This is a genomic window from Pseudoxanthomonas indica (assembly GCF_900167565.1).
Lineage (GTDB): Bacteria > Pseudomonadota > Gammaproteobacteria > Xanthomonadales > Xanthomonadaceae > Pseudoxanthomonas_A > Pseudoxanthomonas_A indica.
In genome coordinates, this window is sequence record NZ_FUZV01000002.1 from 1246018 (window position 1) to 1303205 (window position 57188).

Here is a 57188-nt window from a genome sequence, read left to right on the forward strand (position 1 = left end):
GAGCCCGGCGAGGCGCCCGACGGTGAGCCGACCGGCTTGCCGGAGCCGGAGCGCGCCCCGGACTGACGCTGTCCGAACGAGGCCGCCCTTGAATCCCACCGCCCAGGCGCCACCGCGCGCCACGCATCGCTGGCTGCGCCGGTGCGTGGCGCTGTGGCTGGCGTCAGGCGTCTGGCTGGCGCTGGCCACGCAGCCGGTGGTGGATCCTTCCGCCCCGGCCACCGCGCAGCAGCGCCAGATCGACGCCGAGATCGAGCGCACCGATCAACTGCGCAGCACCGACGCCAAGGCTTTCGGCCAGGCCATCGAACAACTGCTGACCCTGCGCGCCCAGGCCAGTCCCCAGCAACAGGCCAGGATCGAATACCTGCAGGCGTACGGACTGTCGTATGAAGGCCGCTACGACGCGGCCATCACCCATGCACGCAACGTCATCGACACCAGCGACGACGTCGACACGCAGTTCCTGGCCGGACTGCTCATCGCCAACACGCATACCCTGCGCCGGCAGTTCGTCGATGCCCTGCGCCAACTCGACGCCACCGTGACCCTGCTGGACCAGGTCTCCACCCGCGAACTGCGTCACCGCGGCCTGTGGGTGGCGGCGTTCACCTACAGCGAAGTGGGCCAGCAGGCGCTGGGATTGACGTACGCCGAGCGCATCCTGGCGGACGAACCCACGCCACGCACGCGCTGCTTCACCCAGCAGGTGAAGTTTGATGCGATGCAGAGCATCAATCGCCTGCCCAGCGATGACCGGCCCTTGCAGGCGGCCATCGAGCAGTGCGAATCCCTGCATGAAATCGCCGCCGCCAACGCGGTGCGCATGACCTTGGCGAAGAAGTGGCTGGACGAAGGCAAGCACGCCGCCGCGGTGCAGATGCTGGAGAACCACCTGCAGGAAATCGAACAGACGCGATATGCGTACCTGATCGCGCAGATCAAAGCCATCCTGGCCGACCAGTTGCTCGAACGCGGGGATCTGGGCCAGGCGGAGGTGTATGCCAACGATGCCATCGCCCAGGGCAGCGCCGACAACAATGCCTACTCGCTGGCCAGTGCCTACCGCACCATGTTCCGCATCGCAGAACTGCGCGATGACAGCGGCCAGGCGCTGGCCTGGTACCGGCGTTACGCCGAAGCGGACAAGACCTATCTCAACGAGGTCAAGGCGCGCGAACTGGCCTACCAGATGGTGCGCCAGGAAACGCTGGAAAAATCGCGGGTGATCCAGAAGCTGGACAGCCAGAACCAGGTGCTGAAGCTGCAGCGCAACCTGGAGCTGCAGTCGGCCAAGACCACCCGGCTCATCGTGGTCCTGCTGGTGCTGCTGCTGGCCAGCGCCATCTACTGGACCTACAAGACCAAGCGCGTACAGATGTCGCTCAAGCATCTGGCCGAAACCGACGCGCTCACCGACGTGTGCAATCGCCACCACTTCCATCAACTGGCCACCCATCACCTGCAGCAGAGCGAAAAGGCAGGGGCCGAGTGCGCCTTGATCATGTTCGACCTGGATCACTTCAAGTCCATCAATGATCACTTCGGTCACCCGGTGGGCGACTGGGTGCTCAAGCAGGTCGCGCAGGCATGCCGGACGTTTTGCCGCCGCATCGACGTACTCGGTCGCCTGGGCGGCGAGGAATTCGCCCTGTTGCTGGTGGGCTGCGATCTGCGCGCCGCCGGTCGCCTGGCCGAGGACATGCGCCTGCGCCTGGGCAATATCGACACCAGCCAGACCGGGCAGACCTTCGTGGTCTCGGCCAGCTTCGGCGTCGCCTCCACGTCGCGCGAAGGCTTTGCCCTCGACCAGCTGCTGTCACGCGCCGATGACATGCTCTACCTGTCCAAGTCGCGCGGACGCAACCGGGTCAGTGGCCACCAGGGCGAGGACCCGCCGCCTCACCCGGGCAACGGGCAGGGCAGGGATCGCTCGGCGCCCGGCGGCCCCGCCGCTCCGGGCCATGCCGCCGCCCAAGGCTTGGGCTAGAATCGTTACGCAAATCACATCCGGCGGGGAAGCCGGATCACCAACCCAAGGGGATTGACCATGTCGAACACCGTTCGTTTTCTGGAAGCCATTGCACAGGATCCTGCACTGGCCCAATTGTCGACTGCCGAGCGCGAAGCGCTGATGGCCTCGTTTGGCCTGTCCGACGATGAGCGAGCCGCGGTCCGCAATCTCGACGCGTCCGGCCTCAGCCAGCTGTTGCAGGGACGCAGCAAGATGAGTGCGTTGCAGTTCCCGGGCGATGGCGACGAACCGCAGCGCGATGACGAACCGCAGCGTGACGATGATTCGCCGGCAGACGATGACGACGACAAGTCGATCCGCCAAGCGTCGCTGCACTGAGCACGACGCGCGCAAGGCAATGGCCGTGAACAGGCGCCTCGGCAGGCAGGCAGGAGGGCTACTGGCCCTCCTGCTGCTTGCGTGCAACTGCCTGGCCGCGCCCGCGGTGAGCGAACTGCTGGAGCAGGCCGAGACCCTGCGCAGTTCCGATCCCGCGCGCTTTGATGCGCTGCTGACCCAGGTCAGCCAGCGCAAGCAAGAGCTCAGCAGCGCACAAGGGCAGCAACTGGCCTATCTGCAGGCTTACCGGCTGGCCTTTGCCGGCGACTACGACAACGCGATTCCGCGGCTGAAGAACCTGATTGCCGATTCACCGGACAGCGATACGCGCTTCCGGGCCGGCGCGCTGCTGGTCAACATCTATACCAAGAGCCGCCAGTTCGCCGACGGCCTGCGCCAGTTGGGCGACACCCTGGTCCATATCGATCAGGTCCACAACAGCGACATCCGCACCCATGGCTTGATCGAGGCGGCCTACATCCACAACGAAGTGGGCCAGTACCGGCTGGGCCTGCACTACGCCGAACGCCTCCTGGCCGCCGAGCTTCCGCCGCGCACGCGCTGTTTCGCCGAGTACCTGCGCTACGACGCGATGCAGAACCTGGCCGTGCTGCCGACCTCGGATGCGCCGATGGAAGAGGCCATCCGCACCTGCGAAAGCATCGGCGAAGTCGTGCTGGTCAATTACGTCCGCACCACCCTGGCCCGCAAATGGGTGGCCGAGCGCAAACGTGACGCCGCCATTGTCCTGCTGCAGCGGCATTTGCCGGAGGTGGAGCGCGCGCGCTATCCGTTCCTGACCGTGCAGTTCAAATCGCTGCTCGGCGAGCTGATGTTCGAAAAGGGCGACATGGCGGCGGCGGACAGCTATGCCTCCGAGACCGTGGCCCTGAGCAGCGCCGTGGGCAACACCTACGCCCTGGTCAGCGCCTATCGCACGCTTTACCAGGTGGCCGAGCGCCGTCGCGACGACGAGACTGCGCTGGTCTACTACCGCCGCTATGCCGAGGCCGACAAGGCCTACCTCAACGAGGTCAAGGCGCGCGAACTGGCGTACCAGATCGTCCGCCAGGAAACGCTGGAGAAGTCGCAGCAGATCCAGCGCCTGGATAGCCAGAACCAGCTGCTGCAGCTGCAGCGCAAACTGGAACTCAAGTCCGGCCAGAACACCCGCCTGATCATCGTGCTGCTGGTGCTGCTGCTGGCCAGCATCGCCTTCTGGGCCTATCGCACCAAGCGCACGCAGATTTCGTTCAAGCGCCTGGCCGAGACCGACGCGCTGACCGGCGCCTGCAACCGCAGCCATTTCACCCAGCGCGCCGAACGGCTGCTCGCACAGGCGGGGCGCACCGGCGAGGAAGTGGCGTTGGTGATGTTCGATCTGGACCACTTCAAGAACATCAATGATCGCCACGGCCACGCGGCGGGCGACTGGGTGCTGCGGCGGGTGGTGGAACTGGGTCGTGGGCTGTCGCGCAAGGTCGATCTGATCGGCCGGCTCGGCGGCGAAGAGTTCGCCATGCTGATCTACGCCTGCGACTTGCCCTCGGCGACCCGCGTCGCCGACGAATGCCGCGCCCGTATCGCCGCCCTCGACTCGCGCGAAACCGGCCACGTCTTCACTGCCACCGCCAGCTTCGGCATCGCCAGTACCGCGCAGGGCGGGCTGGAACTGGCGCGGCTGATGTCATTGGCCGATCGCATGCTGTACCGGGCCAAGCACGAAGGCCGCAATCGCATCTGCGTGTACGAAGGCGGCTATGGCCTGACCGACCACTCGGCGCCGGCCTCCAACGACGGCCTGGTGGAAGAGACCTCGCCGCCGCGCAAGCCGACCGACGCCGGGGTCGAGCGTCTGGGCACCTGAGGCGTCGTTCCAGGTCGCGTGCCGCGCGAGGTAAGCTGTGGTTCCAGGCGCCACGGGCGCCACGACTCAAGGAGTGTTCGATGATCCAGCGTTTCGAAGTGGGCCCCCGCCTGTCCGAGATGGCCATCCACAATGGCGTGGTGTACCTGGCCGGGCAGGTTGCCGACGAAGCCAGCCATGACATCCGTGGCCAGACCCGGCAGGTGCTGGCGTCCATCGATGCGCTGCTGGCCCAGGCCGGCACCGACAAGACCAAGATCCTGCGCGCGGAAATCTTTCTCAAGGACCTCATCGACTTTGCCGGCATGAACGAAGCCTGGGACGAGTGGGTCGTCGCCGGCCATACCCCCCCGCGCGCGACCGTGCAGGCCCGCCTGGCCGATGCGGAGTGGCTGGTGGAAATCGTGATCACCGCGGCGGTCTGAGAAAGGGTTTGACCAATCCCGGCCCGGCCGATTAACATACGCGCCCCGAGATTCGGGCGGTTAGCTCAGCGGTAGAGCACTGCTTTCACACGGCAGGGGTCACAAGTTCGAAACTTGTACCGCCCACCATATAAGCCCTTGAAGTTCCGGGCCGGTATACGAAAAGGCCACTCGAACGAGTGGCCTTTTTTGTTGCCCGTGATGCGGCGGCGGACGCTTGGCTGGCCTGCGCCCCCGAAGATCGATCAGTGCGTCAGCGCCCGCACCGCACCCTTCATGCCGGCCTTGGCCTTCTCGGCCGCCAGCGTGGCGGCGGCGCCGTCGGAGGTCTTCCACGCTTCATAGTCCTCATCCAACTGAGCGCGCTCCTCGGCGCTGAACATCTTGCGCGCCATCTTGAACATGGTGTCTTCCTCTTCCTTGGCGTGGTGTTCGATCAGCTCGCCGAATACCTTGGTGCGGCCGGCGAATTCCGGTGTACCCGGCTCGGCGGCGTGGACCTCGGGAATCACCGAGTTCTCGACCGCGTGATGTTCGGCCACGGCCTCCGCGTGGGTCTGCAGGCCGTCGCGATCCGCGCGTTCCTTGAAGGCGGGGTAGAGCACCTTCTCTTCCCACTTCGCGTGCGGGATCAGCGCGGCTTCGATCTGTTCCAGCAGGCCCTGGCGTTTCTTGACGCCGCGATCGGTGGTGGCCTTGAGCTCCTTGAACAGGTCACGCAGTTCGTCGTGTTCGGCCTTCAGCGTCTTGAGGATGTCGCGCTTCATCGTTCACCTGCCTGTCTGTTGGATGGGTTGGCTGGGATGAAGATTGCATCCTGAGAGTGGAGATAATGTGCATGTTGCATGTTGCATGTCCGCTATCGCCCCACGCGTGCGGCCAGGTCCGCCGGATAGCGATCGCCCTGCACCTGGATCTGCGCCAGCGCCGCATCGATTCCGCGCAGATCCTCAGCACTCAACGCGACACGTTCGGCGGCGATGTTCTCCTCGAGCCGATGCAGCTTGGTCGTGCCCGGAATCGGCGCGATCCAGGGCTTCTGCGCCAGCAGCCAGGCCAGGGCGATCTGCGCCGGCGTCGCCTGCCGATCAGCGGCCAGCGTGCCGAGCAAATCGACCAGCGCCTGGTTGGCCTTGCGTGCCTCGGCGGAGAAACGCGGGATGCCCTTGCGGAAGTCGCCGTCGGCCAGCTCGGTGTTCTCGTCGATTTTTCCGGTCAGGAAGCCACGCCCCAGCGGACTGAAGGGGACGAAGCCGATGCCGAGCTCTTCGCACAGCGGCAGCAAGGCTTTTTCGGGTTCGCGCCACCACAGCGAGTATTCGCTTTGCAGCGCCGCCACCGGCTGCACCGCATGGGCGCGGCGAATCGACTCCACGCCCGCTTCCGACAGGCCGAAGTGCTTGACCTTGCCCTCGGCGATCAAGTCCTTGACCGTGCCAGCCACATCCTCCTTCGGCACGTCCTGATCCACGCGGTGCTGGTAGAACAGGTCGATGCGATCGGTGCGCAGGTGCCTGAGCGAGGTTTCCGCCACCTTGCGGATGTTGGCGGGCGTGCTGTCCATGCCATCCTTGGGCTCGCCATGGCGGAAGCCGAACTTGGTGGCGATCACCACCTGATCGCGGAACGGCGCCACCGCCTCGCCGAGCATCTGCTCATTGAGCGCGCCATAGGCCTCGGCGGTATCGAAGAAGGTCACCCCGCGTTCGAAGGCCGCGCGGATGAGGTCGACGCCTTGCTGGCGATCCAGACCAGGCCCATAGGCAAAGCTCAAGCCCATGCAGCCCAGGCCGAGGGCGGAAACAGTGGGGCCTTGGCGGCCCAGGGTGCGGGTGTGCATGCTGCGTTCCAGCGGCGGGGGAGGCCGACAGTCTGCGCTTCCTAGCCATCGATGTCCGCCCGCATCCGCCGCAGCGCCTGCTCGGCGTCACCGACGATCAGCGGCGCCGGTACGGCCAGCATCAGGTTGAGCGGCAGGCCGAATTCCTCCAGCGCCCAGCCGGCGGCATCCACTTCACCACCGGGGCCGATGGCGTCCGGATGCTGGCGGCGGATGCGCTCGGCAAAGCTGCCGTGCTCGGGCAGGTAGCCATACACCGGCTTGCCCAGCGCGATGGCGTAGCCGCACTCGAAGCAGGTGCCGCTGTCCGGCTCCGGGCCGCGGAAGAAATCCAGATTGGCCAGCACCGCATCGGCGCGCCGAATCAGGGCGATGTTGGCCTGGTAGATCCAGTGGGCCTGCGCGGCAGGCGCGGTGATGGCCGGCGGTACGGACTGGTCGAGCGGGAACAGGCCCTCGAAGCCGTAACGCGAGCACAGGTCCTTCAATGCCTCACCGCGGGCGCTGGCATCGGGGCGGAAGACATCGGGGCCGGCGAGGTAGACGGTTTTCATCGTGCGTGGATTCCGGGTGAAGGCGAACGGCTGGTCGAGATCATTGCGGTTAAGGCTACGGGCCTGGAGCGGCCCGAGCGTTGATCCCGATCAGCCGCCTGCCGGCGCCCGCATGCAATTTGTTGACATCCGGTCCCGCATAGTCGAGCTCACTACCCGGTGGAATTCCACGCTACCTCCAACACGGATTGGGAGCCTCATGCCTAGCAGTTCTGGAACGAACGACATCGTCGAGGCCCGGATTTCCTCCGGCAATGCCGGCCTGGACGACATCCTGGGCGGCGGATTCGACGCCGATCGCATGTACCTGTACGAGGGCAAGCCCGGCACCGGCAAGACCACGCTGGCGCTGGAATTCCTGCTGGAAGGCGCACGCCAGGGCGAGAAAGTCCTGTATGTCTCGCTCTCGGAAACCGAGCGCGAACTGCACCTGGTCGCCAACCGGCATGGATGGAACCTGGACGGCGTGGAGATTTTCGAACTGGTACCGCCGGAAACCACGCTCGATCCGACCCAGGAGATCACCGTGCTGCATCCGGTGGAAGTGGAACTGGGCGAGACCACCAAGCTCATCCTCAACAAGGTGTCCGAACTCAATCCCAGCCGGGTGGTGATCGACAGCCTGTCCGAACTGCGCTTGTTGGCGCAGAGTTCGCTGCGCTATCGCCGGCAGGTGCTGGCGCTCAAGCATTTCTTCGCCACGCGCCGCTGCACGGTGGTGCTGCTCGACGACATGACCTCGCAGCAGAACGATCTTCAGCTGCATTCCATCTCGCATGGCGTGATCCTGCTGGAGCAGCTGGCCATCGAATACGGCGCGGAGCGCCGGCGCGTGCGGGTGGTGAAGATGCGCGGCATCGCTTTCCGCGGCGGCTTCCACGATTTCAAGATCATCAAGGGCGGGCTGGAGATCTATCCGCGCCTGATTGCGGCCGAGCACCACAGCAACTTCGTCGGCGACCCCACGCCCAGCGGCAATGCGGAGCTGGACAAGCTGCTGGGCGGCGGCCTGGAGCGCGGCACCAATGCGCTGTTGATTGGTTCGGCCGGCGTGGGCAAATCCTCGCTGGCGCTGACCTACGCCATCGCAGCGGCCAAGCGCGGCGAGTGCACGGCCTTCTTCGCCTTCGACGAGGGTCGCGGCACCCTGGAAGCGCGTGCGCGCACGCTGGGGCTGGATCTGCAGCCGGCGATCGACTCGGGATTGATCCTGTTCCAGCAGATCGATCCGGCAGAAATGTCGCCGGGCGAGTTCGCCAGCATCGTGCGCAGGCGGGTCGAGAAAGACAATGCCCGCGTGGTGGTGATCGACAGCTTGAACGGCTATCTCAATGCGATGCCGGACGGGCGCTTCCTGATCCTGCAGATGCACGAGCTGCTCAGTTATCTGGGGCAGCAGGGCGTGCTGACCATCCTCATCCTGGCCCAGCACGGCCTGGTGGGGCCGATCGACACGCCGCTGGACATCAGCTACCTGAGCGATGCGGTGCTGATGCTGCGCTACTTCGAACATGCCGGCACCGTGCGGCGCGCGCTGTCGGTGGTCAAGAAGCGCAGTGGCGATCACGAGCACACCATCCGCGAGTTCCAGCTGAGCAGCAAAGGCCTGGACGTGGGGCCGCCGCTGACGGAGTTCACCGGCGTGTTCTCCGGCACACCGGCCTACACCGGCGGGGGCGAGCCCCTGCTGCATGGCAGTCAACGTGGCAAGGAGTGAGGAAGCCAGCCAACGCGTACTGGTGTTCGCGCCTATCGGTCGCGACGGAAAATCCGTCTCCGAGTTGCTGATACGGTCGGGCATTGCCACCGACGTCTGCAAGGACTACGACGACCTGCTGCGTGGACTGGAAGCAGGTGCCGATGCAGCCATCGTCGCCGAGGAAGGTCTGTTCGGCCAGCCGCTGGACTTGCTGGATGAGTGGCTGGCAAACCAGCCGCCATGGTCCGATCTGCCCTTTGTCATGCTCACCAGCCACCACGAGGAACCCAACGTAGCCAAGTGGCGGCATCAGCAGATCCAGCGCTTGGGCAATGTGTCGCTGATCGAGCGGCCGGTGCAGGCCATCACCCTGCTCAGCGTGATGCGCACGGCGCTGCGGGCGCGCCGCCGACAACTGGAAATCCGCGCGCACATTCTGGCGCGCGAAGGTGCGGCGGCGGAACTGGAGTCGCTGGTGCTCAAGCGCACCGCCGAACTGCAGGCCGCCAACGTGGCCCTGCGCGACGAAATGAGCGAACGCGCGCGGGTCGAACAGTCGCTGCGGCATGCACAGAAGCTGGAGGCCGTCGGCCAGCTCACCGGCGGCATCGCGCACGACTTCAACAATCTGCTGATGGTGATTACCGCCGGCCTGGAAATGCTGGAACGGCGCAGCGACCCCGCGCGCCGCGAAACCCTGATGCGCGGCATGCGCCAGGCGGCGCAACGCGGTGCCGGCCTGACCCGGCAGTTGCTGGCCTTCTCGCGCAGTCGCGAACTGCGGCCGGAGTCGGTGGATCTGGCGCGACTGATCAGTGATACCCGCGCGTTGTTGGATCGCAGCCTGCGCGGCGATATCGAAGTCAACGTGGATCTGGCGCCGGGCCTTTGGCCGGTGATTGCCGATCCCGGCGAACTGGAACTGGTGATCCTCAACCTGGCGGTCAACGCGCGTGATGCGATGCCGAACGGGGGTGTCATCACCTTGCAGGGTGAGAACGTGGACGATGCCGATGGCCGTGGGGAGTTCGTGCGCCTGGCCGTGCGCGATACCGGTGTGGGCATGGCGGATGCGATCAAGGCGCGGGTATTCGAACCGTTTTTCACCACCAAGGATGTCGGCAAGGGATCGGGCCTGGGGCTGGCGCAGGTGTATGGCTTTGCCAAGCAGTCCGGCGGCTCGGTGACGATTGATTCGACGGTCGGGCAGGGCACCACCATCACTCTGTTGCTGCCCCGCTCGCATGCACCGGCGCAAGCGCACGGGCCGATGACGCTGGCCGCGGAAGCGAGCCCGCCCCGATCCAATCTGTGCGTGCTGCTGGTGGAGGATGACGGCGAGGTGGCGGCGCTGGTTGGCGAGATGTTGCACAGCATCGGCTACGAGGTGCTGCACACGGCGAGCGCCGCCGCCGCCCTGGGCGCGCTGGCCAACGGACGGCGGGTGGACCTGGTGTTCTCCGACATCATGATGCCGGGCGGCACCAATGGCGTGGAACTGGCCAGGGAAGTGCGCAAGCGCCGGGCCGATCTGCCCATCCTGTTGACCAGCGGTTTTTCCGAAGCGATCCGCAAGGACGCCGACGCGCTCGGCATTCCGGTCCTGAGCAAGCCCTACGGGCTGGAAGATCTGCGCGCCGCCGTGGAAGCTCAACTGGCCGGGTACGCCGTCGCGACGCCGTCCTGACAACGGCGATACGTTGCGACGGCGCCGCGATCTCAGCCTCTGCGACGGCGCTGACTTCTTATTGGCGCCCGTCCCAGGAGTGCGCCCATGTCCGTCCCCGCCCGCGATCTTGTCCGCGCCCATCGCGATCTGATTCCCGCCACCACGGCCGGCGGCGATGGCGGACGGCTGGCGGCGCGGCTGGAGAGCAAGTATCCGGACCGGGTCACCGGCAGCTTCACCCTGCCGGGCCGCGAGGGCTGCTACGCACCTTTGCCGGAAGATCTGCCGGCCGCGCTCGCCAAGGCGCTGCGCGCGCGCGGCATCGAGCAGCTTTACGCGCACCAGGCCGAAGCCTGGCAGCACGCGCAGGCCGGCGAGCATCTGGTCATCGCCACGCCCACGGCCTCGGGCAAGTCGCTGTGCTACACCTTGCCGGTGGTGGCGGCGGCGCTGGGCGGCACTGCCAAGGCGCTGTATCTGTTCCCGACCAAGGCGCTGGCGCAGGATCAGGTCAGCGATCTGCTGGAGCTCAATGCGGCGGGCAACCTGGGGGTCAAGGCATTCACCTTCGATGGCGATACCCCCGGCGATGCGCGCCAGGCCATCCGCCTGCACGGCGACATCGTGGTCAGCAACCCGGACATGCTGCACCAGGCGATCCTGCCGCATCACACCAAGTGGGCGCAGTTCTTCGAGAACCTGCGCTACGTGGTGATCGACGAAATCCACACCTACCGCGGCGTGTTCGGTTCGCACGTGGCCAACGTGCTGCGCCGCCTGCAGCGGGTGTGCGCATTCTATGGCGCCACGCCGCAGTTCATCCTGTGCTCGGCCACCATCGGCAATCCCAAGGCGCATGCCGAGGCGCTGCTGGAAGCCGACGTCCACGCCATCACCGAGTCCGGCGCGCCCACCGGCGACAAGCATGTGCTGCTGTGGAATCCGCCGGTGGTCAATCCGGATCTGGGCCTGCGCGCCTCGGCGCGTTCGCAGAGCAACCGCATTGCACGGGTGGCGATCAAGGCGGGCTTGAAGACGCTGATCTTCGCGCAGTCGCGGACCATGGTGGAAGTGCTCACCAAGTACCTCAAGGACATCTTCGACCACGATCCGCGCAAGCCGCCACGCATCCGCGCCTATCGCGGCGGCTACCTGCCCACCGAACGCCGCCAGGCCGAGCGCGACATGCGCGAAGGCAAAATCGACGGCATCGTCTCCACCTCGGCGCTGGAGCTGGGCGTGGATATCGGCAGCCTCGATGTGGTGGTGCTCAACGGCTATCCGGGCGCGATTTCCTCCACCTGGCAGCGCTTCGGCCGCGCCGGGCGCCGGCAGCAGGCCTCGCTGGGCGTGCTGGTGGCCAGCTCGCAGCCGCTGGATCAGTACGTGGTGCGGCATCCGGAATTCTTTGCCGACAGCCCGCCGGAGCACGCACGCATCGCCGCCGATCAGCCGATGATCCTGCTCGACCATATCCGCTGTGCGGCATTCGAGCTGCCGTTCCTGGCCGGCGAACGATTCGGGCCGGTCGATCCGGCGCCGTTCCTGGAGCTGTTGAGCGAGGACGCGGTGGTGCATCGTGAGGGCGACCGCTTCGAATGGATTGCCGACAGCTACCCCGCCAACGCGGTCAGCCTGCGCTCGGTGGCCGACGGCAACTTCGTGGTGGTGGATCGCACCAACGGGCGCCAGACCATCATCGCCGAAGTGGATTTCAGCGCGGTGCCGTTGACCCTGTACGAAGGCGCCATCCACATGATCCAGTCCACCCCGTACCAGGTGGAAAAACTGGACTGGGAAGGCCGCAAGGCCTACGTCACCCGCACCCACGTGGACTACTACACCGACGCCATCGACTACACCAAGCTCAAGGTGCTGGATCGCTTCGATGGCAGCCGGGCAGGCGAGGGCACCTGCCACCACGGCGAAGTACATGTGGTGCGGCGCGTGGCCGGCTACAAGAAAATCCGCTACTACACCCACGAAAACATCGGCTACGGCCCGGTCAACCTGCCGGATCAGGAGATGCACACCACCAGCCTGTGGTGGCAACTGCCGCCGGACGTGCTGCACGCGGCATTCGCCTCGCGCCAGCAAGCGCTGGATGGCTTCCTCGGCGCAGCCAATGCGCTGCATATCGCCGCCACGGTGGCGGTGATGGCCGAAGGTCGCGATTTGCAGAAAGCCGTGGGCGACGGCGATGGGGCCTGGTTCGCCTTGCCGGATACGCAGGGACGCGGGCAGATTCGCGGCGGCGAAGGCCAGCTGATGTCGCCGCAGGATGGCGACCGCTTCGTGCCTACCTTGTACCTCTACGACAACTACCCCGGTGGCATCGGCCTGAGCGAACCGCTGTGGCACCGCCAGCGCGAACTCGTGCTCAAGGCCGGCGAGCTCATTGCCGGTTGTGACTGCCGTGCCGGTTGTCCGGCCTGCGTAGGCCCGATTCTGGCGGCAGACGAAGACGCCGAGGTCACGCCCAAGACATTGGCCCAGCGCGTGCTGACGCAGTTGGCCAGCGTATGAGTACCGTCGCGCTCGACCGCCTGCGTGCGCTCCGCCAGCAGACCGGCATCGCACCAACCATCACTCCAACGCCGACGCCACCTGCCCGTGTAGGAGGGCCTGTAGGAGGGACTTTAGTCCCGACCGCAAACGATCCAACCTCGGCCCTGCGCCGCATGCTGGGCATCCGCGAGCGCCGCAATCCATCACCCTGCGTCGCGCGCTCACTGCAACGCGATCTCCCGGGCGAAGTGATCGCCGATGGCCTGCACCTGATCGAACGCGTCCTACCCTGGGAAGCCATGCCCGCCACCCTCGACGGAACCTTCGCCCGCGAAGGCGACCTAGCGCTGGCCGACATGCTGTTCTTCGACACCGAGACTACCGGCCTGGCCGGCGGCACCGGCACCCGCGCCTTCATGATCGGCGCCTCCGATTTCGTGCCGGACGGACTGCGCATCCGCCAGCTGATGATGGCGCACATGGCGGCCGAGTCGACCATGCTGCGTACCTTCCAGAGCTGGCTGACGCCGCAGACACGGCTGGTCAGCTACAACGGCCGCTGCTACGACGCACCGCTGCTCAACACCCGCTACCGACTTGCGCGCCACGCCAGTCCGCTGCCGGAACTGGCGCATACCGATCTGCTGTATCCCACCCGGCGCAGATACCGCGGCGTGTGGGAGAACTGCAAGCTCGCCACCATCGAACGGCGCGCATTGGGCATCGTGCGCGACGACGACCTGCCAGGCTCCGAAGCGCCGGCTGCCTGGCTCACGTACCTGCGAGGAGGTTCATCGCATAACCTCAAGCGTGTGCTGGCGCATAACTTCCAGGACGTGGTGACGCTGACGCGGCTGTTGATGCATCTGGCTGGCACGGATCCCTTGGCGACGGCGTGACAGCGCCAACACATACCTCGCGCTGATGGGGTTACCCTTCGCATCGGACCACCCACCAGGATTCCGCGCAATGCTCACGCTCTACGGCTTCTCGAAGGTCAACCGGTTTGCACGCGGCAAGACCCGCGATCTGCGCGTCTTGTGGGCGCTGGAAGAAATGCAGCTGCCCTACCAAATCGCCGGCATGGATCACCCCGCGCACGATTTGAACGCCGAGTCGTATCGCCACCTCAGCCCGTTCGAGCAGATTCCCTCCATCGATGACGATGGCATGGCGGTGTCCGAGTCCGGCGCCATCCTCATCTACCTGGCGAAAAAATCCGGCCGCCTGATTCCCGAGGATCGCGAAGGCGAGACCCAGGTGCTGCGCTGGTCATTCGCGGCAATGAATTCCATCGAACCCCCGCTGCTCAACCTGATGGTGTTGGGCTGGACTTCGCCCGACAGCGCCGAGAAGCACCGCGAATTCCTGCTCGGCTGGTCCCACCGCATGTTGGGCAACCTGGAACGCTGGATGGAAGGCCGCGAGTACATCGCCACCGACGCGTTCACCGTCGCCGACATCCTGGCCGTCCATGTGTTGTCCGTGGTTCCCGACGAGGCGCTGCTGACCCCGTATCCCCGCGTGCTGGCCTACCGCGATCGCTGCCTGGCCCGCCCGGCCTGGAAGCGGACGTTCGAGGCGTATTGCGGGCGGGTAGAAGCGGCGTAGCGAATCCTGGCGACGAGCTCATCGACTGCCATCCCCAATCCCGTCAAACATTTGACGAACGCGCACCCCGAGCCACGCAATCGTTCGCGTAGTGTGAAATACACCGCAGTATCGACATCCCGCCCTAAAGAAACCCCACCCATCCGCCGACATCCAGATAGATTTTCGTGCGGGCGTGCGCATGAGGCGCGCGCTGGGTTCACCGGTTGATCTGTCTCTAGGGGAAGTGTCTTGCGGATTCTGTACGTAGGCGACACCGCTTGTTTGCCTGAAGACCTGTCCGACTACATCGGCGACATGGGCGATGAGTGGAAGGTCGAGTTTGCCGCCGATGGCAACGCCGCCATCTTTGCCGTGGCCAACTCACCGGTGGATGTCATCCTGACCGGACCGACCCTGCCGGATCTGCCGCCGTCCACCCTGCTGGGCCAGGTGCGCACCCTGCGCCCGGAAACCATCCGCATCGCGCTGCTGGAAAACTCCGACGGCAACGCCGCTCCGCCGATCAAGCTGATTGGCGTGGCGCACCGCTTCCTGCCGCTGCCGCTATCGTCCGAGACCGTGCTGGAGTCCATCCACAGCCTGGAAGAACTGCGCGACCTGCTCGACAGCCCGCGCCTGCGCCGCGTCATCGGCCGGGTCGAACACCTGCCGTCACCGCCGCACCTGTACTTCGCCCTGACCCGCGCGCTGGAGGAAGACGACGGCAACAGCACCGACATCGCCAAGATCGTCGCCGGCGACCCGGCCATCGCCGCCAAGGTGCTGCAGCTGTGCAACTCGGCCTACTTCTCCAACGGCCGCGCCAACACCGACCTGCGCGCCGCCGTGACCCGGCTCGGCCTGGCCACCCTGCGTGACCTGGTGCTGGCCAGCGAAGTGTTCTCCATCAAGACCGGCAGCAACGTCGACCGGGCCGCCCTGCAACACCGCTCGCTGATTGCCTCGCGCCTGGCCGCGCGCATCCTGCCGCACTCCAGCGCCGAACTGGGCGCCACCGCCGCGTTGCTGGCCGACATCGGCCTGCTGCTGCCGGGCGTGCGTGACGAACGCGAGCCGATGACCGACGAAAACGATGATCGTCCCGGCCACACCGAGGCGGGCGCCTACCTGCTCGGCCTGTGGGGCCTGCCGATGCCGATCGTCGAGGCCGTGGCCTTCCACCGCCAGCCGCAGCGCTCCAGCCTGCGCAGCTTCTGGGTGCCCGGTGCGGTGCACGTGGCCGGCGCCCTCGCCGGCAATGAGAAGGTCGACGAAAGCTACCTGCAGTCGCTCGGTGTGCTGCACCAGTTGGACAGCTGGAAGAGCATGGCGGACAACCTGGTCGACCGCGTCGCCGACGCCGCCTGAAGGTCTGCGTCCGCGTCACCCTTGCACCGGGCCGGCAGGCCCGGTTTGCATTGAGGCGTTGGCGGGCTAGGGCAGCCGTTCAAGCTCCACCGCAATGACCTTCATGGCTCCTGGCGCTTCGGCCACGGTGCGCACCTCGATCAGTCCCGCGCTCTGTGCCGTATCCACGGCAAACGCGCCGCTTGCTTGTGTTTCTTGCAACCCGCTGCCCAGCAGCGGAGCACTTTGCAAGACCTGCAAGTCCTGGCCCACCGTGACGGCGACATCCCATCGGCCGACCGGCACGCCAACGGCCTCCTCACTCTCATAGCGCACGCGGGCGCGGTAGTTGCCCGCGGGCAGCCGCACATAGGGTCCAAAGCTCAGAAAACCCTGCAGGTCGGGCGCGCGCTTGCCTATTTCGCAGTCCGGTTCCGCCGTGCCGATCTGGGTGGGCAGATCGCAGCCACGCCAGCGCCGCCGGTCGCCAGGAAGCTGCAGGTCGGCCACGGTACGCAGGCGATTGCGGCCATAGATCAGCAGCAATCGCTTTCCACATTGCACCTGCGTGGGAGCGGCGCCATTGATGTCTTCCACCCGCGTCAACAGCGGCGATAGCTTGCCATCGGGCTGCTGCCCAACGATCGCGAAGTCGTAACGCGTGGGGTAGTAGTCGGCCGTGGTGATCCAGCGCATCTCCAGCAGGTTGTCGAAGTACTGGGCAATCCTGAGCCGATGCCGGCTGAGGTTCTGCACCTGCTTGGCATCCCAGTACTCGGCGATGCCATGGCGGGCATTGCTGGCGCTCAAGGCCTGGTCGATGCAGGCGATATCGTCCGGGTACTGACGCAGCCGCAGGCCATGGGCCCGGGCTTCACCACCGGCCTGCCACAGCAACGACAGCACCAGCAGCACGGACAGGCTGCTCGCCACCGGCACGAACACGCGACGAAAGCGCAGCGCGCACAGCATTCCCGTTGCCACTACCGGCCATAGCGCCATCGGGATGACATAGCGCAATGCGACCGGGCTTCCCTCATGGAGCAGGGTCACCGCGCACGCCGCTGCCGCCGAGAGCAGTACGAAGCCCGTCAACCGCCCGCCCAGATGAATCTCGTCGCTGCCGGCGCATGCACGCCAGCGCCGTATCGTCACCAGCGCCAGCACCAGGAACGCAACCAGCACGAGCGTGTAAAGCAGGTGGCCGGTGGCCAGTGTGGCCAACACCTCGGAAAGGAGGCGCGCATTCCGCTCCCATTGCCCCAATCCCAGTTGTACCGGGTAGCGCATCGGGTGTTCCACCAGGGCCGGATACAGAGAAGAGCCCACTAGCGAACTGCCCGCCACCGCGATGGCCTGCAGCAGACGCTTGCGGGCAAGGGCGCCATCGCCTGCCGACTGCAGCAGATTGATCGCCAGGAACGGCGTAACCGCCTGCACCAGAAACAGCTGATCCGAAAAGGTGAGGGCGGCGGCAAGCAGGCAGGTCATCCACAGTGGCACGGAGCGCCAGGACGATCCGGCTTGCAGATGCGCAAACCATAGGGCCACGCAGGCCAGGGCGCCCAGAAACACACCAAAGTGGTAGCTGCCCACCAGCAGGAACGCGAAGGGTTCCCCGGCATTCCAGGCCAGCCAACACAGGCAGAGCCAAATCGAGATGGCGGCGGTCCAGGGTGCCCGGACGCGCATGCGCCGCGCCAGCCAGGCCAGAAGCAACAGCGTCACCACGACCTGCAACAGGGAGACAACCGAAATCTGCAGGAACGGAACCGACGTGATCAGATAGGCAGGCAGAAACAGCAGGTAGTCCGGAAAGAAGTACGGCGCTGGCGTCAGATACCAATGGTCCAGTTCGCCGGAGCCTGCCAGGACATCGGCGAACAGCGTCGGCAGATACATCGCATCGGAGTTGAAGAACACGTCGTCGAGGTCATGGCTGGCATGAAAGCGCAGCGCCATCGCCAGCAAGCCGAACACGACCAGCAGCAGGGAAAACAGGAAGCGCAACTGTCTGCCCATCGATCAGATATCCAGCCGATTGAAGACTGACGCAGGCAGCGCTGTCAGCACTGCCATGATCCAGCGCCAGCGGGCGGGTGCATAACAAACCGGCTGTCCGCGATCCATGGCCTTGACGATGCGGTGTGCAACCTCCTGCGGTGCGGCCAGCGACATGCCCTGCGCGTTCAGGTGTGCGGTCATCGCGGTGGCGGTGGGGCCGGGCTTGATCAGGGTCACCTTGACCGCAGTGGCTGCCAGCCGATGCTGCAAGCCTTGCACGTAGCGTTCGACGAGGCCCTTGGCGGCGCCATACACGTAGTTGGATCGACGCCCGCGGTCACCGGCTACCGAGCCAATCACGGCAAGCCGACCATGGTTCGTCCGCTCCATATGACCCGCGAATGCTTCGGCCCACAGCACCGGCGACACGGCGTTGACTCTCAGTGCGTGCTCGCCCAACGACAAATCCTGCTGGCAGTCGAGCTGTTGTGGCAGGTCACCATGTGCGATCAATACCTGGTCGATGGGGCCCTCTGTGGCCAACGCCTGCGTGGTGGCGTGGATGGCTGCCGGTGAAAGCAGATCCACGCACAGCCACCTTATGGCAACGCCGGGAGCGCGAACCGACAGATCGGTCGCAACCCGTTGCAAGCGTTCGTTGCTGCGGCCCACCAGTGTCAGTCGCACTGACTCGCGGGTGGCCCACAAGCGGGCACAGTGTTCGGCCATCGTCGACGTGGCGCCGACGATGACGATGTGTCGATGGTTCATTCAATGGTCCAGAAGACGTTGCGAGAGGGCAGAGCGCAGGCCCGGGTCGCGGAAGGGCAGGAACTGGGGCAGGAGCGGGTAACCCGCGCGGAACAGGGCGCGCGGCATGCGTGCGTCTTTGGCGGCGTAAAGGCGGCCACCGGCCTCGGCCACAATCGCATCCAGCCGCTCGAACAAGCGCAGTGTCGCGCCGCCGCGATTGGGGAAATCCAGCGCCAGCGTTGCACCTGCCATGGGAAAGCTGAGCAGGCCGGGCGAGCGGCGGTGGCCAAAAGTCTTCAGCACGGCCAGAAAGGATCCTTGTCCGCAACCCGCAATCGTTCGAAGCAGGGCACGCAGCGCATCCTGCTGCGTCGCGACGGGCAACGCACACTGATATTGGTAGAAGCCGCGTGGCCCATAGAGCCGATTCCAATGGCCGATATGGTCCAGTGGATACAGGTGACTGCCGTAGTGACAGCGACTGCGGCGCGGCCATCGCTTCAACTGACCATAGGCGAGGTTGAACGGGCGCAGGGTGAGCCGGTTGACCAGCGAAACCGGCGGCACAAAGGACAGGGCGTGCTCACGGGGATTGGGCGTGGCGCCCTGTTGATCGGCCGCCACCCGTGAGCGCATGAACAGCCCACGGCCGCTGTCACTGGCCAGGCAATCGATCCACGACACCGTATGTTCCCAGTCCTGCTCGGAACTGTCGGCCAGCGCGAAGAACTCGTCGAGGTCCGCATGCGGACAGGTCTCGGTGTCCAGCCACGGGCCCGGCGTGCGGTGCAACTGCAGTTCCACCTGCACGATCACGCCGGTCAGGCCCAGCCCGCCCACGGTGGCGGCAAACCACTCCGGCAGCCGATCGGGGCCGCACTCCAGCCACTGGCCGTCGGTCCGGGCCAAACCAATGCGGCGAACATGCTCACCAAACGTGCCCTGCTCGTGATGGTTCTTGCCGTGCACGTCATTGGCGATGGCGCCGCCCACGGTGATCCATTGCGTGCCCGGCGTAACGGGCAGCCGCCAGCCGCGCGGATACGCGAACTCCTGGATGTCCATGAGCAGCACGCCGGCCTCGCACACCAGGCGACCGCTGGACTCATCGAAGTGGATGAAGTGATTGAGTCCGTGGGTGAACCACAACTCACCGCCGGGATTGAGGCCGACATCGCCGTAGCTGCGTCCCAGACCATGGGCAAGACCGGGCTGGCTGGCGTGGGCGATCGTACGCAGGAGTTCCTGTGGATCGCGCGGCGTTGATGTCAGGTGCGGATGCGCGTTCAGCCGACCCCATGAGCGGACGATATTCATGCGCTCACCGCGCGAAACACGTAGCGCTTGTCGAGGGCGTACTTGAGGCGGTAACCCAGCGCCAGGCCAAGTGCGCCGCCCACGTACCGCAGAACGACGCTGCCGAAGAGCAGATGGAAGGCGATTTCAAAGCCCCAGAAGACCAGTGTCGTCGCAACACCGGTGGCCGCGTAGAGAAGAAAGGTCGCGGTGTCGTGCGCGATGTCGTGCGCTCGAAAATGAAATATGTAGCGCTTGTCGAGCCAGAACTTGACCAGCAGGCCGACTGCAGTTCCGAGTGTCAAAGAAATTACAAATCCAACTTGGCCGGCAACTAAACGCGAAGTCAGATCTTGTGCGAGGAGGTTCGTGAGGATCGCGACAAGTGCCAAGATGGCGTATCGGATCGCGAGTGGGATGGAGCCGAGCATTCAAGTCAATTCAGTGGAGCGCAACGCGCGATGCATCGTACTGCAACAACAACGCCGCCTGTAACTCAGCTTGCAGGATTGATTAAGCTGATGCGGCCAAGGCAATGGATCAAGAATGCATTCGTGCTTGCGCCGCTGATTTTCTCGGGTGAGTTCGTGCGCCTGGAGTCTGTGGGCGCTTCGCTTCGCGCCATGCTGCTGTTCTGCATCGCCTCGTCGCTCACCTATGTGTTCAACGATATCTGCGATGTGGAACGGGATCGCAGGCATCCGGTCAAGTCACGAACGCGTCCATTGGCCAGCGGGAAGGTTCCCATGTCCTGGGCGATTGCACTGGCGAGCGTCCTGCTGGGCGTGCTGATCATCGGCAGCTTGGCTGCACCTGCATGCTCACTGGTAATCGCCGCCTACCTGCTGCTCAACATCGCCTACTCGGTTGTGCTGAAGCATCAACCTGTCGTCGACATCTTCACGATTGCCATCGGCTTCGTGCTGCGTGTCGTTGCCGGCGCGGTCGCCCTGCATGTGCCGGTGTCGTCGTGGATGTTCATCACCACGTTGTGCCTGGCGCTGTACCTGGCGTCGATCAAGCGACGCCAGGAACTGGGCAGCAACGGCACTGGGGGGCGCAAAGTCCTTGACGCCTATTCCATTTCGCTGATCGATCGTTATGCCGGCCTGTCGGCGATGGGGGCGCTGTTGTTCTACAGCTTGTATGTATTGTCGGCCAGGCCGGCGCTGGCAGCGACGGTACCACTGGTGCTGTTCGGCCTGTTCCGTTACTGGTTCCTGGTGGAGTCGCAGAATGACGGCGAGTCGCCCACCGAAGCCCTGCTGGGTGATTGGCAATTGCTGGCCACGGTGGCGGTGTGGACGGTCGCCTGCCTGTGGGCACTGTGGCCGCGGGTGGGCCTGCCATGAGCCTGGCCTATGCAGCCGTACCGCTGCTGGCGTGGCTCACCGCCGGTTCGCTGAAGTTTGCGCTGAACTCCTGGCTGCAGCGTCGGCTCGCTTTCGGCGGCATTGGCTACGGCGGCTGTCCCAGCAACCACAGTGCCATCGTCTGCAGCACCGCCACGCTGGTGGCGTTGCGGGAGGGTGTCGATCACCCGGCCTTTGGTGTGGCCGTCACGCTGGCCTTCATCGTGATGCTGGATGCGGGCGGCTTGCGTCGCCAGGTGGGGCTGCAGGCACGGGCCATCAACCAGTTGCAAGCCGGGGATGCAATGTCCGTCGCCCTGCGCGAGCGCATGGGGCACAGGCGGAAGGAAATCGTGGCCGGGGCCCTGGTCGGTGCACTGGTCGCCTGCTTCGCCCAGGCGGTGGCGTTGTAGGCAAGGCGCGCAAAAAAAATCCCCGGGCGACTTCCACCCGGGGAAGAAGCAACTCTAACGACAAGTTCGAGCGTGCTGCTTACATCATCTTGAACAGACTCAGCTGCTGCATCTGCATGAACACATTCTGCGCGGCGGACAGCGCGGTGTTCTCCAGGTTGAAGCGGCCAATGGCCTCGGCCCAGTCCAGATCACGCAGATTGCTCAATGTGCTTTTCAACGTGACCGAGTTGGCTTCGCGCAGGTCCGCGGCGTTGTCCAGCGCCATAAGCTGCGCGCCGCCGCTGGCGCGTGCATCAATCATCTTGCCCTGCGCCGTGGCGACGTCGCGCATCGAGGCCTGCAACTGGTTCTGCATGGCCGCGCGTTGCGCATCGGTGGTGGGATTGCTGTTGAGCGCGCCAATCAGGTTCTGCAAGGTGCCGAAGATATCGCGTGAACCCGAGGGGCCGAGGTTGAACTCGTCGCCGGCATTGGGCTGGCCGTCGATTTTCATCTGCACGCCGCCCACCGAGATGCTCTGGCCCTTGGTGTAGGTGCCGCTGGCGATCGGGGTGGGGCCGCCGTCGTAGATGTCGTAGGTATTCGGACCGGTGAAGGCGACGCGGTAGCTGGCGCCGTTGTAGGTGGACGAGTCGGTGACGCTGAAGTCCATCAGCAGGCCGGTGCCGGTGTTGCCGGTCGCGGCGGCGCCGTCGATGCGGCCATCGCCGGTGCGCAGGCGCAGGAAGACTTCCGAGCCGGGCAGGGTGTCGGAGACATAGGTGTCCGGCGCCACTTCCACTTGCCGCTGGGTCTGATCGCCGCTGTAGATGACGCCGCTGCCGGACAGCGCGAACGGCGGGCTGCCGTCGGCGGTGCCGCCAAACAGATAACGGCCGCTGCCGTCGGTGCTGTTGGCGAGATCCAGCAGGCCCTGGTAGATGGCCTGCAGTTCGCTGCTGATGGCCTTGCGGCTGTCATCGCCGAGCGCGGAGTTGTTGGCCTGTACGGTCAGTTCGTGCACGCGCGCCATCGCGCTGCCGACCTGGGTGAGCGCGTTTTCCTGCAGGCCCAGGCGATTCTGCACATTGGTGGCGTTGGCAGTGAAACGTTCGAGTTCGGCCAGGGTGCGGTCCAGTCCGACCGCGTTGCCGGCGGCGACCGGATCGTCCTTGGCGGTGATCAGCTTCTGGCCGGTGGCGAGCTGCTGCTGGGTGTGCGCCAGCTTGGCCTGCTTGGCCAACATCGTGCTGATCGACTGCTGGTACATCATGCCGGTGGAGATGCGATTGTTCATCGGCCGGTCGCATTGAGGAGGGATTGGAACAGGGTGTCGGCGGTGGCGATGATCTGCGACGCCGCCTGGTAGGCCTGTTGCAGGCGCATCAGGTCAGCGGCTTCCTCATCCAGGTTGACGCCGGAAATGCTGTCGCGCGCGGCCTGCACCTGGTCCTGGATCACCTGCTGCGCTTCGGCCGCGTAATCGGCCTGGCGCGCGGCCGAACCGATGGTGGTGGTCAGCCCGGAAATCGCGCCGTTGAGGGTGAGCGTGCCGCCGTTGAGCGCGCGCAGGTCATCCAGGTTGGCGAGCAGCTTGGCATTGCCGTTGTCGCTGCTGTTGGCGCCGGTGGGCCCCACGCTGAAGCTGTCGCCGGCAGCGGGCGCGCCGTCCAGGGTAACGCTCCAGCCATTGGCGGTGATCGTCTGCCCCGGCGTATACGTGTAAGGACCGGCGCCGTCGACGGTGTAGGTGTTGGGGCCGGTGAAGGCGATGGTCGAAGGCGTGAGCAGGTCGGCGTTGCTGGCATCGCTCACGCTGACCGTGCCGAGCTTGCCGGTGCCGCTATTGGTCAGTGCGGTGTTGCCCTTGACCGGGGTGGCAGCCGCGACGCGACCGGGGTCGCTGATGGCCACCTTGATCGTACCGGCCGCGCCTGCGGTGGGCTGCAACAGGAAGCGATCATTGGTGGCCGGCGTGTCACTGGACAGCACCAGTTCCACGCCGTTGACCACCAGCGGGTCGGCGGCGGTGCCGGTGCCGGTCACGGCGACGCTGGCGCCGGTGTTGGGATCGTTGCCGACCCAGTTGGTGCCATCGAAACGCAGCACCACGTTGCTGGCATTGAGCGCGGACAGATCGCCCAGCGTCGGCGTCAGCACGGCGTTGCCGGTGTTGGCGGCGTTGTGCGAAATCGTCGGCTGCGGTGCGGTGTAGAAGTCCGCACCCATCTGCCCGTACTGATCCATGCCGGCGCGATGCTGGCTGTTGAAAGTCTCGGCCAGCGACATCGCCACGCGACCGAGTTCGGCAATCGCCGGATCCAGCACGTTGCTGCGGAATTCCATCAGGCCGCCGATCTGGCCACCCATCGCGCGCTTGTCCAGGGTGACGCGCTGGCCGTTGGTTTCCAGCGCCACCTGCAGGCGTTCCGGACGATAGGGATCGGCCACGGTCACCAGCGAGCTGTACGCGGTGCCCACCACCAGCGGCTGGCCGCCGGCAGTGAACACATTCATCTGGCCGCCGTCCTGCTGGATGGCGGTGCCGCCGGTGTAGCCGACCAGTTCGCTGATCAGCTGGTCACGACGGTCGAGCAGATCGCCCGAGGCATTGGCCGCGTTGTTGCCGATGCGGCCGTTGATGGCGGCGATTTCCTTGGTCAGCCGGTTCACTTCGCTGACGTTGGCGGTGAGGCCGCTGTTGACCTCGCCGTCCAGCTTGTCCAGCTGCTGGTCCATCTGGTTGAAGCGGGTCACCAGCGCGTTGGCCTGGGCCAGCACGCTCTGGCGATCCGCGGCGCCCGCCGCGCTGGAGGACAGGCCGCTGACCGAATCGAAGAACGCCGACCACGGCGCGGAAATGCCGGTGGCCTTGTCCGAGAACATGCTGTCCAGGCGACTGCTGGAGACCGACAACTGCTGCAGTCGGTTCAATTCGCCGGTGCTGTCGAGCAGGCGCGAGGTGGCCAGCGAGTCGGCCATGCGGTGGATGTCGACCACGCTGACGCCCGAGCCCACGTGGCCATAGCCGTAGTTGGAACCTTCGCGCGCGGCAAACTCCGCGCGCTGGCGCGAATAGCCCGGCGTGTTGATGTTGGCGACGTTGTGGCTGACCGTGGACAACGCCCGCTGGAAGGCGAGGAGGGCGCTGCTACCGGTGGCGAGGAGGTTGGACATGCGGGTTCAGTTCCTTCAGCGACGCAGGAAGCGATCGGCCAATGCCTGGCCCAGGGTATTGCCGATGGCGCCACCGGCCGGGCCGGCCACGGCCGTGCCCACGGTGGAACCGATGCCGCTGATCACCTTGCCCAGGGTGGGGCCGTTGGCGATCGAGGCAATCTTTTTGGCGTAACCGGGATCAGTGGCGTAACCGGCCTGCTGCAGGCCCTTGGCAAAGCCATGGATATCGCGGCCGGCCTTGAGTGCCTGCTGGTAGCGCGGATTGTTCTTCAACAGGCGCACGTAGTCGGCAAAGCTCTCGGCCGGCGAGGAATAGGCGCGGAAGTCGGCGGTCTCGTTGACGCGCACGCCGTTGACGTATTCGTGGGTGCCGGTGGTGGCGCGATCGCCCTTCCAGCCGGTGGCCTTGATGCCGAACAGATTGTGGGCGCTGCCACCGTCATTGCGCTGGATGCCGCGCTTGCCCCAGCCGGTTTCCAGCGCGGCCTGGGCGACCAGCGCACGCGGATCCACGCCCAGTTCCCTGGCCGCGCTCTGCGCGTGGCCCCAGATTTCGGCGACGAAGCGTTCGGGCGTGTTCCTGGCGTACTTGGACGGATCCGCGCTGGCCACCTGTTCGACTTCATCGCAGGCATCCTGCGCGGTGGGCGGGGTGAGGCTGGCCCAATCCAGGTTCGCAAGGCCGCTGGCTTCGCTGTTGCTGCCGCCCGGCTCACGCCCGGCAATCACGTCCAGCATCTGCGAGGCACCCTGCGGCATCAGCTGGCGGTATTGCGAGAGCGCGGTGTTGACCGGCGTGGTCGATTTACCCGAATCGGTGGCGCCGAGCTGGCGCGCGATCATCGGCGCCAGGCCGAGGCCTTTGCCCTGGGTCAGCGCCGTGGCCATCTGCTGGTCGTACATGTCGCGGAAGGTCTGGTTCTCGCCGGGAAACAGCGAGTCGCCAAAGCTGGCATCGCGCATGCACTTGATCAGCATCTGCGCGAATTGTCCTTCCAGCTTGCGCGACACCTCGTGGATGCGCGCGTTGTCGGCCTTCGCATCGGTCGTGGGTTTCAGCGCCAGCGCAGGCTGCAGGACGTTCATCAGATGATTTCCAGTTCCGCCCGCAGCGCACCGGCTTGCTTCAGCGCTTCCAGGATGGCGATCAGATCGCCGGGCGCGGCGCCGACTTCGTTGACGGCGCGGACGATTTCATCCAGCGAGGTGCCGCCTTCGAACTTGAACATGCGGTTGCCTTCCTGGTTCACCGTGACGGTGGACTGCGGCACGACGACGGCCTGGCCACCGCGGGTGAAGCTGTTGGGTTGGCTGACCTCGGCCGATTCGGTGATGGTCACGGTCAGCGAGCCATGGGTGACGGCGGCCGGCATCACGGTGACGTTGGAACCAATCACCACCGTGCCGGTGCGGGCATTGACCACGATCTTGGCGGCGGCGCTGCCGGGATTGAGTTCGAGGTTTTCCACCTGGGCCATGAACATCACCCGGCTGCCGGGATCCTGCGGCGCACGCACGACCACGGTAACCGCATCCACCGCCGCGGCGCTGCCGTTGCCGAAGCGCGCCTGCAGGGCGTCGACCATCCGCGAAACCGTGGTGAAGTCGGCCTGGTGCAGGTTGAGAGTGATGTTGCCGCCGGCGTCTTCGCCCATCGCATTGGGCACCGCGCGTTCGACGATGGCGCCATTGGGAATGCGACCGACGCTGGGCACGTTGACCGAGACCTTGGAACCGTCGCGACCCTGTGCGCCGAAGCCGCCGACCACCAGGTTGCCCTGGGCGATGGCGTACACCTCGCCGTCGGCGCCACGCAGCGGCGCCATCAGCAGGCTGCCGCCACGCAACGAGGTGGAATTGCCAATCGAGGACACGGTGATGTCGATCGGTTGGCCGGGCTTGGCGAAGGCGGGCAGGTCGGCATGGATCGCCACCGCCGCCACGTTCTTCAACTGCGGATTGACGTTGGCCGGCACGTTGACGCCCAGCTCGCCCAGCAGGTTCTTCAAGCTTTGCACGGTGAAAGGCGCCTGGCTGGTGCGGTCACCGGTGCCATCCAGTCCCACCACCAGGCCGTAGCCCACCAGCGGATTGCTGCGCACGCCGCCGACCTGCGCCAGATCCTTGATGCGTTCGGCACGTGCGGCGGGGATCACCATCATCAGCACCAGCGTCACCCAGGCCAGCAATCCGAAGATCGTGGCGGCGTCGCGGTTGCGCGGCGACATGCCGCGCTCGGCGCTTTTCGTCTTGACCTTCTTCAGGCGCACGCGTGTCTTGACCCAAGGCATGTCGGCAGTCCTCAGTTCGGGTAGACAGGCGAGTTGAAGAACCGGCCCAGCCAGCCCATCGAGTTCGATTGCGCGATGGCGCCGCGACCGCCGTAGGCGATCTGCGCTTCGGCGATCTTGCCGCTGGAGATGGTGTTGTCCGGAGAGATGTCGGCCGGCCGCACGATGCCCTGGATCTGCACCAGCTCATCGCCCTGGTTCAGGCGCATGTTCTTCTGGCCCTGGACCACCAGGTTGCCGTTGGGCAGGCGCTGGATCACGGTCACGGTCAGGCTGCCCTGCAGGCGGTTGCTCTGCGCGGACTTGCCGTTGCCGTTGAAGCCGCGATCGCCCTTGACCGAAGCGCTCAGCAGATCGCGGCCGTTGTAGGTCAGCGGTGCGCCGGCGATGTTGGGTGCGGCCATCGTCACTTCACTGGTCTTGTCGACCTGGGTGGTGGCGCTGGTCTGCGCGGTGGTGTTCTCCACCAGGTTGATGGTCAGCAGATCGCCGACGTCGCGCGCGCGCCGATCACTGTAGAGATTCAGGCCCGGGCCGGCGCGGTAGATCGCGCCGCTGCTGGGCGTGGCCACCGGCGCCATCACCACCTGCACCGGCTGCATCGGCGCGTACGGACGCACGTCGCCAAAGGAACGGCTGCAACCGGTCATGGCGAGTACGGCGCAGGCCAGGGACGCAATCCGTGCGGAGGAAGGGAAGGAGCGGGTCATGGCAATCGCCTTTAGACGTTGTTGTTCAAGTAGCCGAGCATGGAGTCGGTGGTGGAGATGGCCTTGGCGTTCATTTCGTAGGCGCGCTGGGTTTCGATCATGCTGACCAGCTCTTCCACCACGTTGACGTTGGAGCCTTCCAGCGAACCCTGCACCAGCGAACCCAGGCCATTCAGGCCGGGCGTGCCGTTCTGTGCGGGGCCGGAGGCGGTGGTTTCGACGTACAGGTTTTCGCCCTTGGCCTGCAGGCCCGAGGGATTGACGAAGTCGGTGACGGTGAGCGAACCGATTTCCACCGCGGCGGCTTCGCCGGCCATGGTCACGCTGATGGTGCCGTCGTTGCCGATGGTCATCGACTGCGCGCCTTCCGGCACCTGGATGCCCGGCTGCACCGGGTAGCCGCTGTTGGTGACCAGTTCGCCCTGGGCGTTGATCTGGAACGAGCCGTCGCGGGTGTAGGCGGAGGTGCCGTCGGGCAGCATCACTTCAAAAAAGCCGCGGCCGTTGACCATCACGTCCAGCGAGCGGCCGGTCTGCTGCGGATTGCCCTGCTGGAAATCCTTGGAGGTGGCGACCACGCGTACGCCGGTGCCGAGCTGCAGGCCGGATGGCAACTGCGTCTGCTGCGAGGTGGAACCGCCCGGCTGGCGGATCTGCTGGTACAGCAGGTCCTCGAAGCTGGCGCGGTCGCGCTTGAAGGCGGTGGTGTTGGTGTTCGCCAGGTTATTGGAGACCACGGACATGCGCGTCTGCTGCGCGTCCAGTCCGGTCTTGGCGACCCAGAGTGCTTGGTTCATGTGTGGCCTCTTTGGCGTTTTGGGAGAAAGGGACGTTCTCCTGGACTAAAGCAAGTCCTGTGCCGAATCGGGAGGCGGAATGTCGGCGCGGCCAGTGGGGCAGGGCGACAGAATCCTGGCGAGGTCTTAGCCGCCCAGGCGCAGCAACTGGTTCGAGGACTGCGCCATGTCATCGCCCGTGCGGATGACCTTGACCTGCATTTCGAACTGGCGCTGCAGCTGGATCATCTGCACCAGCGCGCCGGCGGCATCCACGTTGCTGCCTTCGAGCACGCCGGTGGTCAGGCTGTTGCCCTGCGCCATCGCGGGTTGGTTCTGCGGGTCCACCGGGCGCATCAGGCCGTCGCCGCCGCGCTTGAGCTGGGAGGAGGGCACGTCGACCACGCGCATCCGGCCCACCATCGCCATCGTCTGCGGGCCTTCGCCCTGCGGGATGATCGAGATGGTGCCGTCGGCGCCCACGTCCAGCGACTGTGCCGGCGGGATGGCGATGGGGTTGCCGTTTTCGTCGAGCACGGCCTGGCCACCGGCGGTGACCAGCTGGCCATTCGGGGTGACGCTCAGCTCGCCGTTGCGCGTGTAGGCGGTGCCGCCGTCGGCGGCCTGCACCGCCAACCAGCGGCCGGGCTGCAGGGACACATCGAGCGAGCGGCCGGTCACCATCTGCGAACCGGCGCGTGCGTCGAAGCCGGGATCGATCAGCGTGGCGTCCACGCGCGAGGGAAACCCCGGCCCCTGGATCTTGAAGGCTTCCGTACCGGCCAGCGCCGCCTTGAAGCCCTTGGTGTCCACGTTGGCCAGGTTGTGCGCCACCGTGCCCTGCGCCTGCAGGGAAGCGCGGGCGCCGGTCATCGCAACGTAAAGGGCTTTGTCCATGGCGGTGATTCCTACTTATCAGCGGATGTTGATGACCGTCTGGGTGATCTGATCCTGCGTGCTCAGCATCTGCGAGTTGGCCTGGAAGTTGCGCTGGGCCACGATCATGTTGACCAGCTGCTCGGTCAGATCGACCGTGGATGCTTCCAGCGAACCCGAGGCCACCTGGCCGAAGTCCGACGTGCCCGGTGCGCCGACGCGCGGCTCGCCGGAGGCATAGCTGTGGGTCCAGGTGTTGTTGCCCTGCGAGACCAGGCCCTGCGGATTGGCGAAGTTGGCCAGCGCCACCTGGCCAATCGCACGATCCACGCCGTTGGAGTAGCGCGCGTAGACCACGCCTTCCGGCGAGACGGTGAACTCGTTGAGCTTGCCGCTGGCGTAGCCGTCCTGGCGCTGATCGTTCTTGGCGAACGCTTCGCCGTACTGCTTGGTGCCGGTGATGTCCAGGGTCATGTTCAACACGCCGGCGCCGGTGGTCGGGGTGAACGGGGCCAGGGTGATGCGGCCGTTGACCGGCGCGGTGAGTGCGCCGTTGTTGTCGAACTGCACGGTGGTCGGCGCACCCATCGAAGTGCCATCCACATACACGTGGGCCTGCCATTCGTTGGGGTTGGCGGTCTTCACGTAATACACCGACTGCTGGTGGGCCACGCCGAGCGAGTCGTACACGGTCACCGAGGTGGTCTCGTTGTAGCTGTTGCCATCGGCCGAACTGAACGGCGTGATGGTCGGCTGCGCGGCATTGCCGGGCAGGGTCACGCCCAGGTTGACCACCGAAGTGGGCGAGGGCGGGCTGTCGCTGGTGAGCAGCTGCAGATCGACCAGGCGGCCGGTGTCGAAACCGCTGGCGTCCGGACGCGGCGGGAACACCTGCAGGCGCATGCCATCCGGCGTGGTCACGTAGCCGTTGGGATCGCGCTGGAAATTGCCGGCGCGGGTGTAGACATTGGTGCCGTTGTTGTTGACGGTGAAAAAGCCTTCGCGATCCACCGCCAGGTCCAGGTAACGGCCGGTCTGGTTGATGTCGCCCTGCGAGAACTGCTGGGCCACGCCGGTCAGGCGCACGCCGGCGCCGATGCCGTTCTTGAGCAGGCCGTAGCCGGTGCTGGAGAACACCTCGGCGAACTCCGCACGCGATTCCTTGAAACCGGTGGTGCCGACGTTGGAGATGTTGTGCGAGGTGACATTCAGATCGGCGTTGGCCGCCTTCATGCCGGAGAGCGAACTGTTGAAAGCCATGGTGGACTCCTGGGCGGATGCCGGATCGTTGATTAAGTGGTCGACTTGCCGATGCGCAGCACGTAGTCGAGCGGGGCGGTGCCCAGACCGGGCAGGTTGAGGTACAGGCCATCGGAACCGATGGTCACGCTGTCGACCTTGGAGTCGACGTAGGTATTGAGGGCGCTGGTCTTGCCCGAGCTGTCGGTGTGCACGGCCTTGATCGAGTAGGCGCCGGCGGCGACGCGATCACCGTTCTCCTTCAGGCCATCCCACTGGAACGCGGCTTCGCCTTTTTCGGCGTCGATTTCGATGGTGTCGACGACCACGCCGCTGTCATCGGTGATCTCGAACTTGACCTTGCCGGCACTGGGCGCCATCACGATGCCGGAGGCGCCGCCAGTGGCGCCGATGGCAATCTTTTCCGACGGCACCAGCACGTCGTGGCCGACCAGCGAGGCGCCCTTGAGCACTTGATCGCCGGTGAGCGCGGAGGTGAAGCCGGTCATGGTGGTGTTGAGATCGGCGATGCCCTGCACGGTCGACATCTGCGCCATCTGGCCAATGAACTCGGCATTGGACTGCGGCTTGAGCGGATCCTGATGCTTGAGCTGTTCGGTCATCAATTTCATGAACTCGGCCTGCCCCAGCGTGTCCTTCTTCTTGGTCGCTGCGGTGCCGGTGCTGCTGCCGTTGATGGCGGCAAAGGGATCGCCGTTGACGGTGGTCATGGGTGTGCTCGTTCTTGGTCAGGGGGCGGGCGCGTCAGCGGCCCATCGTCAGCGTGGCCAGGGCCAGTTCCTTGGCGGTGTTCAACACCTCCACGCCGGCCTGGTAGCCGCGCGAGGCGGAAATGAGGTTGACCATCTGCGCGACCGGGTCGACATCCGGGGCATACACGTAGCCATCCTTGTCGGCCATCGGATGGCCGGGCTCGTACCGCTTGATCGGTGGCGCTTCGCTCTGGGTGATTTCCTTCACCTGCACCGAGGTCAGCGAGCCGTCGGCGTTCAGCGGCTTGGCCTGGAAGATCGGCTCGATCGGCTTGTACACGGCCTCGGGCGAGGAGGCGATGGAGTCGGCGTTGGACAGGTTGCTGGCGATGGTGTTCAAACGCACCGACTGCGCCTGCAGCGCGGACCCGGCGACATCGAAGATGGGCAGGTTGCTCATGGCTTATTGACCGGTGATGGCGGTGAGCATGGTGCGCACCTTGGATTCGATGAAACTGAGCGAGGCGCGGTATTCCAGCGCGGCACGGCCGTAGGCGGCGCGTTCGGTGTCGGCATCCACGGTGTTGCCGTCCAGGCTCGGCTGCACGCCGGCGCGGTCGTAGATCTGCGGGCCCAGGTTCAGGCCGTTGTTGTGGCGGGCGTCACTGGTCTGCAGCGGGCCCTGCGCGGCGGCGGCGGCATTCTGCAGCGCGGCGGTGAACTCCAGGTCCTTGGCCTTGTAGCCGGGCGTGTCGGCATTGCTCAGGTTGCTGGCGATGAGCTGCATGCGCTGCTCGCGCAGCGGCAGCGCCGCGGCATGCACGCCGAAGTAGTTGGCAATCGGGTTGGAAGACATCGCTGGCTCCGGTGGGACCGTTGCCAGGGGAGGTGCAAGACGTATGCCAATGGCACTGTTTCCTTCCCCCGTCGGGGGAAGGTGCCCGCAGGGCGGATGGGGGTACGGCGGAGTCCGTGGCGTCGGATCGCCCACGACTTCGCCGTACCCTCACCCCAACCCACTCCCGGAGGGAGAGGGAGCAAAGATGGTCTCTCCCGGAGGGAGAGGGGGCAAATATGGTCTCTCCCGGAGGGAGAGGGGACTGAAGCCTTACGCCGCCTTGGCGGCCACCACATGGCGGAGGCGGTTGAGCACGTAATCCGCCAGCTCATGCGGGCTGTACTTGGCCACGAAGGCGTTGGCGCCCACCCGTTCGACCATGGCGTTGTTGAAAACGCCGGACAAGGAGGTGTGCAGCAGCACGTACAGGCCGGCCAGACCGGCATGGCGACGGATTTCCGTCGTCAGGGTGTAGCCGTCCATGGCCGGCATTTCGATGTCGGAGATGACCATGGCATAGCGATCCGCCGGATTTTCGCCGCTGGCGTGGATCTGCAAGAGGTGTTCCAGCGCCTGCTTGCCGTCGGAGAGCAGCGTAGCGCTGACCCCCAGCTGGTCCAGCACGCTGCGGATCTGCGAGCGGGCCACGCGTGAGTCATCCACCACCAGCACCTGCAGGGGCGGGGCGTCGGCAGGCAGCGCCATTTCCGGCGCCAGCGGGGCGTCCATGCGCGCGTTGGAGATGTCGGCCAGCACGCTTTCCACGTCGATCACCTGGATCAATTCGCCCTGGAAACGCGTGACTGCGGTGAGATAACTGGCTTCGGCGCCCAGTTCCGGCGGCGGGTGGATGTCCTCCACCGCGATGTTGACGATGCGCTCGACGTCGCTGACCAGGAACCCCTGCACCGAGCGGTTGAATTCGGTCACCACCAGGTAGTTGGGCGCGTTCTTCGGGTCCGGGTCGCGCTCGGGATGGCGGATGCTCAGGCCCAGGTCCAGCACCGGAATCGAACGCCCGCGCACATCGGCCGCGCCGGCGAACTCACCGGGCAGGCCGGGCAGCTGGAACAACGGCGGCCGCCGCAGCACCTCCTGCACCTTGAAGACATTGACGCCAAAAAGCTGGCGCCCGCCCAGCCGGAACAGCAGCAGGGCCAAACGATTGTGGCCGGCCAGGCGCGTGCGCTGGTCGATTCGGTTGAGCAGATCCTGGGTCATGCAGCCTTATCGGCGTGGACGGGCGGTGCTTTAGTAATCGGGCACTCGCGGACTGCTCCCTCCCCCGTAAACGGGGGAGGGGGCCAAGAGCGCAACCTGCCTCCGCAACGGGAGGGGGCCAAAAGCAGCGTCCGCCCTCATGGTTCCCATGCACGGCGGGAAGCGCACATTCAACTTAGGCACGCGGCTTGCACGCTCTGCCGCGATGATCCGCCAGAGCACCGCCATGCGCCTTTCGATTGCCCCGTTTGCCATGCGCCGATTCCTGTTTATGCCCGCCTTGCTGCTGGCCTCGCTGGCCGCTTACGCCACCGAGTTCCAATCGGTGGACAGCATCCGTGCGGCGGCCGAGGGGGCGCTGGCATCGTCGGGACAGGCGCAGGCCACGCTGGACGCCAACCTGCGCATGCCGAAGTGCGGGTCCGCGTTGCAGGCCAGTGTGCAGAACGCCAGTTCGGTGGAAGTGAGCTGCCCGCAGGGTTGGCGTTTGTTCGTGCCGGTCAAGGTGCGGCGCAGCCAGACCGTGCTGGTGCTCAGCCGTGGCATTGCCCCGGGCCAAGCCATCACCGCCGATGCCTTTGTCGCCGAAACCCGCGACGCCGGCCGTATCAACGGCGCGGCGCTGAGCGACCCGGCCCAGGCCGTGGGGCAGGTGGCGCGGCGGATGCTCACGCCGGGCTCGGTGCTGTCGTCCAATGATCTGGTAGCGCCGCGGCTGATTCGTCGTGGCGACACCGTCGCCCTGGTCTCGCGCCGGGGCGGCGTGGAAGTGCGCGTCACCGGCAAGGCGCTGGCCGATGCCGGCGAGAACGAACGGGTGACCGTGGAAAACGCGTCCTCGCGCAGGGTGGTGCAGGGCGTGGTGGGTCCGGGCGGCGACGTCTGGGTGACCCGCTGAAAAAAAATCCGCCCGGCCGCTAAAGTCCTTGCCAGGGCGGCCGATACCGAACGAGCAAGGGATTGGTTCGTGCTGCCACGTCAGTCAGATTTTGTGCAATCCGTCACTAAAGTTCCTGCGGTGACGGCCGATAACCCCTTTGAACCCGCAACAGGTAGACCGAAATGAGCCAGAAAATCGAAGGCAACGTGCCTTCTGCCATCCGCAGCACCGGTCCCATCGGTGGCAAGGTGGCGGCATCCGGCGCCGAACGTTCGCGTCCCGTCGAGGCCAGCGCCGGTGGCGACAGCCTCAAGCTGACCGGTGAGGCCACCAGCCTGCAGGCCCTGCAGCGCGAACTGTCCTCGGCTTCGGCGGTGGACACGGCGCGTGTGCAGAGCGTGCGCGACGCGCTCCAGGCCGGCACCTACAAAATCAATGCCGAGGCGATCGCCGATGGCATGTTGAGCCTGGAACGTCAGCTCGGCTGATGCCCGCGCCCATGGACGATCTGCTGGACACGCTGGGCGCGGCACTGGCCGAGGAACGCCGCGCCATCCTCGACCATGATGTCGAGGCGCTGATGCGTTCCACCCAGGCCAAGCTGGCCACCCTGCGCCAGCTCGAAGCCCGCGCGCCCGGCGCCGATGCCTCCTTCGATGCCCGCCTGCGCGAACTGTCCGAAGCCAACCAGGCCAACGGCGCGCTGTTGTCACGCCGCCGCCGCGAAGTGAATTGGGCCCTGCGTCACCTGGGCCGCAGCGAAAGCAGCGGCGCCTACGACGCCAACGGCCAGACCGACACCATCAACCGCAGCCGCCCGCTCGGCGTGGTGTGAATCTGTAGGTGGGATCTGCAGCTCCTCCTGCAAAGCCTGGGCTGCGCTTGCCCCGGGTAAGTTGCATGCCGATACTGGCAAGCCTGTACGTCGCATCCGGATCCAGGCTGTTCCAGTGAGTTCACCCAGCGCCACCCGCGGCAGCGGAGATACCCCTTCCTTCGTCGACATCCAGGCGCTCAGCGAGCTCATGGATGACGGCGTATTGCTGTGTCGCGGCGAAGATCGCCCGCTGCATGCCAACGCTTCGGCGCTTGCACTGATCAAGGTCGCCAACGAAACCGCCGCGCTGCATGCCCTGCTCGCGCTGGTGCCAGCCGAGGCCCGCCGTGCCGCGCGCGCCACCGGACGCTGGAGTGGGGAACTGGCATTCGAGGATGGCCGCATCCTGCAGTTGCGCGTGTACCACCACCATGCCGCCGCCGATGAGGGCTACCTGCTCGCGCTTTTCCACGACATCAGCGAAGGCCATGCGCGCCAGCAGGAATTGCAGCGCCGGCATGCGCAGCTGCGGCAGACGCTGATTCGCCTGGCCGGCACCCAGGAGCAACTGGTGCAGTCGGAAAAGATGGCTTCGATTGGCCAGCTGGCGGCTGGCGTCGCCCACGAAATCAACAATCCCATCGGCTATGTGCATTCCAACCTGGGATCCCTGCAGGAATACCTGCACAGCCTGTTCGCGCTGATTGAAATGTACGAGCGTTCCCTGCGCGCACCGGATCCCAAGGCGCTGCTGCCGGAAATCGACGACATGCGTTCGCGCTTCGACATCGACTTCATCTCCAGCGACCTGCCGCAGCTGATGGCCGAGTCGCGCGAGGGCATCGAGCGGGTCACCCAGATCGTGCGCAGCCTGAAGGACTTTTCGTATTCCGGGCGCGATGACTCGTGGAAGCTGGCCGATCTGCATCACGGCCTGGATTCCACCATCAACATCATCTGGAACGAGCTCAAGTACAAGATCACCCTGGAAAAGCAGTACGGCAAGCTGCCGCTGGTGCAGTGCCTGCCGTCCGAGCTCAACCAGGTGTTCATGAACATCCTGCTCAATGCCGGCCACGCCATCGAAGAGCGCGGGCACATCACCGTCAGCACGGGTCTGAGCGGCGAAGAAGTGTGGATTGAAATCGCCGACACCGGCAGCGGCATTCCCGAGAACATCCTGCAGAACATCTTCGACCCGTTCTTCACCACCAAGCCGGTCGGCAGCGGCACCGGCCTGGGCCTGTCGATTTCCTACGGCATCGTGAAAAAGCACAACGGCCGCATCGAGGTCAGCAGCGTGATGGGCGAGGGCTCGGTGTTCCGCATTACCTTGCCGGTGCGGCAGCCTGCGAAGGAACAGTAGCCGCTGTGCTCCCTCTCCCGTTTACGAGGGAGGGTTGGGGTGGAGGCGGAGCGAAGACGGGATCTGAAGGATGCGGACTTCGTTCCGCCCCCATCCCAACTACCGGTGCGGCATCTCGTAGGTAGTGAACGCCTGGCGGATATGTTCGCGCAGGTCGTCGTCATTCCACGGCTTGGTCAGGAAGCGGTAGATCTCGCCGCGGTTGATCGCCTCGGTGACCGTGGCCAGATCGGTGTAGCCCGACAGCACCAGGCGCACGGTATCGGGGTAGAGCACGCGCACGCGGCCGAGGAATTCGGTGCCGCTCATGTCGGACATGCGCTGATCCGACAGGATCACCTGCACGTCGTTGGTGGCCAGCAGTTCGAAGGCATCATTGACGCTGCTCGCGGCCAGGATGCGGTAGCCGTCGCGGCGGAACAGGCGCACCAGCGAGCGCAGGATGTTTTCCTCGTCGTCCAGCAACAGCAGGGTGCGGTCCGGCTTGGTGGCGGCAAACGCATCCGAACGCAGGTAGCGCCGGCGCAGCACCGAGCCGGCGTCTTCGGCCGACATCGGTTCGCCAAACAGATGGCCCTGGAACATGTCGCAATGGTTGCGGCGCAGGAAACCCAGCTGGATGTCCGTTTCCACGCCGTGGGCAATCACTTTCATGCCCAACTGGTGGCCCATCGCGATGATCGCGCAGGTGATGGCCACTTCGCGCGCGCTGTTGGGCACGCCTTTGACGAAGCTGCGGTCGATCTTGATCTTGTCCACCGAAAACCGCACCAGCGAATCCAGGTTGGAATCGCCCATGCCGAAATCATCCAGGGTCAGCCGCACGCCTTCGCGGTGCAGGCTGGCCAGGGTGCGATGGACCAGGTGGGTGTCCTTGGCCAGCGCGTTCTGGCGCACTTCCAGCACCACCATCTGTTGCGGAATGCCGGCATCCTGCATGGCTTCCAGGACTTCCATCACGAAGTCCGGGCGCAGCAGCTGCAGGGTGGACACGTTGACCGCGATCTCGAAATCGTCAAAGCCCCAGTCGCGCCAGATACGCGCCTGGCGGAAGGCATTGCGCAGTACCCAGTCGCCAATCTGCACGATCACGCCGAGTTTCTCGGCCACGTGCATGAAGCGCTCCGGCACCAGCATGCCCAGCGCGGGCGAATGCCAGCGCAGCAGCGCTTCCATGCCGATCACGCGGCCATCGTGCGCGTTGATCTGCGGCTGGTAGTGAAGGCGGAATTCGTTATTGGCAATCGCGTTGACGATCTGCCGGGCAATGATGCTGTCGCTGCGGATGCTGACGGCGGCGTCGCGGGTGTAGCGGCGCACCAGGTTCAGGCCTTCGTGCTTGGCCTGGCCCACGGCGGTTTCCGCACAGGCGAGCAGGCCGCTGCTGGTGGTGGCGTCTTCCGGGCACAGCGCCAGGCCGATGGTGGGCGTCAGGAACAGGGTGTAAGGCAACACCGTCATCGGCAGCTCGACGTGGTCGCGCAGCTGCGCACCGAAATCGTCGGGATTGGGGCCGCCCGGACGACGCGGCAGCGCGACGATGAACTCATCGCTGCCATGTCGCCACACGCGCGCCTCGCTGCCCAGCTGCTCGACCAGGCGGCGACCGAGCAGGGCCAGCGCCTGGTCGCCGACATCGGCGCCCATGTTCTCGTTGATCGAACGGAAGTGGTCGATGTCCACGTGCAGCAGCATCAGCGGCGTGCCGCCATTGACCGCTTCGGCCACCATCGCCTGCAGTTCCGGATCCTGGCCACCCAGGCGCGCGATCGGCGTGGGCGTGCTGCCAAAGGTCGACATCAGGTCGGCACTCCCCGCCAGGGCAGACGCAGATCGACCTGCACGTGACCAGCCGTCGAGCGGGTCAGCGCGAGCTCGCCGCCGTAAGCGTTGGCGCGTGCATGCAATTGCGCCAGCAGGCCGGCGTCGGGCGCCTCGCCGTCATGCTCGATGCGCAGCGCCAGGCAGTCGTCGATGCGGGCGGCGGTGATGGCCAGCCGCGACAGCGCCGTCGGCGCCAGCAGCACGTCCTGGACGCTGCGGAAGGCGGTCAGCTCGATCGCCGCCGCGGCGCGATCTTCGTCTGCCAGCGCCACCTCGATGTGCGCCGGCACGCCCCAGCGCGCCTGCCACGCCTCGGCTTCGCCACGCAGCGACGCCTGCAGGCCCAATGCCTCCAGCTGCGGTGGCCGCAGCACGCTGTACAACTCGCGCAGGCGGGCGACGGTGTCATCGGCGATGCGCACGATCTCGGCCAGGTCTTCGCGCCGCTGGGCGGCATCGTCTTCGTCGCCGGCCAGATGCGCCGACATCTTGATGGCCGAGACCGCCTGGCCAATCTCGTTGTGCAGAGCGCGCGCCACCTGCTGGCGCAGGGCTTCCTGTTGCGCGAACAAGGCGCGCAGCACGGCGTGATCCACGGGTGGGGCAGCGGAACCGGAAGCCATCATCGAGACAGGGCAGGGCCATTCATGCGCTGAAGTATGCCATCGCCCGCCACCCGCGTAGGAGAGCCCACAGGCTCGCCCCCCTGGAAACGAGAACGCCGGGATTGCGCGTGGCAATCCCGGCGTTCGGACGTGCATCAGGTGCAGCGGATCAGAACAACTCGACCGTACCCGCACCCATGGTCTGCTGCGCCACCGGCTTGTGCGGCGGACGCTCCCACTCGCGGCTCTGGTCGCGCAGGCGATTGCCCAGATGACGCAGGGCCGACAGCAGTTCCTGATCCATCGGGCCGCCGCTCTTGTGCAGCAGTTCCTGCAGGGCGATGGCTTCGCGGTTGATCGCGGTCAGGCGATCCAGGTGGGTGTTGGCGCTGCCCAGCGACTGGGTGGCGATGTCTTCGAACTGCAGGGCGCGCACGGCTTCGGCCACGTTGAGGTCGATGGCCTGGCCGCAGGAGGAAATCTCGCGCATGCCGTCGCCCAGCGAGGCGTTGATGGCGGCCACCTGGTGCAGCATGTTGGCCGCTTCGCCGCGTGCTTCCCGCGAACGGTCCAGATCGCGCGAGGCCATGTGCGACACGGTTTCGCGGACTTTGGCGATGGCGTCCTTGGAGCTGTGCGCCAGCTTGCGGATCTGCTCGTTGAAGGCGGTGGAACGTTCGGACAGGTTGCGCACTTCGTCGGCGACCACCGCGAAGCCGCGACCGGCTTCACCGGCACGGGCCGCTTCGATGGCCGCGTTCAACGCCAGCAGGTTGGTCTGGTCGGCAATCGACTTGACGTCTTCCAGCAGCGAGAAGATGCCGTCCAGGTGCTGCGCCATCTCGTCGATATGGTGGACCGTGGTGGAGCTCTGGCCGCTGACCTGTTCCAGCGCTTCCACCAGCTGTTCCATGCGCTGGCTGGCGTGCTGGGCAAAGCGGGCCACATCGACGCCGCCGCGATCGCCGTCGGCGCGGTCGACAATCCGCGACACCGCCTGGCTCTGCTCGCGCGACTTGCGCATCATCGAGTCGAAGCTGTCACCCAGGCCGCTGACCGCTTCGCGGATCAGGCCGCGGGCGCGTTCGATCTCGCTGCGCGAACCGTCGATTTCGTTGGCCACGAAGCGACGCAGTTCGTTGAGCAGGGTGTCCTGCTCGCGCAGGATGCTGGCCTGCTCGGGGCTGCGCTTGTGCGACTGCCAGACTTCCAGGAAGGCGAACAACAGCCAGGCCAGGGTCATCGTGCACAGGAAAGCCCAGCGAATCGGCGACGGCCAGTCGAAGGCAACCGACAGCGGGAAGACCAGGGTCAGGATCAGGGGGGCGGCAAGGCGGACCAGAATGCGGGAATACATGAGTGCTCTCTGCTGAATCACGGTATGGATATCGGCGATACCGGGGGGGTCTTTAGCGTGGATGTGTCAGAAACGGGAAATCGGTTCATGCGCAAAAGCCCGTCAAAAAAGCAGCGCCGCGCGATCGCCGATGGTCGTAGGGGCTACCCCGACACGTTGGCGGGGCATGCCACGGACGCACCCGCAGTCAGCGCTGCGCCACCAGCTGCATCAATCGGCCGGCGACCTGATCCAGCGGCACCATGTCCTTGGCCGCGCCCAGCTTGACCGCGGCGCCGGGCATGCCCCAGACCACGCTGCTGGCTTCGTCCTGCACGAAGGTCGGTGCGCCGGCCTGGGCGATTTCCAGCAGGCCGCGTGCGCCGTCATCGCCCATGCCGGTCAGGATCACGCCGATGGCGTTGTCGCCGGCGCTGTGCGCCACCGAACGGAACAACACGTCCACCGCCGGCTTGTGCCGGTTGACCGCCGGGCCGTCGTCGATCCGGCAACGCCAGCGCGCACCGTCGCGGATCACCCGCATGTGCTGGCCACCGGGCGGCAGGTAGGCATGGCCGGGCAGGATGGCTTCGCCATCGCTGGCCTCGCGCACGGCCATGGCCGAATGCCGATCCAGGCGTTCGGCGAAGGCGCGGCTGAAACCGGCCGGGATGTGCTGGGTGAGCACGATGGCCGGCGCGTCGGCCGGCATCTGCTCCAGCACCACCCGCAGCGCTTCGGTGCCACCGGCCGAGGCGCCGATGGCGATCAGCCGATCGGTGGTGTGGAAACGCAGGGCGCGGCTCACCGATGCCGCCGCCACCACCGCATCGGCGGTGTGCCTGGGCGTCGCGGCCCGGGCCAGCGGCCGCACCTGCGCGCGCGCGGCAGTCTTGACCTTGGCGATGATTTCCTCGGCGTAGGACTCCAGCCCGCGGGCGACATCGAGCTTGGGCTTGGAGATGAAATCCACCGCCCCCAGCGCCAGCGCCTGCAGGGTGGTGTCGGCGCCGCGCTCGGTCAGCGAGGAAATCATCACCACCGGCAGCGGCCGCAGCCGCATCAGGTTTTCCAGGAACGCCAGCCCGTCCATGCGCGGCATTTCCACGTCCAGGGTGATCACGTCCGGATTCAGGCGCTTGATCTTGTCGCGCGCAATCAACGGATCGGTGGCCACACCCACCACCTCGATGCCGGGATCGCCATCCAGGATCTCGGTCAGCATCTGCCGCACGACCGCGGAGTCGTCGACAATCAGGACACGCACTTTCGTACTCATCAGAACAACTCCACACCACCACTGACAGGGGTGCGCGACAGGCGCGCGCGGGCAGCGGTTTCAGCAGCCACCACTTCGGCATCGTGGGCGTGCGGCAGACGCTGCACGACGACCCGGCCGGTGGCGGGAAAGAACCAGACCTTGCGCGGATGGATGCCGCGCAGGTCTTCAGCCATCACCGGGATGCGCTCGGCCTGCAGATAGGCCAGCACGAACTCGGCGTTGCGGGTTCCCACCGGATTGCTGGTGAAACCCTTCAACACATTGGCGCCGCCGAAGACCTTGGCCTCCAGCCGATTGCGCGCGGCGCCGCGCTTGAGCAGATCGTTGATCAGCAGTTCCATCGCGAAGCTGCCGTAGCGCGCAGGCGCGCCGTCACCGACATTGCCATCGGGCAACAGGAAATGGTTCATGCCGCCCAGCTTGAGCAGCGGGTCGCGGATGCAGGCGCACACGCACGAGCCCAGCAAGGTCACCAGGGCGGTGTCGTCGTCGGCCACCATGTACTGGGTCGGCAACAGCTTGGCCGCTTGGGTCTGGAAGCGCGCGTCGTGGTAGCGCAGCACGCTGCCCTCGGCGAACGCCAGTGCGGCGGCGGAACTCATTTCGCGCTCCGGGTCCGGCGATACAGGGTGCGGCCGCAGGGCTGGATGACGTCGGCCGCGTGCAGGTAGTTTTCCGAATGACCGGTGTAGAGCATGCCGTCATCGGCCAGGTGCGGCACCAGCCGCGACAGGATGCCGCGCTGGGTGGGCTTGTCGAAATAGATCATCACGTTGCGGCAGAACAACGCAGTGTACGGACCGCTGACGTCGTAACGCGGCGCCAGCAGGTTGAGCGGGCGGAACTCGATCAGTTGGCGCAAGGCCGGATGCACGCGGCAGAAGCCTTCGTGCTGGCCGGTGCCACGCTGGAAATAGCGGCGGCGCACGGCGATATCGATACCATTGACGCGATCGAGCGGATACACGCCGCGGCCGGCGGTGGCCAGCACCTGGGTGTCGACATCGGTGGCAAGGATGCGCACCGGCGGGGTCAGGGTGCCGAACGCCTCGCAGGCGGTGATGGCCATGGAGTAGGGCTCTTCACCGGTGGAAGCGGCGCACGACCACAGCGCGATGGGGCCGGCATCCACGCGCTGCTCCAGTTCCGTGCGCAGGCGCTCGAAGTGGTGCGGCTCGCGGAAGAACGCGGTCAGGTTGGTGGTGAGCGCATTGGTGAAGGCCTGCCACTCCTCGCCGCCTTCGCGTTCGAGCAGGTCCAGGTAATCCTTGAAGCTGCGCAGGCCCAGCGCACGCAGGCGGCGCGACAGACGGCCATAGACCATGTCGCGCTTGCCGTCGGCCAGGGCGATGCCGGCGCGCTCGTGGATCAAGTCGCAGACGCGGCGGAAATCGCGATCGCCGAATTCGAACTCGCGGCCACCGGGACGGCGGACCTCGTCATGGTCGGCAGCGGCTGAAGCGGCGAGGGCATCGCGTGGGCGGGACAGGACGGACATCGTGGACTCGAAAGAATTGCTTGTTCCCGGCAGCGGGCGTCGTTGCCGACGCCCGCTGCCACGCGTTGTTGCACCGGCAGGATCAGAACTCCTGCCAGTCATCCCCTTCAGCGGCCAGGGCGGCTTCGACGATCGCGGCAGGCGTGCTGCGCAGCGTCGCCTTGCCGGCGGCCGGCTTGGCCGGCGTGCTGCGGGTGGCCGCGGCGGCCGGAGCCGCCTTGGTCACGACCGCCGCACCGGCGCCATCGATCTGGAACACCGACACCGCATCGGCCAGGCCCTGCGCCTGCTCTTCCATCGAGCGGGCGGCAGCGGAGGCTTCTTCCACCAGGGCCGCGTTCTGCTGGGTCGTTTCGTCCATCTGGGTGATGGTCTGGTTGACCTGCTCGATGCCGGCCGACTGTTCCTGCGAGGCCGCCGAAATCTCGGCCATGATGTCGGTCACGCGCTGCACCGAGGAGACGATCTCGCCCATGGTGGTGCCGGCCTGGTTGACCAGGCGCGAACCATCGGCCACGCGATCCACCGAGGCTTCGATGAGGCCCTTGATTTCCTTGGCCGCCTGCGCCGAACGCTGCGCCAGGGTGCGCACTTCCGACGCGACCACGGCGAAGCCGCGGCCCTGTTCGCCGGCACGCGCGGCTTCCACCGCGGCGTTGAGCGCCAGGATGTTGGTCTGGAACGAGATGCCGTCGATGACCGAGATGATCTCGCCAATCTTGCGCGAGGAGCCTTCGATTTCGCGCATGGTGGTGACCACCTGGCCGACCACCTGGCCGCCGGTGGAGGCCACGCTGGCGGCGCCGATGGCGAGCTGGTTGGCCTGGCGCGCGGACTCGGCGTTCTGGCGCACGGTGGAGGTCAGTTCCTCCATCGAAGCGGCGGTTTCTTCCAGGTTGGCCGCCTGCTGCTCGGTACGACGAGACAGATCCGAGTTGCCCGAAGCAATCTCGCCAGCGGCCGTGTTGATGGCGGTCGAGGCCTGCTGGATGCTGCCAACGATGTCGGTCAGCTGCGCCACGGTGGCGTTGGCATCGTCGCGCATGGCGGCGAACACGCCGTGGAAATCGCCCTGCATGCGCACGGTCAGATCACCGCGGGCAATGGCCTGCAACAGGTTGGAGACTTCCGACAGGTTCTCGTCGGTGGTTTCCATCAGTCCGTTCAAGCCGGCCACCATCGCGCGGAAGTCGTACTGGTAGCGGTCCAGATCGCCACGCTGGCTGAAGTCACCGGCCGCGGCGGCACTGGCCAGACGCTTGATTTCGGCGTTGATGGCCGACAGGCTGGCCTTGGTCGCGTCCATGGCGTCGGTCAGCGCGGCCTTCTCGCCGGGCAGGCGATCCATGTCCACCGACAGATCGCCCAGCGCGTAGCGCTGGGTGATTTCCACCAGCTTCATCTTGACGGCGATATGCGAGCCCACCAGCGTGTTGGTGTCGCGCACCATGCGGCCGTAGTCGCCGGGGAACTTGCTGTCGTCCATGCGGTAGCTGATCTGGCCTTCGTCATGGCGCGCGGCCATGTCTGACTGCGCCGCGATCACCGACTGCACCTGGTGCTGCATGCGCTGCATGGCGGTCAGCAGGTCGCCCACTTCATCCTTGCGCGAAGTGTCGATCTTGCCGTCCAGCTTGCCGTTGGACACATCGTTGGCCACGCGCACGGCTTCACCGACCGAGCCGGCGATGGCGCGGGCGAAGAACCAGGCCAGCGCCAGGCCACCGCCGATGCCGGCCAGCAGCATGATCAGGATCAGCATGCTGGAGGACTTGAAGGTGCTCTCGGCATTGGCCGTGGTGATCTTGGTCTGGCGGTCGACTTCGGTGATCAGCGCCACCATGGTGTCGGCGGCCTTGTTGTGCAGGTCGCGGGTTTCACCGATGAAGGTGTCGACGGCGTCGTCTTCCAGCTGCAGTTCGAGCATTTCGTTGACGGATTCGTAGGACTTGTCGGCCTTGGCCCACTCGGCCACGAACTGGTCATACAACTTCTGCTCGGCGGCGCTGGTGATCAGCGGCTTGTAGGCGGCGATGGCCTTGTCGACCTGGACCTTGATGCCCAGCGAACGGTTGCGGGCGTCGGCTTTGACTTCGGCGGACGCACGCACCATCGAACGGTAGGCGGCGCTGCGGTACTCGCCAATCAGCGCACGGATGTCGCCGGCAGCGCGCACGCTGGTCAGGGTGTTGCCGGCCATCGTGTTGGTGACCGTATTGAGCGACTTCAGCCCGTAGAAGGCAAAGATGCCCTGCACCAGCATCAGCGTGATGACCACGCCAAAGGCCAGCATCATTTTCGGGGTCAGTCGGAGATTCTTGATCCACTGCATTTAAGTTTCCTCGGTCCGGGCGGTCGCCGTCTCGGGCGGAGTAGGGAGGCCGGCGGCGCAGGTCACCGCCGGCCAGGGAGCATCAGCGCATTGCGGCCAATTTGAGGTTGGACGGCGAGGTGACCACGATTTCGGCGCGCGAGCTGTCGCGCTGGATGTCGCCGATCACGCAGACGTCCTTGCCTTCCAGGGTTTCCGGCGCCGGCTTGAACTTGCCGCGGTCTTCGCCCGGGATGCGCGCGGTGAAGGTGTGGCGGGGGAAGTCGCCGCCCATGTACAGGAAGGTGGGCGTGCCTTCGGAGTTTTCTGCAAAGCGGGCCTTGCCCACCTTGCCGCACACCACGCCCGGGCGACCAGCAAAGCGCACGGCCTTGTCGGCGGGGATGGCGTCGGTGATCTGGGACTGGCCGACGGCGCGGTCAGCAGGCAACAGGGTGGCGCCGATGGCAACGGCGGTCAGGCTCAGGATGGCGGCAAATTTCATGGGTGGCTCCGTCAGGATCAGTAGATGGCGCACGCGGCGCGTCCTGGCTGACATCGGCCTCAGTGGGGCGAACTTGAGAAGACTTTGGTTTGATCACTGCGTGATCGCGGCATGCGTCACAGTTTTTTGGTTGCTGGCTTGTTGGAGCAAGAAGCGGCGGACCGCGCGGGAAGCGGGGGGAGAGCCTGTTGAAAGGGCCTGGAACTTTTGTTCCTGCGACCTGTGCCTTCTTTAGTAAGGGCTCCAGTCCCTTTCAACAGGCTCTCCACCCGCTTCGGACACAAGGTCGGTGCTCACGGTGCGCCGGTCCTAAATGGGGTGGAAAACAGGGGGCAGAGTGCCTTTTCGCTTTTCAATCAGGCGTCGGCACACTTCGGGGAGAGGGAGCAGGCCCTGCGCAATAGCGACTGGAGCCCTTACTAACGAAGGGTCAGGTCGAAGGAACAAAAGTTCCAGGCGCTATTGCGCGGGGCCTGGTCCCTCTCACAAGCGAAACCTGCTCTCCGCGAGAAGCTGAACGAATCAGACAGCGCCCTCAGGCGCCACCATCGTGGTCAACACCCACCCCCCGTTGAAGCAGGTCTCAATCCCGCGAAACCGCTGGCCATCATGAGTGACCACCGGAAAGATCCGACGCGGCTTGCTGCGGCGCTGCTGCTGGATGTCGCTCAACCACACTTCCACATCATCCACCCCCAGGTCAGGACCGAAGCGCTGCGCATGGGTGTGGCGGATGATGTCCTCGAAGTGCTCGACCCCCGGCGGAATCGCGTGCAGTCGCACGTAGGCCTCGTTGGCCATCACCAGCTTGTCGTCCGGGTCGTACATCGCCACCGGCGTGTCGGCCACGTCGATGCCCTGCAACAGCTGCGACAGCACATCCGGATTGCGCGGCGACAGCACCGGCCGCAACGGGCCGGCACGCCGCGCCGCAGGCGCAGTGGCGGTGCTGGTGCCGCGCTCGGCAATCCGATCGCGGCCGTCGTACTTGGCCCGGTACAGCATCAGGTCCGCCTGGCGAATCCACGCATCGGCGCTCTCGATATCCGCGCCCAGTTGCGCCACACCGAAGCTGGCCGTGATCGTGCGATGGCGCGAAAGCGGCGCCTCGTGCAGGCGACGTTGCAGGCGCCGCATCACGTCCGCCGCTTCGGCCGACAAGGTGTGCGGCAGCAGGATGCCGAACTCCTCGCCGCCGTAGCGGCCAGGCACGTCGATGTCGCGCAGATCGCTGCGCAGCAGATCCGAGAAGCGGCGGATCGCCGAGTCGCCTTCGGCATGCCCGTAGAGATCGTTGATCTGCTTGAAGTGATCCAGGTCCACCAGCACCAGCGTGGCCGGCTGGCCGGTGCGGCGGCAGCGGGCGAACTCGGCGCGCACGGTTTCTTCCCAGCGGCCGCGATTGAACAGGCCCGACAGGCCGTCGTGCCAGCCGCGGCGTTCCAGTTCGACCCGGCGCCGGCGCAGGTTCTGGATGACGTCATGGCTGGTGTGCAGAATCCCCAACGGCAACACCAGCGCCATCGGCAATGCGGCCAGGGTCAGTGCAAGTTCCGGCGGCGGCGGCACATGCATGCCGAACACCAGCACGCCCAGCACCAGGCCGGCCAGTTGCGCCAGCCAGCCGCGGGTGAGCAGCGGCAGTCCGCCGCCGATGACCGCGCACAGATTGGTGATGGCCAGCAGGGTCAGGCTCGCGGCCAGGCTGAATTCCAGCATCGGCAGGGCCAGGCCGACGAACGCGCATTCCATCAGCAGCGTCATGGCCTCGGTGCGATTGGGATCGCGGGTCTGCAGATAGCGCCACCACGCCGCATGCGGCCAGGCCAGGCCCATCACCATCAGCAGGCCCCACTGCCAGGCCGGTGCCTGGATCTGGTGCATCACCGGCAGCGTCGCCAGCAGCGCAAATGCGCAGCCCAAGGTCCGCAGCAGATACAGCCGGCGCGGGAAAATCAGGTGCGGCGCCAGCGGGTAGTGTTTGGAAACACGCGATAGCGGCGGCGTGCGGCGACGCTCGTTCATGGCGGCGATGCGCCGGCGGCATCGGCCGGCATCTCCACATAGTCGTTGCGGCTCAGCCACTGCTCCAGATCACCGGGCGGCAGCGGCGCCGAGAACAGGTAACCCTGCAGCACCGGGAAGCCCTGTTCGGCCAGGAACGCGTGCTGGGCGTCGGTTTCCACGCCTTCGGCCACCACCTTCATGCTCAGGCTCTCGCCGATGCGCAGCACCGAGGAGGTCAGGGTGCGGGCAATGGCGCTGCTGTCGATGTCGCGCACGAAGCTCTGATCCAGCTTGAGTTCGTAGATCGGCAAACGGTGCAGATGGCTCAGCGAGGAATAGCCGGTGCCGAAGTCGTCCAGCGACAGGCGCACGCCCATCACGTAGATCGCCTCGATGTTCTCCAGCACGTCCGGATTGGGATCGAGCATGACGCTCTCGGTGATCTCCAGGATCAGATCATCCGGCTTGAGGCCGTGCACATCCAGGCAGCTGGCGATCTGCAGCGACAGATCCGGGTCGCGGAAGTTGATCGCCGAGACATTCACCGCGATGCGCGGAATCGGAATGCCGCGGCGGCGCCAGTCGGCCATCTGCGTGCAGGCATGTTCCAGCACCCACAGGCTGAGATCGGCCATCAGCCCGCATTCCTCGGCCACCGGCACGAAGCGCGCCGGCGGCACGTTGCCCAGCTCCGGGTGTTCCCAGCGCAGCAGTGCTTCCACGCCGTAGATTTCGCGCTCGGCACGGCCGCTGACCTGCGGCTGGTAGTGCAGGGTGAACTGATCCAGCTGCAGGGCCTCGCGCATCGCCGTTTCCAGCGACACGCGTTCCTGCGCGACCCGGTTCATGTCGCCGCTGAAGAAGCGCACGCTGCCGCCGCCGTCGGACTTGGCGCGGTACATGGCCATGTCGGCATGGCGCAGCAGCAGATCGATGTCGCGGCCATCATCGGGGTACATGGCCACGCCGATGCTGGCGCTGGGATGCAGGGTCATCACGCCGGCGGCGGTGGGGCGCGAGATGGCGCCGAGCAGGCGCTCGGCCACGCTGGCCGCTTGTTCGGTGGAGCACTGCGGCAGCACCGCCACGAATTCGTCGCCGGCCTGGCGGCCGATCAAGTTGGCGCCGGGCATTTCCTCGACCAGGCGCGCGGCGATGTCGCGCAGCAGGCCGTCGCCGGCGGCATGGCCCTGGGCCTCGTTGACGCGTTTGAAGCGATCCAAATCGATGAACAAGACGGCCGCCTTGCTGCTCGACTGGCCGGCATTGGCCAGCACCTGTTCGGCCTTGGCGCTGAACATGATGCGGTTGGGCAGACCGGTGAGGGTGTCGTAGAACGCCAGCTGGTGCACGCGTTCATTGGTCTGCTCGCGCTCCATCGCCAGCGCGCACAGGTGCAGGCAGGTGTCGACCATGCGCAGGTGCAGATCGTCGGCAGTGGTATTTTCGCGGTAGTAGAAGCTGAGCGTGCCGAGCACGCGGCCGCTGCTGGACTTGATCGGGCTGGACAGGCAGGCACGCAGGCCGTGTTCCAGGAGGGGTTCGCGATACGGCGCCATCAAGGGATCGCTGGCGATGTCGTGCACGTGCACGGCACGGCCGCGCCAGGCGGCGGTGCCGCAGGAGCCCACGCGCGGGCCGATGGCCATGCCATCGATGGTCTGCACCAGGCCTTCGGGCAGGCTGGGCGCGGCCAGCGGACGCAGGCGACCTTCGCCGTCCACCGCCAGGATCGAGGCCACGACTTCCGGCGCCACCCGCTCGACCTCGCGGCAGAGCATGGTCATCACGTCGGTCATCGGCAGTTCGCGCACCATCGCATCCAGCACCTTGTGGTGCAGCACCTGGTGGGTCTTGGTCTGGGTGATGTCGGTCAGCACGCTGACCATGCCGATGGTGCGGCCGTCATCGTCGAGCACCGGATTGATCGCCGCCGATACCCACAGCGGTCGTCCGCTCTTGGTGTACAGCAGGACTTCGGTCTGCAGGCCCTCGGTGCGGCGCAGGGCTTCTTCGATGCTTTCGCCCAGTTGCGGATCGGTATGCGGCCCGGACAGCACCTCGCTGGGCTTGCGCCCGCGCAGGTCTTCCAGGTCATAGCCGAGCATGCGGGTGAAGCCGCTGTTGACGTAGACCACGTTGCGGTTGGAGGCGCTGACGAAGATCGCGTTGTCGCTCTTGTCCACCACCATCGACAACTGGCGCATGCGTTCCTGCTGCAGGCGGATGTCGGTGAAGTCGCGCAGGAACGCGGTATAGAAGCGGCGCGCGCCCAGCTGGATCTGCGACATCGACAACGAGGCTGCCAGCCGACGGCCGTCGCGACGGGCGATCACGATGTCACGTGCGCTGCCGAGCCAGTGTTCGGCGCAGCGATGCTCACTGTCGTTGCTGTCTTCGGTGCAGGCCAGGAACTGGCCCAGGCCATGGCCGAGGGCTTCGTCGCGGGGCACGCCCCAGAGCTTCTCCGCCGCCGGGTTGAACAGCAGGATCGTGTCGTCTTCGTCGATCACCAGCACCGCGTCGACCGATTGTTCCAGCGTGCCGAACAGCAGTTCGTACGCCTGGTCCGGCGTGGTCGATGCGCGCAGCAGGGTGTTGGCGTTCAAGGCGTGACGCGGCACGGGCATCCTCCCGGAGTCCCGGCGGTCGGGTGGGGCTGGGGAAAGCGGGTCGGGGTGGGGCTCATGCGTCGCCAAATCTGAGCTGACTCGATCGGGTATCGGCCGCGCTCGCCCGGACTTGAGCGGTCCGTCGCAGTTCCTGGCATCGCGGGCGGGCGGGTCGGGCGGTGCATGAGGTCATCCGTGGGGTGGGTTGGGTACTGCGCGGCGTCGTGCGGTGCGTTCCGGGAAGAGTGCTGGCGTGGTTCGGCTCAGAACTCCGCCCATTCCCCTTCCGCGAAGGCGGGTTCGGAAGCAGCGCGGCGAGTTTTTGCTTGCGCAGGCACGGCTTTCGCCACGGCGGACGCTTTCGCTGCTTCGCGGCTGAAGCCGCTCCTACGGGTGGCGGGGGCGGTGTTCGATTCGCTGTCCAGTCGGAACACCGAGACGGCTTCGGCCAGGCCCTGTGCCTGTTCTTCCATCGAACGGGCGGCGGCGGAGGCTTCTTCCACCAGCGCGGCGTTCTGCTGGGTGGTCTCGTCCATCTGGGTGATGGTCTGGTTGACCTGTTCGATGCCGGCCGACTGTTCCTGGGAGGCTGCGGAAATCTCGGCCATGATGTCGGTTACGCGCTGTACCGAAGAGACAATCTCGCCCATCGTGGTGCCGGCCTGATTGACCAGGCGCGAACCGTCGGCGACGCGATCCACCGAGGCTTCAATCAGCCCCTTGATTTCCTTGGCGGCGGTGGCCGAACGCTGCGCCAGCGTGCGCACTTCCGAGGCCACCACGGCAAAGCCGCGGCCCTGTTCGCCGGCACGCGCGGCTTCCACCGCGGCGTTCAAGGCCAGAATGTTGGTCTGGAACGAGATGCCGTCGATGACCGAGATGATCTCGCCAATCTTGCGCGAGGAACCTTCGATATCGCGCATGGTGTCGACCACTTCGCTGACCACCTGGCCGCCTTGCGAAGCAACCGTGGCGGCGCTGACCGCCAGCTGGTTGGCCTGCCGCGCCGAGTCGGCGTTCTGGCGCACGGTGGAGGTCAGTTCTTCCATCGAGGCGGCGGTTTCTTCCAGGTTGGCGGCCTGCTGCTCGGTGCGTTGCGACAGGTCGGCATTGCCGGAGGCGATTTCACCGGCGGCGGTGTTGATGGCCGAGGAGGCCTGCTGGATGCGGCCGACGATATCGGTCAGCTGGGCGACGGTGGCATTGGCGTCATCGCGCATGGCGGCGAACACGCCATGGAAATCGCCTTCCATGCGTACCCGCAGATCGCCGCGGGCGATCGACTGCAACAGATCGGAGACCTGGCCGAGGTTGTGGTCGGTGGTCTGCATCAGCGTGTTGAGGCCGGCGACCATCTCGCGGAAGTCGTACTGGTAGCGATCCACCTCGCCACGCTGGCTGAAGTCGCCTGCGGCAGCGGCACCGGCCAGGCGCTTGATTTCGGCGTTGATGGCCGACAGGCTGGCCTTGACCGCATCCACGGTCTGGGTCATTGCGGCCTTCTCGCCCGGCAGGCGGGCGATGTCCGGGCTCAGGTCGCCGATGGAGTAGCGCTGCATGATCTGCAAAGCGTCCTGGATCGCGGCGATATGCGAACCGACCAGGGCGTTGGTCTCGCGCACCATGTGGCCGTACTCGCCGGGGAACTGGCTGTCGTCCATGCGGTAGCTGATGCTGCCCTCGTCATGGCGGCGCGCCATGTCGCGCTGCGCGCCAATCACCGACTGCAGCTTCTGCTGCATGCCGCGCATGCTCACCAGCAGCTGGCCGGGTTCGTCGCGGAACTGTTCGCCGATGACGTTCTCCAGCTTGCCGGCGGCGATGGCTTCGGCCACGCCGGTGGCCTGCTTCAACGGCTCCACGATGCGCGTGCCGATGGTCCAGCTAAGCGCCAGCACGATGATCACCATCAGGCCACCGGCCAAGGTCATCACGCCGGTGAAGATCAGCGCCTGGTTCTGCACTTCGTCCATGTACACGCCGGTGGCGATCACCCAGCCCCAGGGCTTGAACGGGGCCACGTAGGCAACCTTGGGCACCGGATCTTCCACCCCCGGCTTGGCCCAGCTGTAGCGGATGTAGCCGCCGCCGGTGCGGGCGGTGTCCACGCTGTCCTGGAACAACGCCACGCCATCCGGGCTCAGGGTCTTGCCGATGTTCTGGCCGACCAGATCCTTGCGCATCGGGTGCATCAACATCACCGGCTGCATGTCGTGCACGTAGTAATAGTCCACGTCGCCGTTGCTGCGCATCTGCGACAGCGCCTTCAGGGCGTTCTCCTGCGCGGCGGCGGTGGGCAGCTCGCCGGATTTCTCCACCTCGGCGTAGTGGTTGAGGATGCCAAAGGCCTGCTCCACCTGCGCTTTCAGCGCGGCTTCGCGGGTTTCGTACAGGTCCAGGTACTGCATGCGCGCAGCGACGATCGACAACAGCACGATGCCGACGGCGATCAGCGCGGTCAGCAGGTTGAGCTTGCGGCGGACCGAGATGTTGGAGATGTGGCGGGACAGGGCGGCGAAAGGATTCATGGTGACTGACTGCTGGGTACTGGAAGGCTGCTGCGATGGAGGAATGTGCTTGCTTCGATAGCGCTATCGGCGGTCGCGACCGTGGATTGAGCGGGCAATGGTCGTAGGGGCTGCCCTGACACGCAGACCCGGCTGACCGCGGCGCGCGCGCGCCAACGCAAGGCAGGCGGGCGCCTCCCTTGCGCAGGTGTGTCCGGGTTTGGCGACGCGACCAGGCCGCGCCGGCGTGGCTCAGGCGGCTACGGCGTCAAGCGCGTGGTTGGTCAGGTCGGCGCTGTTGATCAGCGTTTCGATGTCCAACAGGATCAGCATGCGCTCGTCGACCGTGCCGATGCCCGAGATGAAGCGGGTATCGACGCTGGCGCCGAATTCCGGGGTCGGGCGGATCTGTTCGGCATTGAGCGGGATCACGTCGGACACGCTGTCCACCACGATGCCGACCACGCGGTCTTCCACGTTCAGCACGATCATCACGGTGAACGCGTCGTAGCGCGCGTCCTTCAGGCGCAGCTTCAGGCGCAGATCAATCACCGGCACGATGGTGCCGCGCAGGTTGATCACGCCCTTGATGTATTCGGGGGCGTCGGGCAGGCGGGTCACGGCGTCGTAGCCGCGGATTTCCTGCACCTTCAGGATGTCCACGCCGTACTGCTCTTCGCCCAGCGTGAAGCTGAGGAATTCGCCGGCCGTGGTCTTGTTGTCGCTCATTCGCTTGCTCCAGGGGGTGGCTGGTGGCGCCATGGGGGCGCCGGGTCGCTAGAAATATCGGCCTGGCCAGGGGGTTCTTTAGGCGCCGATTCGTGCCCGCAGGGGCCGTGCTCTCAGCCGACCCCGCGCTCGCGGGCACTGCGCAGGCGTTCCATCCGGAAGATGTAGCGCTGGATCACTGCATCGGCGCCGCGCGGCAGGTCGGTGAACTGGCAGCCGGCACGCAGGCTCTCGCGGCCATTGGGCTGGCTCTGGCGGAACACGTTCTTGACCATCAGACGCACGCTCAGCGCGTCGCCCTCGGGCATCAACAGGCGGCAGTCGGCGTATTCGCGGTAGGGCCGGAACTCGGGCCGATCGGCCGGCACTTCCACCGCAATCCCGCCGCCGCTGATGTCCAGCACGCGGAACTCGACGCGCTTGACCTCTTCCTCGCCCACATGGAACGGAATCAGGCAGCGCACCGGCTGGGCCACCGGCACGCGCAGGCGGAAGAACTCGCGCCGCTGCAGGCGCATCAGGCGATCCGGGATGGGCGCGCGGAAGGCCACCTGGCCATCGAGCTGGGTGCGCTGGCAATCGCTGAGGGAAAACTGCACGTGCACCCGCTCCAGCTGCGCCACACAGACCACCAGCTGGCCTGCTTCCTCGATGCCGCGGTTGATGGAGTCGCTGGCGCTGCCGTCGAACAGCAGGCTGCCATCGTCTTCGTCCACGCTGATCAGCGCGGTCGGAAAGGTCAGCCCGCGCGTGCTCAGGTGCCCGCTGATCAAGGCGCGCTTGTCGATCAGCTGCTGCAGCACCTGGCGGATGTCGCGCGGATGCCGCAGGAGGTATTTTTCCTGCTCGTCGAACCGCACCGGTTCGGTGGCCGCGGTTTCGGTCTGGTCGGACATACGGTCTTCGTGGACAAAGGGGCCTGGCCCCGCGCGTGCGGGGCGTACATCGATATATCGAACCGCGTCACGGAATCTTTAATACGGATGGCGGACGAACGCAGGTCGGCGCCGTAGAACCGAAAACAGGGGTCAGAGCAGGTTTTTCAGCGGGACGATGCCGACCGCCGGAAATGGTGCTCTGACCCCCGTTTCCACGACTAGAACTCAGCCCACTCACCCTCCGCCAATGCCGCCTCCGTCTTGTGTGTGCGGGCGGATGCAGCCGGGCGGCCAGCCAGGGCCGGTCTGGTGGATGCTGATGCACGGGGTCTGGCTGCCGATCGGGTCGCGCCAGTCCGCTCCTGCCGGGCAGCGACCACAGTCGTTTTGCCGCGCGTATCGAGCACGAACACGTCGACCGCTTCGCTCAGCGAGCGTGCCTGTTCTTCCATCGAACGGGCGGCGGCGGAGGCTTCTTCCACCAGCGCGGCGTTCTGCTGGGTGGTCTCGTCCATCTGGGTGATGGTCTGGTTGACCTGTTCGATGCCGGCCGACTGTTCCTGCGAAGCCGCGGAAATCTCGGCCATGATGTCGGTGACCCGCTGCACCGAGGTGACGATATCGCCCATCGTGGTACCGGCCTGGTTGACCAGGCGCGAGCCATCGGCCACGCGGCTGACCGAGGCCTCGATCAATCCCTTGATTTCCTTGGCGGCGGTGGCCGAACGCTGCGCCAGCGTGCGCACTTCCGAGGCGACCACGGCAAAACCGCGGCCCTGTTCGCCGGCGCGCGCCGCTTCCACGGCAGCGTTCAAGGCCAGGATGTTGGTCTGGAACGAGATGCCGTCGATGACCGAGATGATCTCGGCAATCTTGCGCGACGAACCTTCGATGTCGCGCATCGTGTCAACGACATCGCTGACCACCTGGCCGCCCTGCGAAGCGACCGTGGCGGCGCTGACCGCCAACTGGTTGGCCTGCCGCGCCGAGTCGGCGTTCTGGCGCACGGTGGAGGTCAGTTCCTCCATCGAGGCGGCGGTTTCTTCCAGGTTGGCGGCCTGCTGTTCGGTGCGGCGCGCCAGATCGGCGTTGCCCGAGGCAATCTCGCCGGCGGCGGTGTTGATGGCCGAGGAGGCCTGCTGGATGCTGCCGACGATGTCGGTCAACTGCATCACGGTGGCGTTGGCGTCATCGCGCATGGAGGCAAACACGCCGTGGAAATCGCCCTGCATGCGCGCGGTCAGATCACCGCGGGCGATGGCCTTCAACAGCGTGGAGACTTCCGACAGGTTCTCGTCGGTGGTTTCCATCAGCCCGTTCAAGCCGGCCACCATTTCGCGGAAGTCGTACTGGTAGCCTTCGACGTCGCCGCGCTGGCTGAAATCGCCCGCGGCGGCAGCGCCCGCCAGGCGCTTGATCTCGCTATTGACCGCCGACAGGCTGGCCTTGGTCGCGTCCATGGCCTGGGTAATCACCGCCTTCTCGCCGGGCAGGCGATCCATGTCCACCGACAGATCACCAATCGCGTAGCGGCGCATCACCTCCACCACGCGCATTTTCACCCCGATGTGCTGCGCGACCAGCGCATTGGTTTCGCGCACCATGCGGCCGTACTCGCCGGGGAACGCGGCATCGTCGATGCGGAAGCTGATGGCGCCCTGGTCGTGCTGCACCGCCATTTCGCCGAGCGAAGCGAGCAGCGACTGGATCTTGGCCTGCATGCGCTGCATGGCGCCCATCAGGTTGCCCATTTCATCCTGGCTGCGATGGAGGATGCGATGGTCTAGCTTGCCCTCGGCAATGGCGTCGGAGACGCGCACGGCTTCGGCCAGCGGTTGCAATACCTGCCGGCGCACCAGCACATACAACGCGGCACACAGCACGGCGGCGGCGACCATGCCGACCAGCAGGATGGTCCACAGCAGCGTGCGGGCCTGCGCCATCACCACGGCCGTCGGCACGACCACGCCGAGCGCGAAGCGCTGTTCGGCGCGGCCGATCTTCAACGGCACATACGCTTCGACCATGTCCGCATCGGACTGGGCGTCGTGCACTTCGCGGAATACGGTCTGATCCTTGCCCACCTGCGCCAGCACCGCGCGGGTATCGGCGTCTTCCAGCTTGCTGCCAACCTTGCTGGCATCGCGATCGGCGACCACGGTGCCGGCTGGCGAGAGCAGGCGCACATAGCCTGCGCCGAGCGGGCGCAGCTTGGAGATGGATTCCTGCAACGATTTCAGGGCCACATCGATGGTGACCACACCGAGGAATTTGCCATCCTCCACCATCGGCGTGGCCATGGTGGTCATCAGGATTTTCTGTCCGCCAATCTCGTAGGTATACGGATCGATCACGATCGGTTGTTTGAGCTTGCGTGGCAGCACATACCAGTCACCGTTGCCGGGCACTTCGTAATCGCGCAGCGGCTCCTGCATCGGCTGGCCGTTGCTCCAGGCCCAGTAGCTCATGAAGCGGCCGGTGGCGTCGTGGCCTTCGGCATCGATGAACTCGGCGTCCTTGCCGTCGTAGGCC

At 65.9% G+C, this 57188-nt stretch carries 50 protein-coding genes and 1 tRNA gene (2 of these 51 only partly in view); 18 read left to right on the forward strand and 33 right to left on the reverse strand.

Translation table 11 applies throughout. From position 1 onward, the window contains the following. From B5X78_RS16430 to B5X78_RS16455, 6 genes are all read left to right on the forward strand, one after another. Window positions 1-66, forward strand: partial view of a hypothetical protein gene (locus tag B5X78_RS16430; RefSeq protein ID WP_079725785.1) — the 3' portion only. Its footprint begins 243 nt before the window's first position; only the last 66 of its 309 coding nucleotides appear in the window; its start codon lies beyond the left edge, outside the window; its stop codon occupies window positions 64-66. Between the two features lie 22 nt (window positions 67-88). Beyond that, on the forward strand, window positions 89-1990 hold the full coding sequence (locus tag B5X78_RS16435; RefSeq protein ID WP_079725786.1) for a sensor domain-containing diguanylate cyclase: 1902 nt from the start codon (window positions 89-91) through the stop codon (window positions 1988-1990). A gap of 60 nt (window positions 1991-2050) precedes the next feature. Next, entirely contained in the window at window positions 2051-2353 is a 303-nt protein-coding gene (locus B5X78_RS16440) for a hypothetical protein (protein ID WP_139381605.1), read from the forward strand. A 25-nt stretch (window positions 2354-2378) separates the two neighbouring features. Then, window positions 2379-4220 (forward strand): sensor domain-containing diguanylate cyclase, encoded by a 1842-nt coding sequence (locus B5X78_RS16445; protein ID WP_139381606.1) that lies wholly within the window; start codon window positions 2379-2381, stop codon window positions 4218-4220. Window positions 4221-4300: 80 nt separating this feature from the next. Then, a complete protein-coding gene (locus B5X78_RS16450; protein ID WP_079725792.1) occupies window positions 4301-4645 on the forward strand; it encodes a RidA family protein in 345 nt (114 codons plus the stop codon). Window positions 4646-4699: 54 nt separating this feature from the next. Next, window positions 4700-4774 (forward strand) — tRNA-Val (locus B5X78_RS16455). Window positions 4775-4890: 116 nt separating this feature from the next. Here the strand turns inward: B5X78_RS16455 and B5X78_RS16460 are convergent. From B5X78_RS16460 to B5X78_RS16470, 3 genes are all read right to left on the reverse strand, one after another. Continuing rightward, window positions 4891-5412: a hemerythrin domain-containing protein gene (locus B5X78_RS16460; RefSeq protein WP_079725794.1), complete on the reverse strand. Its 522-nt coding sequence runs from the start codon at window positions 5410-5412 to the stop codon at window positions 4891-4893. 92 nt (window positions 5413-5504) lie between these two features. Beyond that, window positions 5505-6485 carry an aldo/keto reductase gene (locus tag B5X78_RS16465; protein WP_079725796.1) on the reverse strand — a complete coding sequence of 327 codons (981 nt, stop codon included), beginning with the start codon at window positions 6483-6485 and terminating at the stop codon, window positions 5505-5507. Between the two features lie 41 nt (window positions 6486-6526). Continuing rightward, window positions 6527-7039 carry a nucleoside 2-deoxyribosyltransferase gene (locus B5X78_RS16470; protein ID WP_079725798.1) on the reverse strand — a complete coding sequence of 171 codons (513 nt, stop codon included), beginning with the start codon at window positions 7037-7039 and terminating at the stop codon, window positions 6527-6529. Between the two features lie 199 nt (window positions 7040-7238). Between B5X78_RS16470 and B5X78_RS16475 the strand changes: the two genes are divergently transcribed. The 6 genes from B5X78_RS16475 (at window position 7239) to B5X78_RS16500 (ending at window position 15876) form a co-directional block, all read left to right on the forward strand. Further along, a complete protein-coding gene (locus tag B5X78_RS16475) occupies window positions 7239-8756 on the forward strand; it encodes an ATPase domain-containing protein (RefSeq protein ID WP_079725800.1) in 1518 nt (505 codons plus the stop codon). Then, window positions 8731-10425 carry an ATP-binding protein gene (locus B5X78_RS16480; RefSeq protein ID WP_079725802.1) on the forward strand — a complete coding sequence of 565 codons (1695 nt, stop codon included), beginning with the start codon at window positions 8731-8733 and terminating at the stop codon, window positions 10423-10425. Before B5X78_RS16475 ends, B5X78_RS16480 begins: the two co-directional genes overlap by 26 nt. An 87-nt stretch (window positions 10426-10512) precedes the next feature. Then, the gene (locus B5X78_RS16485; RefSeq protein ID WP_079725804.1) at window positions 10513-12933 is read left to right on the forward strand and encodes a DEAD/DEAH box helicase; all 2421 of its coding nucleotides are present in this window, start codon (window positions 10513-10515) and stop codon (window positions 12931-12933) included. Window positions 12934-13088: 155 nt separating this feature from the next. Continuing rightward, complete coding sequence (locus B5X78_RS16490; RefSeq protein ID WP_229730756.1) at window positions 13089-13814, forward strand: ribonuclease H-like domain-containing protein; 726 nt, start codon at window positions 13089-13091, stop codon at window positions 13812-13814. Window positions 13815-13884: 70 nt separating this feature from the next. Beyond that, window positions 13885-14526, forward strand: coding sequence for a glutathione S-transferase family protein (locus B5X78_RS16495; protein WP_079725808.1), 642 nt, complete (start codon window positions 13885-13887; stop codon window positions 14524-14526). 231 nt (window positions 14527-14757) lie between these two features. Continuing rightward, the gene (locus B5X78_RS16500; protein ID WP_139381607.1) at window positions 14758-15876 is read left to right on the forward strand and encodes an HDOD domain-containing protein; all 1119 of its coding nucleotides are present in this window, start codon (window positions 14758-14760) and stop codon (window positions 15874-15876) included. Window positions 15877-15942: 66 nt separating this feature from the next. On the opposite strand, the gene B5X78_RS16505 is transcribed toward B5X78_RS16500, so the two are convergent. From B5X78_RS16505 to B5X78_RS16520, 4 genes are read right to left on the reverse strand one after another with little or no spacing between them, the layout of a single operon-like run. After that, the gene (locus B5X78_RS16505) at window positions 15943-17865 is read right to left on the reverse strand and encodes a hypothetical protein (RefSeq protein ID WP_139381608.1); all 1923 of its coding nucleotides are present in this window, start codon (window positions 17863-17865) and stop codon (window positions 15943-15945) included. Between the two features lie 15 nt (window positions 17866-17880). Next, entirely contained in the window at window positions 17881-18630 is a 750-nt protein-coding gene (locus B5X78_RS16510) for an SDR family NAD(P)-dependent oxidoreductase (protein WP_079725812.1), read from the reverse strand. Then, window positions 18631-19929 carry an FAD-binding oxidoreductase gene (locus B5X78_RS16515; protein WP_079725814.1) on the reverse strand — a complete coding sequence of 433 codons (1299 nt, stop codon included), beginning with the start codon at window positions 19927-19929 and terminating at the stop codon, window positions 18631-18633. It abuts the gene before it with no gap. Next, window positions 19926-20339 (reverse strand): GtrA family protein, encoded by a 414-nt coding sequence (locus tag B5X78_RS16520; RefSeq protein ID WP_229730757.1) that lies wholly within the window; start codon window positions 20337-20339, stop codon window positions 19926-19928. The genes B5X78_RS16515 and B5X78_RS16520 overlap by 4 nt, the downstream gene beginning before the upstream one ends. 30 nt (window positions 20340-20369) lie before the next feature. Between B5X78_RS16520 and B5X78_RS16525 the strand changes: the two genes are divergently transcribed. Together B5X78_RS16525 and B5X78_RS16530 are read left to right on the forward strand one after the other, a co-directional pair. Further along, window positions 20370-21260: a decaprenyl-phosphate phosphoribosyltransferase gene (locus B5X78_RS16525; RefSeq protein WP_079725815.1), complete on the forward strand. Its 891-nt coding sequence runs from the start codon at window positions 20370-20372 to the stop codon at window positions 21258-21260. After that, window positions 21257-21673: a divergent PAP2 family protein gene (locus B5X78_RS16530; protein WP_079725816.1), complete on the forward strand. Its 417-nt coding sequence runs from the start codon at window positions 21257-21259 to the stop codon at window positions 21671-21673. Before B5X78_RS16525 ends, B5X78_RS16530 begins: the two co-directional genes overlap by 4 nt. A gap of 79 nt (window positions 21674-21752) precedes the next feature. Here B5X78_RS16530 and flgL read toward each other — a convergent pair whose 3' ends face one another. The 12 genes from flgL to B5X78_RS16590 all read right to left on the reverse strand — a co-directional run bounded on the left by flgL (window position 21753) and on the right by B5X78_RS16590 (window position 33499). Next, window positions 21753-22952: a flagellar hook-associated protein FlgL gene (gene flgL, locus B5X78_RS16535; protein WP_079725817.1), complete on the reverse strand. Its 1200-nt coding sequence runs from the start codon at window positions 22950-22952 to the stop codon at window positions 21753-21755. Next, entirely contained in the window at window positions 22949-24832 is a 1884-nt protein-coding gene (flgK, locus tag B5X78_RS16540; RefSeq protein WP_079725819.1) for a flagellar hook-associated protein FlgK, read from the reverse strand. Before flgK ends, flgL begins: the two co-directional genes overlap by 4 nt. Before the next feature lie 15 nt (window positions 24833-24847). Further along, the gene (gene flgJ / locus B5X78_RS16545; RefSeq protein ID WP_079725821.1) at window positions 24848-25921 is read right to left on the reverse strand and encodes a flagellar assembly peptidoglycan hydrolase FlgJ; all 1074 of its coding nucleotides are present in this window, start codon (window positions 25919-25921) and stop codon (window positions 24848-24850) included. Next, window positions 25921-26997 carry a flagellar basal body P-ring protein FlgI gene (locus B5X78_RS16550; RefSeq protein WP_229730785.1) on the reverse strand — a complete coding sequence of 359 codons (1077 nt, stop codon included), beginning with the start codon at window positions 26995-26997 and terminating at the stop codon, window positions 25921-25923. The genes flgJ and B5X78_RS16550 overlap by 1 nt, the downstream gene beginning before the upstream one ends. Window positions 26998-27137: 140 nt before the next feature. Next, entirely contained in the window at window positions 27138-27836 is a 699-nt protein-coding gene (gene flgH, locus B5X78_RS16555) for a flagellar basal body L-ring protein FlgH (protein WP_079725823.1), read from the reverse strand. A gap of 11 nt (window positions 27837-27847) precedes the next feature. After that, window positions 27848-28633: a flagellar basal-body rod protein FlgG gene (flgG, locus tag B5X78_RS16560; protein WP_079725825.1), complete on the reverse strand. Its 786-nt coding sequence runs from the start codon at window positions 28631-28633 to the stop codon at window positions 27848-27850. Window positions 28634-28759: 126 nt separating this feature from the next. After that, the gene (locus B5X78_RS16565; protein WP_079725827.1) at window positions 28760-29509 is read right to left on the reverse strand and encodes a flagellar basal body rod protein FlgF; all 750 of its coding nucleotides are present in this window, start codon (window positions 29507-29509) and stop codon (window positions 28760-28762) included. An 18-nt stretch (window positions 29510-29527) separates the two neighbouring features. Further along, window positions 29528-30748, reverse strand: a complete 1221-nt coding sequence (gene flgE / locus B5X78_RS16570) for a flagellar hook protein FlgE (RefSeq protein WP_079725829.1) — start codon at window positions 30746-30748, stop codon at window positions 29528-29530. A 32-nt stretch (window positions 30749-30780) separates the two neighbouring features. Continuing rightward, complete coding sequence (locus B5X78_RS16575; RefSeq protein ID WP_079725831.1) at window positions 30781-31458, reverse strand: flagellar hook capping FlgD N-terminal domain-containing protein; 678 nt, start codon at window positions 31456-31458, stop codon at window positions 30781-30783. A gap of 34 nt (window positions 31459-31492) precedes the next feature. Beyond that, window positions 31493-31900 carry a flagellar basal body rod protein FlgC gene (gene flgC, locus B5X78_RS16580; RefSeq protein ID WP_079725833.1) on the reverse strand — a complete coding sequence of 136 codons (408 nt, stop codon included), beginning with the start codon at window positions 31898-31900 and terminating at the stop codon, window positions 31493-31495. A gap of 3 nt (window positions 31901-31903) precedes the next feature. Continuing rightward, window positions 31904-32296, reverse strand: a complete 393-nt coding sequence (gene flgB / locus B5X78_RS16585) for a flagellar basal body rod protein FlgB (protein ID WP_079725835.1) — start codon at window positions 32294-32296, stop codon at window positions 31904-31906. A 252-nt stretch (window positions 32297-32548) separates the two neighbouring features. Beyond that, a complete protein-coding gene (locus tag B5X78_RS16590) occupies window positions 32549-33499 on the reverse strand; it encodes a chemotaxis protein (protein ID WP_079725836.1) in 951 nt (316 codons plus the stop codon). 253 nt (window positions 33500-33752) lie between these two features. Here B5X78_RS16590 and flgA point away from each other — a divergent pair, with 253 nt between their 5' ends. The 4 genes from flgA (at window position 33753) to B5X78_RS16610 (ending at window position 36562) form a co-directional block, all read left to right on the forward strand. Continuing rightward, window positions 33753-34397, forward strand: coding sequence for a flagellar basal body P-ring formation chaperone FlgA (gene flgA / locus B5X78_RS16595; protein ID WP_079726245.1), 645 nt, complete (start codon window positions 33753-33755; stop codon window positions 34395-34397). 164 nt (window positions 34398-34561) lie between these two features. Continuing rightward, window positions 34562-34867, forward strand: a complete 306-nt coding sequence (flgM, locus tag B5X78_RS16600) for a flagellar biosynthesis anti-sigma factor FlgM (protein ID WP_079725838.1) — start codon at window positions 34562-34564, stop codon at window positions 34865-34867. Next, complete coding sequence (locus tag B5X78_RS16605) at window positions 34867-35214, forward strand: flagellar protein FlgN (protein WP_079725840.1); 348 nt, start codon at window positions 34867-34869, stop codon at window positions 35212-35214. The genes flgM and B5X78_RS16605 overlap by 1 nt, the downstream gene beginning before the upstream one ends. A gap of 190 nt (window positions 35215-35404) precedes the next feature. Further along, the gene (locus tag B5X78_RS16610; RefSeq protein WP_079725842.1) at window positions 35405-36562 is read left to right on the forward strand and encodes an ATP-binding protein; all 1158 of its coding nucleotides are present in this window, start codon (window positions 35405-35407) and stop codon (window positions 36560-36562) included. A 99-nt stretch (window positions 36563-36661) separates the two neighbouring features. On the opposite strand, the gene B5X78_RS16615 is transcribed toward B5X78_RS16610, so the two are convergent. From B5X78_RS16615 to B5X78_RS16680, 14 genes are all read right to left on the reverse strand, one after another. Continuing rightward, entirely contained in the window at window positions 36662-38362 is a 1701-nt protein-coding gene (locus B5X78_RS16615; RefSeq protein WP_079725844.1) for an EAL domain-containing protein, read from the reverse strand. Next, window positions 38362-39009, reverse strand: coding sequence for a sensor histidine kinase (locus B5X78_RS16620; protein WP_176140892.1), 648 nt, complete (start codon window positions 39007-39009; stop codon window positions 38362-38364). Before B5X78_RS16620 ends, B5X78_RS16615 begins: the two co-directional genes overlap by 1 nt. A gap of 151 nt (window positions 39010-39160) precedes the next feature. Beyond that, entirely contained in the window at window positions 39161-40348 is a 1188-nt protein-coding gene (locus tag B5X78_RS16625; RefSeq protein WP_079725848.1) for a methyl-accepting chemotaxis protein, read from the reverse strand. A 187-nt stretch (window positions 40349-40535) separates the two neighbouring features. Further along, window positions 40536-41606 carry a protein-glutamate methylesterase/protein-glutamine glutaminase gene (locus B5X78_RS16630; RefSeq protein WP_079725850.1) on the reverse strand — a complete coding sequence of 357 codons (1071 nt, stop codon included), beginning with the start codon at window positions 41604-41606 and terminating at the stop codon, window positions 40536-40538. Beyond that, window positions 41606-42211, reverse strand: a complete 606-nt coding sequence (gene cheD, locus B5X78_RS16635; protein WP_079725852.1) for a chemoreceptor glutamine deamidase CheD — start codon at window positions 42209-42211, stop codon at window positions 41606-41608. The genes B5X78_RS16630 and cheD overlap by 1 nt, the downstream gene beginning before the upstream one ends. Continuing rightward, window positions 42208-43107: a CheR family methyltransferase gene (locus tag B5X78_RS16640; protein WP_079725854.1), complete on the reverse strand. Its 900-nt coding sequence runs from the start codon at window positions 43105-43107 to the stop codon at window positions 42208-42210. The genes cheD and B5X78_RS16640 overlap by 4 nt, the downstream gene beginning before the upstream one ends. Before the next feature lie 82 nt (window positions 43108-43189). Then, complete coding sequence (locus tag B5X78_RS16645; RefSeq protein ID WP_079725856.1) at window positions 43190-45439, reverse strand: methyl-accepting chemotaxis protein; 2250 nt, start codon at window positions 45437-45439, stop codon at window positions 43190-43192. Between the two features lie 82 nt (window positions 45440-45521). Continuing rightward, window positions 45522-45923: a hypothetical protein gene (locus B5X78_RS16650; RefSeq protein WP_079725858.1), complete on the reverse strand. Its 402-nt coding sequence runs from the start codon at window positions 45921-45923 to the stop codon at window positions 45522-45524. Window positions 45924-46445: 522 nt separating this feature from the next. Continuing rightward, entirely contained in the window at window positions 46446-47948 is a 1503-nt protein-coding gene (locus B5X78_RS16655; protein ID WP_079725860.1) for a diguanylate cyclase, read from the reverse strand. Beyond that, entirely contained in the window at window positions 47945-50560 is a 2616-nt protein-coding gene (locus tag B5X78_RS16660) for an EAL domain-containing protein (protein WP_079725862.1), read from the reverse strand. The genes B5X78_RS16655 and B5X78_RS16660 overlap by 4 nt, the downstream gene beginning before the upstream one ends. A gap of 245 nt (window positions 50561-50805) precedes the next feature. After that, window positions 50806-53070: a methyl-accepting chemotaxis protein gene (locus B5X78_RS16665; protein WP_079725864.1), complete on the reverse strand. Its 2265-nt coding sequence runs from the start codon at window positions 53068-53070 to the stop codon at window positions 50806-50808. 231 nt (window positions 53071-53301) lie between these two features. Continuing rightward, complete coding sequence (locus B5X78_RS16670) at window positions 53302-53778, reverse strand: chemotaxis protein CheW (protein WP_079725866.1); 477 nt, start codon at window positions 53776-53778, stop codon at window positions 53302-53304. A gap of 113 nt (window positions 53779-53891) precedes the next feature. Then, complete coding sequence (locus B5X78_RS16675) at window positions 53892-54674, reverse strand: flagellar brake protein (RefSeq protein ID WP_079725868.1); 783 nt, start codon at window positions 54672-54674, stop codon at window positions 53892-53894. A gap of 200 nt (window positions 54675-54874) precedes the next feature. After that, window positions 54875-57188 carry the 3' portion of a methyl-accepting chemotaxis protein gene (locus tag B5X78_RS16680; protein ID WP_079725870.1) on the reverse strand. 356 nt of this gene lie beyond the right edge of the window, so the window shows 2314 of its 2670 coding nt (coding positions 357-2670); its start codon lies off the right edge, out of view; its stop codon occupies window positions 54875-54877.

What these genes read in the sequence shown, in the direction of transcription:
- B5X78_RS16440 (WP_139381605.1), top strand. Translation starts at nt 2,051, where the DNA reads ATGTCGAACACCGTTCGTTTTCTGGAAGCCATTGCACAGGATCCTGCA.
- B5X78_RS16450 (WP_079725792.1), top strand. Translation starts at nt 4,301, where the DNA reads ATGATCCAGCGTTTCGAAGTGGGCCCCCGCCTGTCCGAGATGGCCATC.
- B5X78_RS16460 (WP_079725794.1), bottom strand. Translation starts at nt 5,412, where the DNA reads ATGAAGCGCGACATCCTCAAGACGCTGAAGGCCGAACACGACGAACTG.
- B5X78_RS16465 (WP_079725796.1), bottom strand. Translation starts at nt 6,485, where the DNA reads ATGCACACCCGCACCCTGGGCCGCCAAGGCCCCACTGTTTCCGCCCTC.
- B5X78_RS16470 (WP_079725798.1), bottom strand. Translation starts at nt 7,039, where the DNA reads ATGAAAACCGTCTACCTCGCCGGCCCCGATGTCTTCCGCCCCGATGCC.
- B5X78_RS16475 (WP_079725800.1), top strand. Translation starts at nt 7,239, where the DNA reads ATGCCTAGCAGTTCTGGAACGAACGACATCGTCGAGGCCCGGATTTCC.
- B5X78_RS16480 (WP_079725802.1), top strand. Translation starts at nt 8,731, where the DNA reads ATGGCAGTCAACGTGGCAAGGAGTGAGGAAGCCAGCCAACGCGTACTG.
- B5X78_RS16485 (WP_079725804.1), top strand. Translation starts at nt 10,513, where the DNA reads ATGTCCGTCCCCGCCCGCGATCTTGTCCGCGCCCATCGCGATCTGATT.
- B5X78_RS16490 (WP_229730756.1), top strand. Translation starts at nt 13,089, where the DNA reads ATGCTGGGCATCCGCGAGCGCCGCAATCCATCACCCTGCGTCGCGCGC.
- B5X78_RS16495 (WP_079725808.1), top strand. Translation starts at nt 13,885, where the DNA reads ATGCTCACGCTCTACGGCTTCTCGAAGGTCAACCGGTTTGCACGCGGC.
- B5X78_RS16510 (WP_079725812.1), bottom strand. Translation starts at nt 18,630, where the DNA reads ATGAACCATCGACACATCGTCATCGTCGGCGCCACGTCGACGATGGCC.
- B5X78_RS16515 (WP_079725814.1), bottom strand. Translation starts at nt 19,929, where the DNA reads ATGAATATCGTCCGCTCATGGGGTCGGCTGAACGCGCATCCGCACCTG.
- B5X78_RS16520 (WP_229730757.1), bottom strand. Translation starts at nt 20,339, where the DNA reads ATGCTCGGCTCCATCCCACTCGCGATCCGATACGCCATCTTGGCACTT.
- B5X78_RS16525 (WP_079725815.1), top strand. Translation starts at nt 20,370, where the DNA reads ATGCATCGTACTGCAACAACAACGCCGCCTGTAACTCAGCTTGCAGGA.
- B5X78_RS16530 (WP_079725816.1), top strand. Translation starts at nt 21,257, where the DNA reads ATGAGCCTGGCCTATGCAGCCGTACCGCTGCTGGCGTGGCTCACCGCC.
- flgL (WP_079725817.1), bottom strand. Translation starts at nt 22,952, where the DNA reads ATGAACAATCGCATCTCCACCGGCATGATGTACCAGCAGTCGATCAGC.
- flgK (WP_079725819.1), bottom strand. Translation starts at nt 24,832, where the DNA reads ATGTCCAACCTCCTCGCCACCGGTAGCAGCGCCCTCCTCGCCTTCCAG.
- flgJ (WP_079725821.1), bottom strand. Translation starts at nt 25,921, where the DNA reads ATGAACGTCCTGCAGCCTGCGCTGGCGCTGAAACCCACGACCGATGCG.
- B5X78_RS16550 (WP_229730785.1), bottom strand. Translation starts at nt 26,997, where the DNA reads ATGATGGTGATCCCCGCCGCACGTGCCGAACGCATCAAGGATCTGGCG.
- flgH (WP_079725823.1), bottom strand. Translation starts at nt 27,836, where the DNA reads ATGACCCGCTCCTTCCCTTCCTCCGCACGGATTGCGTCCCTGGCCTGC.
- flgG (WP_079725825.1), bottom strand. Translation starts at nt 28,633, where the DNA reads ATGAACCAAGCACTCTGGGTCGCCAAGACCGGACTGGACGCGCAGCAG.
- B5X78_RS16565 (WP_079725827.1), bottom strand. Translation starts at nt 29,509, where the DNA reads ATGGACAAAGCCCTTTACGTTGCGATGACCGGCGCCCGCGCTTCCCTG.
- flgE (WP_079725829.1), bottom strand. Translation starts at nt 30,748, where the DNA reads ATGGCTTTCAACAGTTCGCTCTCCGGCATGAAGGCGGCCAACGCCGAT.
- B5X78_RS16575 (WP_079725831.1), bottom strand. Translation starts at nt 31,458, where the DNA reads ATGACCACCGTCAACGGCGATCCCTTTGCCGCCATCAACGGCAGCAGC.
- flgC (WP_079725833.1), bottom strand. Translation starts at nt 31,900, where the DNA reads ATGAGCAACCTGCCCATCTTCGATGTCGCCGGGTCCGCGCTGCAGGCG.
- flgB (WP_079725835.1), bottom strand. Translation starts at nt 32,296, where the DNA reads ATGTCTTCCAACCCGATTGCCAACTACTTCGGCGTGCATGCCGCGGCG.
- B5X78_RS16590 (WP_079725836.1), bottom strand. Translation starts at nt 33,499, where the DNA reads ATGACCCAGGATCTGCTCAACCGAATCGACCAGCGCACGCGCCTGGCC.
- flgA (WP_079726245.1), top strand. Translation starts at nt 33,753, where the DNA reads ATGCGCCGATTCCTGTTTATGCCCGCCTTGCTGCTGGCCTCGCTGGCC.
- flgM (WP_079725838.1), top strand. Translation starts at nt 34,562, where the DNA reads ATGAGCCAGAAAATCGAAGGCAACGTGCCTTCTGCCATCCGCAGCACC.
- B5X78_RS16605 (WP_079725840.1), top strand. Translation starts at nt 34,867, where the DNA reads ATGCCCGCGCCCATGGACGATCTGCTGGACACGCTGGGCGCGGCACTG.
- B5X78_RS16610 (WP_079725842.1), top strand. Translation starts at nt 35,405, where the DNA reads ATGGATGACGGCGTATTGCTGTGTCGCGGCGAAGATCGCCCGCTGCAT.
- B5X78_RS16615 (WP_079725844.1), bottom strand. Translation starts at nt 38,362, where the DNA reads ATGTCGACCTTTGGCAGCACGCCCACGCCGATCGCGCGCCTGGGTGGC.
- B5X78_RS16620 (WP_176140892.1), bottom strand. Translation starts at nt 39,009, where the DNA reads ATGGCTTCCGGTTCCGCTGCCCCACCCGTGGATCACGCCGTGCTGCGC.
- B5X78_RS16625 (WP_079725848.1), bottom strand. Translation starts at nt 40,348, where the DNA reads ATGTATTCCCGCATTCTGGTCCGCCTTGCCGCCCCCCTGATCCTGACC.
- B5X78_RS16630 (WP_079725850.1), bottom strand. Translation starts at nt 41,606, where the DNA reads ATGAGTACGAAAGTGCGTGTCCTGATTGTCGACGACTCCGCGGTCGTG.
- cheD (WP_079725852.1), bottom strand. Translation starts at nt 42,211, where the DNA reads ATGAGTTCCGCCGCCGCACTGGCGTTCGCCGAGGGCAGCGTGCTGCGC.
- B5X78_RS16640 (WP_079725854.1), bottom strand. Translation starts at nt 43,107, where the DNA reads ATGTCCGTCCTGTCCCGCCCACGCGATGCCCTCGCCGCTTCAGCCGCT.
- B5X78_RS16645 (WP_079725856.1), bottom strand. Translation starts at nt 45,439, where the DNA reads ATGCAGTGGATCAAGAATCTCCGACTGACCCCGAAAATGATGCTGGCC.
- B5X78_RS16650 (WP_079725858.1), bottom strand. Translation starts at nt 45,923, where the DNA reads ATGAAATTTGCCGCCATCCTGAGCCTGACCGCCGTTGCCATCGGCGCC.
- B5X78_RS16655 (WP_079725860.1), bottom strand. Translation starts at nt 47,948, where the DNA reads ATGAACGAGCGTCGCCGCACGCCGCCGCTATCGCGTGTTTCCAAACAC.
- B5X78_RS16660 (WP_079725862.1), bottom strand. Translation starts at nt 50,560, where the DNA reads ATGCCCGTGCCGCGTCACGCCTTGAACGCCAACACCCTGCTGCGCGCA.
- B5X78_RS16665 (WP_079725864.1), bottom strand. Translation starts at nt 53,070, where the DNA reads ATGAATCCTTTCGCCGCCCTGTCCCGCCACATCTCCAACATCTCGGTC.
- B5X78_RS16670 (WP_079725866.1), bottom strand. Translation starts at nt 53,778, where the DNA reads ATGAGCGACAACAAGACCACGGCCGGCGAATTCCTCAGCTTCACGCTG.
- B5X78_RS16675 (WP_079725868.1), bottom strand. Translation starts at nt 54,674, where the DNA reads ATGTCCGACCAGACCGAAACCGCGGCCACCGAACCGGTGCGGTTCGAC.